This is a genomic window from Streptomyces sp. BV286 (assembly GCF_019090165.1).
Lineage (GTDB): Bacteria > Actinomycetota > Actinomycetes > Streptomycetales > Streptomycetaceae > Streptomyces.
On sequence record NZ_JAHRIB010000098.1, the window covers coordinates 1 to 57,671 of the forward strand.

Below are 57,671 nucleotides of genomic sequence, written 5' to 3' on the forward strand. Positions count from 1 at the left end.
GTGGGGGGTTGAGGGGGGGTGGTGCCTGTGGTGGCCGGGTGCGCGTTGTCCGTGGCGGGTCGCGCCGTTCCCCGCGCCCCTTCCGGGGCGCGGGTGGGGCTCAGTTGTCCAGTACCGCCAGCGCGTCGATCTCGACGAGGAGGCCCGCCGGGAGGCCCACGTACACCGTGGTGCGGGCGGCCGGCGGCGCGGTGAGGCCCTGCTCCTCGAAGTACGTGTTGTAGATCGCGTTCATCTCGGCGAAGTGGTCGACGTCCGTGAGGTAGACGCGGATCATCATCGCGTCGTCCCAGGAGGCGCCGCCCTCTTCCAGGATGGCCTTGACGTTGGCCAGCGTCTGGAGGGTCTGCTCGCGCAGGGTCGGTCCGGCGGGCGTCGGCGGCTGCCCCTCGACCGCGGGCAGGAAGCCGACCTGGCCCGCGACCTGGAGGACGTTCCCCTTCCTGACGCCGTGCGAGAACCTCGCAGGCGGGGCGGTGTGGGTCTTCGGGGTGAGGGCGGTCTTCTCGGTCATGAACTGGCTTCCTTCGTCGGGGTCCTGCCGGAGTACTCGCCGCTGATGGCGTCCGCCGTGCGGCGGACCAGCGGGAGGAGTGTGAGGAGTTCGTCGGCGGTGACGACGACGTTCGGGGCGGAGACGGACATGGCCGCGACCGCCCGTCCGTCGGTGCCGCGGATGGGGGCGGCGACGCAGTTGATGGACTCCTCGTGGCCCCCGAGGTCGGTGGCCCAGCCCTGCTCGCGCACCGTGTCCAGCTCCCGCAGGAAGGCGGGCGCGCTGGGTGTCGAACGGGACGTGTACATGGGGTAGTCGAGCTTGTCCGCGAGCGCGCGGCGTTCGGGCTCGGGCAGGTCGGCGAGGAGCAGCTTGGCGACGGCGGCGACCGTGATGGCGACGGGCTTGCCGATCCGCGAGTACATGCGCACCGGGTAGCGGCTGTCGACCTTGTCGATGTAGAGGACCTCGCCGTCCTCGTGCACGGCGAGGTGGACGGTGTGGCCGCACTGCTCGTTGAGGCGTACGAGGTGGGGGTGGGCGATCTCGCGGACGTCCAGGTTCTCCACGGCCTCCTGGGCGAGTGCGAAGAGGCGGGCGCCCAGGCGGTAGCGCTGGTCGGACTGGCGGTAGACCAGGCCGTGTTCGTGGAGTGTGCGCAGGAGGCGCAGGGCGGTGGACTTGTGGACGCCGAGGCGGTCGGCGACCTGGCCGAGGTCTGCGGGGCCCTCCGCGAGGAGCGGCAGGATGCTCAGCGCGCGGTCGACGGTCTGGCTCATGGGGTGGGTACCTCCTCCTGGGCCCGGTCTGCGGCTTGCGTCCAGCCGGGGCCGAGTCGAAGTGTCCCCCACGCCTCGTCGTCCAGGGCCGCGAGCCGGTCGGCGTGGTCGCGGGAGGGCGGCGCGGCGAGGTCACCGGGGACGGTGAGCGCGGCGGCGGCCATGAGGTGGCCGTGGCGCAGGCGGTCCCGGACGGGCAGTCCGCGCAGGGTGGCGGAGAGGAATCCGGCGGCGAAGGCGTCGCCGGCGCCGACGGCCGCGACGACGTCCACGCGGAGGGCGGGCACGAAGGTGACGACGTCGACGACGTCCTCGGCGTCGTCGCCGAAGTCGGCCCGGTCGCGCACCCGCTCGTGGACGACTGCTCCGCCCCTGCCGTGCTTCACGACCAGGACGTCCGGCTCGGGCAGCGCCTCCCGGACGGCGGCCGCGCCGCGCAGCCCCCACGCGGCCCGGGCCTCGTCGTCCCCGACGAACACGATGTCGGCGCCGCGAGCGAGGTCCAGCAGGACGCGGGGCCCCTCGGGGGTGTCCCACAGTCCGGGGCGGTGGTTGACGTCGAAGGAGACGAGCGGGCGTCCGGGGCGGCGCGCGGTCAGCTCGCGCAGCAGACGGAGGCAGCCGTCGGAGAGGGCCGCCGTGATGCCGGAGAGGTGCAGGACGCGCCCCGAGCGGAGGGCGGCCCGGTCGACGGTGTCCGTCGCCATCGCCGAGGCCGCCGATCCCGTGCGGTAGTAGGCCACTTCGTGGGCGTCGGTGGCCCGGTCGCCCGCCGTGCGGAAGTAGATGCCGGTGGGGCGGGCGGGGTCGCGTCGTACGGCGGAGGTGTCGACGCCGTACGACGCGATCGTCTCGGCCAGGTGGTCGCCGAAGCCGTCGGCGCCGACGCGGCTGACCCACTTCGCGGTGTGGCCGGCGGCGGCGAGGACACACGCCACGTTGGACTCCGCGCCGCCGATCGCCCGCTCGAACGACGGCACGTCGGCCAGGCGGCCCGGGCGGGAGGGGAGGAACGTGACCATGGACTCGCCGAGCGTGACGACCTCCACGGCGGCCACGGCGGCCGGTGGGCGCGTGGGGTCGTGTTCGGGGCCGACGGGCGGTCCGGTGGGGGTCACGATGGTGGAGGCTCCTCGTCGCTGCGGTGGGGGCCGGGCGGCTCCGTTGACCCGGCGTTGGCCGAGATGTTAGACAGCAGTAAGCGCGATACGCAATGACTGTTGCAGAGAGTGCAACGGCCCTTATCTGGGAGGCTTCATGGCCGCCGATCCCGTCTCCGCCACCGCCGCGGAGCGTCTCGCCGCGCTCGCGGACGAACGTGTCGACCACCGCTTCAAGGGCCTCCCGCCGGACGCCGACGGCCTGACCGTGGGCGAGCTGGCCGCCCAGCGGCGCAACCTGTTCAGCGGCGGGTTCACCACACCGGTACTCGCCCTCTCCGCCGAGCGCCTGGAGCACAACCTGCGGCTCATGGAGACGTACGCGACCCGTCACGGCCTCGCCTTCGCCCCGCACGGCAAGACCTCGATGGCCCCCCAGCTCTTCCAGCGGCAGATCGAGCACGGCGCCTGGGGCATCACGCTCGCCGTGCCCCACCAGGTGCGGGTGGCCCGGGCCTTCGGCGTCCGGCGCGTCTTCCTGGCCAACGAGCTGGTGGACCCGGCCGCCCTCGCCTGGATCTCCGCGGAACTCGCCGCCGACCCCGCCTTCCGCTTCGTCTGCTACGTCGACTCCGTGCGCGGCGTCGCGCTGATGGACGCCGCGCTGCGCGGCACGACCCGCCCGGTGGACGTCGTCGTCGAACTGGCCGCGGGCGACGGCGCCCGGACCGGCGTACGGACCGAGGAAGAGTGCGCGGCGGTCGCGGACGCCGTGGCGGCCGTGGACACCCTGCGGCTGGTGGGCGTCGCGGGGTACGAGGGCGAGGTGCCGGACGCCGACCCGCAGCGGGTGCGCGCGTGGCTGCGCAGGCTCACCGCCCTGGCCGCGGACTTCGACAAGGCGGGCCGCTTCTCCTCGGCCGGCCCGGACGGGATCGTGGTGAGCGCGGGCGGCAGCGCCTGGTTCGACGCGGTGGCCGACGTCTTCGCCGAGCTGCCCGAACTGTCGCTGCCCGTCTGCAAGTTGCTGCGTTCGGGGGCGTACGTATCGCACGACGACGGCCACTACCGCGAGGTGACCCCCTTCACCCGGGTCCCCGAGGAGGGCACCCTGCACCCCGCCTTCCGCCTCTGGGCGCAGGTCGTCTCCCGCCCGTCGCCCGAGCAGGCCTTCGCCAACGCGGGCAAGCGCGACGCGGCGTACGACCTGGACCTGCCGGAGGTCCAGGTGGTCCGGGCGGACTCCGCGTACCGCCCGGCGGACGGCATCACGGTCACCGGGCTCTCCGACCAGCACACCTGGCTCCGGACGCCCGCGGACAGCGGCCTGGAGGTCGGCGACTGGGTGGGCATGGGCCTCTCGCACCCCTGCACGTCCTTCGACAAGTGGCAGCTGATCCCGGTGGTGGAGCAGGACGGCACGGTCGTCGACTACATCCGCACCTACTTCTAGGAGCCCGCCATGATGGATCTCGTCATCCGGGACGTGGACGTCGTCGACGGCAGCGGAGGCCCCTCCTACCGCGCCGACGTGGGCATCGAGCGCGGCAGGATCACGACCGTCGTCCAGGAGGCCGCGGCGGCCGGCTGTCTGCGGCCCGTCGCCCGCCGCGTCCTGGACGCCGAGGGCCTCGTCCTGGCGCCGGGCTTCATCGACATGCACGCCCACAGCGACCTCGCCCTGCTGCGGGACCCGGACCACAGCGCCAAGGCCGCGCAGGGCGTCACACTGGAGGTTCTCGGCCAGGACGGGCTGTCGTACGCGCCGGTGGACGACCGCACGCTCGCGGAGGTCCGCAGGTCGATCACCGGCTGGAACGGCGACGGCGACGACATCGACTTCACCTGGCGCTCGGTGGGCGAGTACCTGGACCGCCTGGACCACGGCTTCGACGGCGAGGGCATCGCCGTGAACGCCGCCTATCTCGTCCCCCAGGGCACGGTGCGCATGCTGGCCGTCGGCTGGGACGACCGCGAGGCGACCCCCCGGGAGCTGGACCGGATGCGGCAGCTGGTCGCCGACGGCCTGCGGGAGGGCGCGGTCGGCATGTCGTCGGGGCTCACCTACACACCCGGCATGTACGCCAAGGACGCCGAACTCACCGAACTGTGCCGGGTGGTGGCGCAGCACGGCGGCTACTACTGCCCGCACCACCGCTCGTACGGCGCCGGCGCCCTCGACGCGTACCGGGAGATGGTGGACCTGACCCGCGAGGCGGGCTGCCCGCTCCATCTCGCCCACGCCACCATGAACTTCGGCGTGAACAAGGGCCGGGGGCCGGACCTGCTGGCGCTCCTCGACGAGGCACTCGCCGACGGGGCGGACATCAGCCTGGACACGTATCCGTACACCCCCGGCTGTACGACTCTCGTGGCGATGCTGCCCAGTTGGGCGGGCGAGGGCGGGCCGGAGGCGGTCCTCGCCCGCCTGAGGGACGAGGCGACGGCCGAGCGGATCCGCCACCACATGGAGGTCGTCGGCGCGGACGGCTGCCACGGCGTGCCCATCGAATGGGACACCATCGAGATCTCGGGGGTGAGCGACCCGGCGCTCGCGTCGTACGTGGGCCGGACGGTCCGGCAGTCGGCCGACGCGCGCGGCGAGACACCCTGGACCACCGCCCGCCGCCTGCTCCTCGACGACGGTCTCGGCCCGACGATCCTGCAGCACGTGGGGCACGAGGAGAACGTGCGGGCGATCATGCGGCACCGCGTCCACACCGGCGGCTCCGACGGCATCCTGCGCGGCGCCAAGCCGCACCCGCGCGCGTACGGCACGTTCCCGCAGTATCTCGGCCGGTACGTGAGGGAGTTGGGTGTCCTGAGCCTGGAGGAGTGCGTCGCCCATCTGACGTCGAGGCCGGCCCGCCGCCTCCGGCTGCCCGACCGCGGTCTGGTCCGCGAGGGCTACCGCGCCGACCTGGTCCTCTTCGACCCGCGGACGGTCGCCGCGGGCTCGACGTTCGACGCTCCCCGTACGCTCCCGACCGGTATCCCGCACGTCCTGATCGACGGCCGTTTCGTCATCGAGGACGGCCGCCGGACGGACGTGCTGGCGGGACGGGCGGTCCGCCGGAGCACCGGCTGACCGCCCGCCGCCGGGGCGCTACCGGACGGTCACGACTTGGGCAGGGTGCATCCGCTCGCGTCGAGGTCGAGCTTGCTGTCGAGCCCGAAGCAGGCGGGGATCTGGTAGGTCTGCTGCCCGTAGTTGATGCCCGCGCGGACGGTGACGTTGCCGCTCTGGTCGACCTCGCAGGGGTTGTTGTCGGTGCAGCGCCCGCCGTCCTCGTTGCCGGTGTTGTTGACGGCGACGACGTTGCCGGTGGCGTTGTCGATCACGGGTGAGCCCGAGGTGCCTCCGATGGTCCGGCAGGCGGAGGTGTAGCGGACCGAGTCCTTCCAGGTCCAGCTGCCCTCCTTGAGGCGGTGGGCGAAGCCGTCGATGCTGCAGGCGTAGGTGCGCTTCCAGTAGCCGGAGACGACGGTGATGGCCCGGCCGGCCACGGGGTGGGTGTCGTCGAGCGTCAGCGGACTGATGCCGTACGAGCTTCTGATCTGCCCGTACGTGGTGGTGAGCTGGTAGAGCGAGACGTCCGTGTCGGTCATGGTGGCGTACGCGATCTTGCTGGCGCGCAGGGTGGCGACTCTCGTGCCCGCGGAGTTGAGCAGGCCGAAGGTGCGGCTGGAGGGCTGGTCGACGACGACCTCGCCGGGCCCGGGGAAGCCGGACTCCAGGCAGTGGCCGTTCGACATCACCAGCGCCGGGTCGTTGTCCTCCGAGTCCGGCAGGCGCACGACGGAGCCGGAGCAGTTGCTGAGCGAGACGGTGCCGGCGAAGGTGACGGCCTGGACGGCGGCGGGTGCCTTGGTGCCGGTGGAGGTCTCCGTGGCGGCGACCGCCGGTGCTGCCAGGCCCGTCCCTGTGATCATCAGGGCTCCGAGCGCGGCAAGGAGAGGCTTCTTCATGTGGGGGTCCCCTCTTGCGACGTGAGCGACCGGAGGTCTTCCGGCCACTTTCCGTTTTTGTCATGCGCATTCTGAAGGGACGGGATCCGGCGGACAAGGAGCTGAATCAAGCCGCCCCCGGACCGGTCACCCGCCGGGCGGTACACGCCCGGCGGACCGGGGGCCCCGCACTTCCCCCGCGCCGCCGCACACCCGGCGTATCCACCCCTCACCCGGCCCCCGCCACGAAATCCCCGTTCACCACGGCGAGTTGCGGGGACGGACACGGGCGGCGGGAGGGGCGCGCCCGGCAGTCGGGGGCGGATATCACCCGGATCACCCCGTCTCACGTGGTGGGAAACACGCCGCGGGAGGCGTTACCCGGCCGTAAGCTCACGGGCATGCAGGTGATCCAGTCGACGAAGCTCGCCAACGTCTGTTACGAGATCCGGGGCCCGGTGCTCGAGGAGGCGATGCGGCTGGAAGCGGCGGGCCATCGGATCCTCAAGCTGAACACCGGGAATCCGGCCGCGTTCGGCTTCGAGTGCCCGCCGGAGATCCTGGAGGACATCCTCCGCAACGTCTCCTCGGCGCACGGCTACGGAGACGCGAAGGGCCTCCTCGCGGCGCGCCGGGCCGTGGTCATGCACAACCAGACCCTCGGCATCGAGACGGACGTCGAGCACGTCTTCATCGGCAACGGCGTGTCCGAGCTGATCGTGATGGCCATGCAGGGCCTGCTGGACGACGGCGACGAGGTGCTCGTACCGGCGCCGGACTACCCGCTGTGGACCGCCGCCGTCTCCCTCTCCGGCGGCACGGCCGTGCACTACCGCTGCGACGAGCAGTCCGACTGGATGCCCGATCTCGCCGACGTGGAGCGGAAGGTCACCGACCGCACCAAGGCGATCGTGATCATCAACCCGAACAACCCGACGGGCGCGGTCTACGACGAGGCGATGCTGCGGGGACTCACCGACATCGCCCGCCGTCACAACCTGCTGGTCTGCTCCGACGAGATCTACGACAAGATCCTCTACGACGAGGTCACGCACACGCCGACCGCCAAGGTCGCCCCGGACCTGCTGACGCTCACCTTCAACGGCATGTCGAAGGCGTACCGCGTGGCGGGGTACCGGGTGGGCTGGATGTCGATCTCGGGGCCCCGGGCGCACGCCGACTCCTACATCGAGGGGCTGACGGTCCTCGCGAACATGCGGCTGTGCGCGAACATGCCCGGCCAGCACGGCGTGGTCGCCGCCCTCAGCGGCCGGCAGACGATCAACGACCTCGTCCTGCCCGGCGGGCGGCTGCGCGAGCAGCGGGACGTGGCGCACAAGCTGCTGACCCAGATCCCGGGCGTGACCTGCGTGAAGCCGAAGGGGGCGCTCTACCTCTTCCCCCGCCTCGACCCGAAGGTCTTCAAGATCAAGGACGACCGGCGGATGGTGCTGGACCTGCTGCGCACCGAGAAGATCATGGTGGTGCAGGGGACGGGGTTCAACTGGCCGGAACCGGACCACTTCCGGGTGGTCACCCTGCCCACGGCCCGGGACCTGACCGACGCGGTGACGCGGATCGGGAACTTCCTGGACGGGTACGGGCAGCGCTGACACCCCGACCACACCCCGGGGCGCCCCGACCGGGCGTGACGGTCACCCTTCGCGGTCGGACGAGTCCCTTTTCCGAAGCCGCTCAACTTTAGACGAGATCTAAGCTAGGATGGCGTCCTGTCAGAGCACAGGAGGCCATCTCCCATGTACGAACCGATCCGCACCAAGTCGGTCCACACGGTGGCCGGCACCGCCGACTTCCCCCACCGGTCGCGCGAGGAGGAGCTGGACATCCAGCTCGCCGGTCACCTGGCGGCACTGCTCGCGGTCACGGACGAGCTCCGTGAACTCGAACCGTCCGCCGAGCTCGACACCGCCGCCGAGCGGCTGACCGAGCGGGTGACCCACCTGCGCGGAGGCCGCCCGCCCCTGCGTGCGGCCATCACCGCCGGCCGCGAACCGCGTCCCGCCGCGCGCCACCGACGGGCGCACGCGCTCGCCGGCCGCGCCCTCGTCGTCGCCGCGTCCCGCGCGGACACGGCATCCGCGATCCTCGCCGCCGAGCGCATGGACGCGCACGCGGCGGCCGCCGGGACACCCGCCCTCACCTCCCGCTGAGCCCGCGGGCTCCCGGAGCCCGCGTGCCTCCCCCCGATCGGCCCCGGTCCGCGCGCACCCGCAGCGACGCGCGGACCGGGCGCCACGCATTCCGCCACAAGCGGTGCCGGACCCGCGGACCGGCGTGACCGCTCGCCCCCGCACACGCGGAGCCGCACAGGTCACGGCCCCGCGCGCCCCAGGTGCCACCCGATCCGGAGCGGCCCGCGACCGGAGACCGCGACTCCGGTTGCGTACTGGGATCGGGTCGTCACCCCCTGTTCATCCGGAACGGCGAGGAACGTTGGATTCCGGGAGCACTCTCCGGGTGTGAGACGAATAGTCGCCATCGTCCTGGCGGTGTTCCTGATCGGCGGAGTGGCAGCAGCCGTCGTAGCGGGCCGCGAAGAACAGGGCAGGAGCACGGCAACGAAGACCGTGCGCGCAGTGATCGGATCGGAGAAGGCGGAGTTCTTCGCCGACCCGGATGTGGTGAAGGCCCTGGCTGCCAGGGGCTACACCGTGGAGACGGAGACCTCCGGGTCCTGGGCCATGGAGGGACTCGACCTCAAGGGGTACGACTTCGCTTTCCCCTCCAGCCAGGCACCCGCCGGGGAACTGGCCTCGAAGTACCACGTACGGCAGCTCCTGCCGCGCCCCTTCTACTCGCCCCTCGTGGTCGTGGCTCACCGGAGCGCCGCCGAAGTACTGGCCCGCAACGGCCTCGCCACCCTGGGGAAGAAGGGCAACGGCACCCTGAAGATGGGCGCCTTCCTCAAGGCGGCCGAGGCCGACCGGACCTGGCAGCAGCTCAAGGGAGCGGACCGGTACGGGGAGTTGAGCGGCACGCTGTTCATCTCCACCACTGACCCGGCCAGTTCGAACTCGGGCGCGCTCTACCTCGCCGCGGCCTCGTACGTCGCCGACGGCGGCCGGGTCGCCGACTCGGAGGCCGCCGTCGCCCGCACGGCACCCCTGATGCGCAAGCTGATCAGTGTCCAGGGCGCCCAGCAGACCAGCACGGACGCGGCGTTCAGGGACTTCGTGAGCGACGTGGGTAACCCTCTCGTCCTCGTGTACGAGTCCCAGGTCGCCGCGCTCCTCACCCAGGGCCGGGGCGTCGGCGACCTGACGGTCCTCTACCCGGACACCACCGCGAACAGCGACCACACCGTCGTCCCCCTCACGGACGAGGGCCGGGCCGTCGGCGAACTCCTCGGCACCGACAAGGAGTTGCGCGGGCTCGCGGTCCGGCACGGGTTCCGGCCCCAGGGCGCGGCCGTCGAGTTCACGACGGCCACCGACGCCCACTCCACGTATCTCAACCAGACGCTGACCGGCGTCCGGCAGGCGCCCGTGCCCGCATCCAAGGTGCTGCACGAGATGGCGCGCCGGGCGAAGGGCTAGGGGGAACCGCACATGAACGACACCGAGGACACCTTTGTCCTGACGCCTCCGGAGGCGGTCGGGGCCGTACCGAAGGAGAAGGCCGGCGGACTCGTGCCGGTCGACGAGTCGGTCCGCACCGACATGGCCCGCAGGGCCGCCGAGTACGTCGACGGGATCGCCGCGCTCGACGCCCGCTCCCCCGAGTTCGCCGGGCGGATCGGGGAGATCGTGGCTCTCGGCTCCGGCGAGATGCGCGGCGCGGCCGCCCAGTCGAACCGCATGCTGGACCGCACGATCCGCAGCCTGCCCGCCAACGGGGAGGACGCCCAGTCACGCGTCTCGTCCTCACTGGTCGAACTGCGGCGCACCGTCGAGGACCTGGACCCGCGCGACGTGCCCGGCGGGAAGGCCCGCAAGCTGCTGTCCCGGCTGCCGGGCGGCAACAGGCTCCGCGACCACGTCGCCAAGTACGCCTCCGCACAGGGCACGTTGAACAGGATCGTGGGCTCCCTGCGCGGCGGCCAGGACGAACTGCGCCGCGACAACGCCGCGTTGCAGACCGAGCGCGTCCGCCTGTGGGACTCGATGGGCAAGCTCCAGGAGTACGTCGTCCTGACGGAGGCCCTGGACGCGGCCGTCGAGCGGCACATCGCCGGCGCGGAGGCGGTGGATCCCGCCCAGGCGGACATCCTGCGCGCCGACGTCCTGTTCCCCGTGCGGCAGAAGCACCAGGACCTGCTGACCCAGCTCGCGGTGTGCGCGCAGGGCTACCTGGCGATGGACGTGGTCCGCCGCAACAACGAGGAACTGATCAAGGGGGTCGACCGCGCCGCCACCACGACGGTCTCCGCGCTGCGCATCTCCGTGATGCTCGCCTCCGCCCTCGACAACCAGCGCAAGGTGGTCGAGCAGGTCAACGCCCTGCGCGGCACGACGGAGGACCTCATCCGCGGCAACGCGGAGATGCTCGCCACGCAGTCCGGCGAGATCCAGCGCATCGCCGCCGACCCGGCCGTCGGCGCGGAGACGCTCCGCTCGGCCTTCCAGCAGATCTACCGGACCCTCGACACGATCGACACGTACAAGGCCCGGGCCACCGAGTCCATGGCCGCCACGGTGGAGTCGCTGACCTCCGAGCTCCAGCACGCGAGCGCGTACCTGGAGCGGTCGAGGTCGAAGGTCGCGCTGGAAGGGGGTCTCACATGAGACTTCACCCCGCTCGCCCCGGACGGCCTGCTCGCCCCGAACGCCCCGAACGCTCCGGACGCTCCGGACGGCCCGTTCGACCGATGCACCTCGGCGTGCGGCGTACGGCTCTCGGCGCGGTGCTGCTGCTCGCGGTGGCCGCGTGCACGGCTCCCGGGGAGGACACCACCGGGCCCGCGCCGCACGAACCCGGCACCCTCCGCGTCCTCGCCTCCAGTGAACTGGCGGACATGAAGGGCATGCTGGAGCAGGTCCGCGAGGACACCGGCATCACGGTCCGCCCCACCTACATGGGCACCCTCGACGCCGTACGCCTTCTCGCGAAGGGCAGGACCGAGGGCACGTACGACGCGGTCTGGCTCTCCTCCAACGACTACCTGCGGCTGGACCCGGCCGCCGCGAAGCGGGTCGTGTCCCAGACCCCGGTCATGTCCAGCCCGCTGGCCGTCGGAGTGAAGGACGCCACCGTGCGGAAGCTCGGATGGCAGCCGGAAAACGTCACCTGGGCCGACGTCGAGAAGGCGGTGAAGGACGGCCGGCTGACCTACGGGATGACCGATCCCGCGCGCTCCAACTCCGGTTTCTCCACGCTCGTCTCGGTGGCCTCGGGTCTCTCCGGCGCCCAGTCCGCGCTCACGGACGCCGACGTGCGGCAGGCGACGCCGAGGCTGCGGGAGTTCTTCGGGGGCCAGCGGCTGACGTCCGGCTCCTCGGGCTGGCTGGCGGCGGCGTACGACCGGCGCGGCGACGTCGACGCCCTGCTCAACTACGAGTCGGTGCTGCGGTCGAAGAAGGGCCTGACGGTGATCCGGCCGCGCGACGGAGTCGTCACCGCCGACTACCCGATCTCCTCGCTCGCGTCCACGAGCCGGGAGGTCCGCGAGGACGTCCGGCGCCTCGCCGAGGCCCTGCGCACCCCGGCGAACCAGCGGCTGATCACCGAGCGCACCCTCCGCCGCCCCGTCGTGCCCTCCGTGCCGCCCGCGGCGGGCCTGGACACCACCCGGCGCCGCGAACTGCCCTTCCCGGGCAGCCGTTCGGTCGCCGACGGACTGCTCGACTCGTACGAGAACACGCTGCGCCGGCCCTCACGGACGGTGTACGTCCTCGACACCTCGGGCTCGATGGGCGACGAAGGCCGGCTCGGCCGGCTGAAGAAGGCGCTCACCGGTCTCACCGGCGACTTCCGCGAGCGCGAGGAGGTCACGCTGATGCCGTTCGGCTCGGCGGTCAAGAGCGTACGCACGCATGTGGTGCGGCCCGGGAACCCGCGGGCGGGCCTGGACGCGATCCGCCGCGACACCGAGGCGCTCACCGCCGAGGGCGACACGGCGATCTACACGTCGCTCCAGAAGGCGTACGAGCACCTCGGGGCCGACGACGACACGTTCACGTCGATCGTGCTGATGACGGACGGCGAGAACACGGCGGGCGCCGGCCCGGCCGAGTTCGACGGCTTCTACCGCCGGCTGACCGAGGACGAGCGGCGGATCCCCGTCTTCCCGATCCTCTTCGGCGACTCCGACCGCGGCGAGCTGGAACACATCGCCGACCTGACCGGCGGCCGCCTCTTCGACGCCCGGAAGGGTTCGCTCGACGGCGCCTTCGAGGAGATCCGTGGCTACCAATAGGTTTCTGGGCTACCTGGAGTCCCGCAAGAACCTCACCGGGAGTGCCTGCGGGGTCGTCGGCCTCGCGCTGACCTTCGCGGGAGTCGCGGGGCCGTACTGGCCGGTCGTCGTCGCGGGGCTGTACGGCGCGGGCGCGCTGATCGCCCCGCCGGAGCGGCCGCCGCTGCCGGACTTCCCCGATCCGTCCGCCCAGCTGGACGAGGTGCGGGACGACTTCGTGAAGCTGCGGGCCTACCTGGCGGACGTCGAACTGCCGCCCGCCGCGACCGGACGGCTCACCGAACTGACCGAACTGCTGGCCGCGCTGCTTGACCCGGGCTGGGTCGCCGAGGTCCTGGCCCAGGACCCGGAGGGGGTGCATGCCCTGTCCCGGGCTGTGCGACAGGACATCCCGGAGGCGGTGGACACCTTCGTACGGACGAGATGGTGGACACGGCTGACACCGGGCACGGAACCGCCGGAACGACATCTGGAGCGCCAACTCCATTTGTTCCAGGCAGAGTTTGGTCGGCTGGCCACCGCGCTGCGGGATATCGAGGCACGGCGACAGGAATCACTCACGCGGTACCTGGAGGGCCGGTCGTAGATCGCCCCCGCCGCTCTGCACTTCGGGAGCACACGGCACGACGTCCCATCCCCGGCAGGCGGGGGACGGTCTCTTGAATTCGGACGTTCAGGCGAGCTCACCGAGCAGACCGGCTTTGCGCTCCAGGGTGCTTTGGAGGAGTTCGGCATACTCGTCGGGGCTGTGCTGGGCCAGGCCAGTAGCGATCTCGACCGCCTCTGCTGCTGCCTCCAACGCTGCGGGCAACTGGGTGCCGTCCTGGGCCAGCGCCCAGGCGAACATGTCCAACGCCGCGGCAAGCGAAGGCTGGTGAGCCTGCGGATCCTCATCAGCAAGCCGCCGCAGGATGACCAGACCTTCTCGGATGGCTTCCAGCGCGCGATCGCAACAATCCAGGTGGACCAGCGGGATGCTGAGGTTGATCAAGAGACCGGCCAGTTCCTTCCTGAGATCGTCGGTTGCGATCTCGGCTTTGCGGCGGGTGAGTGCGATTGCTTCAGCGAGCGCATCCGCGGCCTGCTCATAGCGCCTCTCGTGGGCGGGCGAGGTGAACTCGGAGCTTCTGCCCTCCTCTCGACGTTCTTCCAGATCGATCAGAGTGAGCCCTAGTTCCTTAAGAGCTCTGACCGCGAGAATGTCATTGCTTGTCTTGGCAAAGAGGACAGCACCCTGCCGGAGGTAAAAACTTGCCTGATCAGACTGTTCATCCTCTAAAAAGAGCCGGCCCAGACTGGCCGATGCTCCCGCGGCAATCTCGGTTTCCCAGAGGCCGCCCACTTCAAGAGCGCACGCAATGCTCTCCTGAAACGAGCTGATGGCTTCAGGGCGCCGACCTGCACCGTCCAATGTCCAGCCGAGGTTGAGCAGCGCGAGAGCCTTTACGCTCTTACTGGTCTGGGACAGCACCGCCAGGCTTTCCGTCAACGCGTCGATTGCCTCGGTGTACCTTTCGACATGGGCGAGGTGAGAGCCGTAATTCATGAGCGCTACCGCTGCAAGGTGCCGGTTGGAGCCTTGCCGCAGAAGAGGGACAGCCTGCTCGGACATCCGGAACGATTCCTCGTGATGACCGGCGGCCCCCAGGTGCAAGGCGAGAGCGCGCAGCGCCGTGCCCTCGCCAAGTCGGTCGCCCAGGCCGTGGAACGCCTCCGCAGCCCTGCGTGCCTCGGCGATGGCCTCGTCGTGGGCGTTCAGCTCGCGCAGTGCGTCGCTGAGTGACACGCGGGCGCGCGCCTCTCCGCGCTGATCGTCCAGGGTGCGCGCAGCCTGGACGGCGAGTTCAGCGGTGGCCCGCCACTCTTCCCAGTGACCGCGTGTGGACAGGTAGTTCTCCAGGGCCATGGGCAGGTCCCGGGCGATTTCGGCGTGCCCCCTCGATTCGGCGATATTCGCTGCGGCGAGCAGATTCTCTCGTTCTGCGTCCAACCACGCGAGCGCCTGGGTTCGATCGGGGAAGCCCCGGGGCGTCGGCTCCGTCAGAGCGATGACGTAGCCGTCAGCCCTCGTTGCACGCGCCAGGTAGTACAGGAGAAGCTGCGCGACGTCATCTGCCGTCGTGGGTTCTGCACCGGCCCGTTCGCCGGCGTATACCCGCACTAAGTCGTGTACGCGCCAGCGTCCCCAGACAGCCCCGGCTTCGACCAAGTGGGCACGAACGAGCTCCTGCAGGCGTTGCTCGGTTTGTGGCTGATCTTCGGCGACGACGTGAGCGGCTGCCTCGGTGGACAGCTCAGGGCCGGGATTGAGAGCGACCAGTCGGAACATCCTGGCCTGGGCTTCACTCAGTTGCTCGTACGACAAGTCCAAGGCAGCCCGGACAGCGTGACTTTCGTGCCTGAGCTGGTCCAGCCGGTGATGAACGTCGGACAGGGCTTGGCGTAGGGAAGCAAGGGGGCGGCTGGGCATATCGGCGAGGAGAGCGGCGGCGATGCGTAGAGCAAGGGGCAGGCCTGCGCATAACCGGGCGATCACTGAAGCGTCCTCGGGGGCGTCGGTCACGCGAGTGTCGGCGGCACCGCGGGCCTTGGAAAGAGCCATGCGCAACAGCTCGACCGAGGTGTGCTCGTCGAGGATGTCGAGATCATGCAGGCGGGCCCCCACATCGAGAGTGTGGCGGGAGGTAAGGAGGGCCGCAGTGATGCCGTCGGTGGGTAGCAGAGGCTTGACCTGCTCGCTGCTGGAGGCGTTGTCGATGACGACCAGGATGCGCTGCTTCTGCCTGGCGTATTCCGCCAGCACGCTGCGGTAGAGGCGTGAGCGGTCCTGCAGTTCCTGGGGGATGTGCTCGACAGGTATACCCAGGGCGTCAAGCAGGCCGTGCAGGGCCTGCGCAGGGGCCAGACGGCGACCGGTGTCGTAGCCGAACATGTCGACGAACAGCACGCCTCCGGGGAACCAACCGGGCTTCTCCGAAGCCTTGTGAGCGGTCTGTACTACGAGTTCGGTCTTGCCGACCCCGGCCAGGCCCGACACCGACGCCACCAGCACCACTTCCTGTCGCTGCAGCCCAGGAGCCAGCCCTTGCAACAGCTCTCCCACATGAGTGTCGCGACCAGTGAAAGTGGGCGAAGCCTGGGGCAGGCCGGACAGCGCCGAGGTGACTGGTGTAGCTAACTGCAGACTGACATTCCGACCTTGGATCACCCCGCCGAAGTACACGCCATCGTGGATCTGATTCGACGTGTCCACTCCCGCCGCCCCATCTTCACCGGCGGTGTCGGCTTCAGCCATGCTGGTCAGTCCTGCGCTGGCGGCGAGCTGGGGGTGGTCGGGAGTGGGGCGGCAAAGGAGACTCCGGAGAAGTCTCGGCCCTGCACTGCCGGTCCGTGAAAGGTGCCGCCGCTGATCTCGTTGTGCACCTCACCGCCACCGGTGCGCACCAGCTTCGCCTGCTCATGCCATCGCTGCAGACCTGCTCGGAAGTCCGCATCCACAGCGGCCCTCACCGCCAGGACCGTACTCAACGCTTGCGCGCGTGCCGGATCCGCTGGCACATCCTCCAGCCTGACCAACTCCGTCTCCCCCAAACTCAACGCTGAGTCGTCGGCAGTGTCCCGGCCACGCTGGAATGGACGGCGCACCAGAGTACTCAGTCCCGCCCATGACTGCCGTCCGACTTCACCGCCGACGCCACCCGCCAACGCCGCCAGCAGTCCCACCGACACCGGATCCACTTAACATCACCTCGCGTGATCACAACCCTACTGAGGGTAGACGCGCAGCAAGTAACAACGGTTCCTTCGAAGGGCTTTGGGGCCTCGTCGCGCGGGCGCATCCGATCTAGGCCACAGGCCTTCGTGCGGCGCACGTTCGCAGGGGTCCGAGGGGGCACCTGTGGGCCGACCCCCCTGCCATGGTCGCGGCGACGGGCTGGCGGATCGACTCCCCAGCCATGTTCACGTCGCTTGTCGCGGACGCAAGGACATGGACGGACCGCGCGCTGATCCGCAGTCTTAGCTATCGAGTGCTGCCTCGTACAAGCTTCACGAGCAGATCTGAGTCCAGCAGGTCCGGCAGCACCGTCTCGGCCCCAGTGTCCCGGAGGGTGGCCGCATCGCTCCGCACGAACGCCACCGCGATCGCGTACGCCGTTCGAGTGCGCCATCGCCCGCGGCGGCGTCCAACCGGAGCCGGCCACGTTCATAGAGCCTCAGCAGGCCTCCGACTACCCACGCAGGCTGAACGAAGCCTTCACCCCGGCCCGGATCCGGCGAGGGTGAGGACGTACGCCGACGGTCGGCCCGGTCCCGGACCTCTGGCAGGACTGGCCCCTCCGGTGACTGTAGGAGCTGGGCACACCAGGCGTGGAGACCCGGGCCACTACGTACCCCGGCGGCCGGCGGGTCATCTAGCTCCAGGCCACTGACGGTTGTGGCCTCGCACGGAGGACACCTACGGCACGACAGGCACCGTGCGCCAGGCCGGCCCCCGCCGCCTCTGGGACGATCTGGAAAGCGTACGAAGCAAGTGGGACGAGAACGGCAGAATTCCGCTTCACACTCTGCGCGTGGCCCAGTCGCCGGACGGCGGGAGTCTGACGTCGCCTGACGGCACGTGGTCCTTCGCCGCCTGAGATCGTCGTCCGAATTCGGCGAACGGTCCCTGACCCCGCATGGGCGGGGCCCCGCGACATCGTGGGGCCCCGCCCATGCGGAGTAGTACTCACCTCAGCCGGCCCCGCGTCGCAGGTCAGGGCAACCCGGGTCGGCTGCGGAGCTAATACGGCGGCGGGCCTCAGCCCAGGCGCTTGACCAGCGCCCGGTACTCGTCCCACAGCTCGACCGGCGTGTGGTCGCCGAACGTGTTCAGGTGGTCGGGCACCAGCGCCGCCTCCTCCCGCCACACCTCCTTGTCGACCGTGAGCAGGAAGTCGAGGTCGGACGAGGAGAGTTCGAGACCCTCCGTGTCCAGGGCCCCCTTGGCCGGCAGGATGCCGATCGGGGTCTCGACGCCCTCGGCCCTGCCGTCGAGCCGGTCCACGATCCACTTCAGGACGCGGCTGTTCTCCCCGAAGCCGGGCCACACGAACTTGCCCTCGTCGTTCTTGCGGAACCAGTTGACGTAGTAGATCTTCGGGAGCTTCGCCTGGTCCTTGCCCTTGGCGACGTCGACCCAGTGACCCATGTAGTCGCCCATGTTGTAGCCGCAGAACGGCAGCATGGCGAACGGGTCGCGGCGCAGCTCACCGACCTTGCCCTCGGCGGCGGCGGTCTTCTCGGAGGCGACGTTCGCGCCGAGGAAGACACCGTGGTTCCAGTCGAAGGACTCGGTGACCAGCGGCACCGCCGTGGCGCGGCGGCCACCGAAGAGGATCGCCGAGATCGGCACGCCCTTGGGGTCCTCCCACTCGGGCGCGATGATCGGGCACTGCGCGGCGGGCACGGTGAACCGGGCGTTGGGGTGAGCGGCGGGGACGCCGGACTCGGGGGTCCAGTCGTTGCCCTTCCAGTCCGTCAGGTGGGCCGGGGTCTCCTCCGTCATGCCCTCCCACCAGATGTCGTTGTCGTCGGTGAGGGCGACGTTCGTGAAGACGGAGTTGCCCCACAGCGTCTTCATCGCGTTGGCGTTGGTGTGCTCGCCGGTGCCGGGCGCGACACCGAAGAAGCCGGCCTCGGGGTTGATGGCGTACAGACGCCCGTCCTCGCCGAAGCGCATCCAGGCGATGTCGTCGCCGATGGTCTCGACGGTCCAGCCGCGGACCGTCGGCTCCAGCATCGCGAGGTTGGTCTTGCCGCAGGCACTCGGGAAGGCGGCGGCCACGTACTTCGACTCACCCTGCGGCGGGGTGAGTTTGAGGATCAGCATGTGCTCGGCGAGCCAGCCCTCGTCCCGGGCCATCACGGAGGCGATGCGCAGCGCGTAGCACTTCTTGCCGAGCAGCGCGTTGCCGCCGTAGCCGGAGCCGTACGACCAGATCTCGCGGGTCTCCGGGAAGTGGGAGATGTACTTCGTGGAGTTGCAGGGCCACGGCACGTCGGCCTCGCCCTCGGCCAGCGGCGCCCCGAGCGTGTGCACAGCACGCACGAAGAAGCCGTCGGAGCCGAGCTCGTCCAGGACCGGCTGACCCATCCGGGTCATGGTGCGCATGGAGACCGCGACGTACGCCGAGTCGGTGATCTCGACGCCGATGGCGGAGAGGTCGGAGCCGAGCGGGCCCATGCAGAACGGGACGACGTACATCGTCCGGCCCTTCATCGAGCCGCGGAAGACGCCCTGCTCGCCGCTGAAGATCTCCCGCATCTCGGCGGGGTCCTTCCAGTGGTTGGTCGGGCCCGCGTCCTCCTCCTTCTCGGAGCAGATGAACGTCCGGTCCTCGACCCGTGCGACATCGGTCGGGTCGGAGGCCGCGTAGTACGAGTTGGGGCGCTTGATCGGGTCGAGCTTCCTGAAGGTGCCCTTGCGGACGAGTTCCTCGCTCAGCCGCTCGTACTCGGCTTCCGAGCCGTCGCACCAGACCACGCTGTCCGGCTGGGTCAGTTCGGCGATCTCGTTGACCCACGAGACCAGTTCCTGATGGTTGGTGGGGACGCCGGTGGAAGTGGGAGCCGCGATGTCGCGCGCCACGATCGCTCCTAGATGAGGGGTTTTTGTTTTTTGTGCCCCGTGGGGGCCGCGACCCGGATGCTTCACGTAACCGATCCTTACCGATCTTTCCGGTACGTATCGATCTTCCTGGCGCTCATCCGGTGCCGACCGCACTCATTTGATCATCCGACGGGCCCGCGCATATGTCCAGAGGGCCTCACACCTGAGCAGCGTGAGCATCGCCACTTATTGCCGGCCGTTTACGAAAGGGCGGTTCCGGCCCGCCCGTCACGCGGCCCGGCACCCGGTGAGACACCCGCCACTCGGCGCCCCTCGCACCCGCCGACCGATATGTAACCTACGGCTCCGTAGGTACGATGGACGGCATGACTGCGCCCATCTCCGACGCCTCCACGGACACGCCGGTCGTCGACCGCGTCGCCGAAGCGCTCTCCCTGCCGCACCCCGTCAAGCCGAGACTGCGCGGCTGGCTGCACGCCGGAATGTTCCCGGCGGTCCTCGTCTCCGGCCTGGTGCTCACCGCACTCGCCGACTCGACCCGCGCCCGCGCCGCCTGCGCGGTCTTCGTCCTCACGGCCTGCCTGCTGTTCGGTGTCAGCGCGATCTACCACCGCGGCACCTGGAGTCCGCGGATGGACGGCGTGCTGCGCAGGCTCGATCACGCGAACATCTTTCTCATCATCGCGGGCTCCTACACACCGCTGACGATGCTGCTGCTCCCGGAGAGCAAGGGCCGTTGGCTGCTGTGGGGCATCTGGAGCGCGGCGATCGCGGGCATCGCCTTCCGCGTCTTCTGGATCGGCGCCCCGCGCTGGCTCTACACCCCCTGCTACATCGCGATGGGCTGGGCGGCCGTCTTCTTCCTCCCCGACTTCATGCGGGCGGGCGGCGTCGCCGTCCTGGTGCTCGTGATCGTGGGCGGGCTCCTCTACAGCGCGGGAGGCATCATCTACGCGCTCAAGCGGCCGAATCCGTCACCGCGTTGGTTCGGCTTCCACGAGGTCTTCCACTCGCTGACCCTCGCGGCGTTCATCGCGCACTACATCGGCATCTCGATGGTGGCCTACCAGTACGGATAGGCGCGGACGGACAGACACGGACGGACAGGCGCGGGAGGCCTCCGCCGCCGCGCGACGACAGGGCCCCACCGCAGCACGCGGCGGGGCCCTGTCGCATGCCCGGTCCGCCACTCCCTCGGAGACACTCCCGCCCCGATCATTGACAGACACTATCTTTTGATAGTTACTCTCATTTTATGGTTACTGTCACCACGCAGGCCGGGGCGCGCCTCGACCCCCGTCGCTGGTGGGCGCTCGGCGCCCTGGTCGCGAGCATGCTCGTGCTCGGCTTCGACATGACGATCCTCAACGTCGCACTGCCGGCGATGGCCGATCAGCTGGGCGCAGGTACGGGCGAGCTCCAGTGGATCGTCGACTCCTACATCGTCGTGTTCGCGGCCCTGATGCTGCCCGCGGGACTGCTCGGCGACCGCTTCGGCCGGCGCAGGATGCTCATCGCCGGGCTCCTCGTGTTCCTCGTCGGAGCCCTGTTCGGCACCCTTGCCGACAGCCCCGCTCTCGTCATCGCCGCGCGCACCGTCATGGGTGTGGGCGCCGCGCTGGTCATCCCGCTGGGACTGTCCGTCCTGCCCTCGATGTTCGGGCCGGCGGAGCGCGGCAGGGCCGTCGCCGCCGTCACCGCCTCCATGGCCGCCGGCATGCCGCTCGGGCCGCTCGTCGGAGGGCTGCTCCTCGACCACTACTGGTGGGGCTCGATCTTCCTGATCAACATCCCGATGGTGGCCCTCGGCGTCACCGCCTGCCTCTTCCTGCTGCCCGAGTCCCGCGATCCCGCGTCGCCCCGGGTCGACGTGCTGTCGACCGCCTTCAGCGCACTGGGACTCGGCGCGCTGGTCCTCGCCATCATCGAGGCGCCGCAGCACGGCTGGGGCAGCGCGCTCGTCATCGGCTCGTTCACCGCTTCCGCGATGCTGCTCGCCGCCCTGGTCCTGCGGGAGCGTCGCGCCTCGCGGCCCATGCTCGACCTGACGCTGCTCTCGAACCGCGGCTTCCTGTGCAACGGCCTGGCCGCGACCCTCGGCACGTTCGTCTTCGCGGGGCTGCTGTTCATGGTGCCGGCGTATCTGCAGGAGGTCGGTGGCAACGACGCGTTCGGCACCGGCCTGCGCCTGCTGCCGTTGATGGCGGGACTGATGGTCTCCGCGCGGGCGAGCACGGCGCTGGTGCGACGCCTGGGACCGCGCCCGGTGGTGACCGCCGGCCTGACGGTGCTGTGCTTCGCGGCCCTGCTGGGCGCGCGCACGGAACCCGGCAGCGGGTACGCGTTCACCGCGCTGTGGCTGACGATCGCCGGGCTGGGCTTCGGCCTCGCGATGGTGCCCGCGATGGACGCGGCACTCGGCGGGATCCCGGCGGACCGCGCGGGCAGCGGCTCCGGGCTGCTCATGACGCTGCGCCAGGTGGGTGCGGCGATCGGCATCGCCCTGCTCGGCAGCCTCCTCGCCGGTGCCTACGACGACCGGCTCGACACCACGGGCCTGCCCGCGCGGGCCGCCGAGGCGGCGGGCGACTCCCTGACCGGCGCGCACCTGATCGCCGAGCGGCTCGGGCTGCCACGCCTCGCCGACTCCGCCGACGCCGCGTACGTGGACGGCATGGGCGCTGTCCTGACGGTCTGCGGAGTCGCGGCGCTCGTGACCGCGCTGCTGACGGCGGCCCTGCTGCCGAACGTACGACCCGCCGGGCACGGCGGCGAACCACCTGCCGGGGCCGGGCCGGGTGACGGCCCGACGGCGGACCCGGTCCCCGCCGAGCCGACGCTCCCGGAGCCGGCGCTCCCGGACCCGGCCAGGACGGATGTGGCCGGCCCCCGCCCCCGTGACCGACAATGAACGGTATGACCACGGCACGTACCCCCGCCGCCCCGCAGGCCCGGATGAGCCTGCGGGAGCGGAAGAAGCTGAAGACGCGCACGGCCATCAGGGACGCCACCTACGCGCTGATCGCGGAGCAGGGGTACGACGCGACGACCGTGGAGCAGATCGCGGAGCGCGCGGAGGTCTCACCGAGCACCGTCTTCCGCTACTTCCCGGCCAAGGAGGACATCGTCCTCACGGACGAGTACGACCCCCTGATCGAGGACCTGCTGCGGGAACGCCCGGCGCAGGAGAGCCTGCTGGACTCGCTGCGGTTCGCGATCCGGCAGGGGCTGGCCATGGCGGTCGCCGACCACCCGGACTTCGTGGAACGGGAGATGAAACCGCGCGTCATGCTGATGGCGCGGGTGCCGGCCGTGCGCACCCGGGCCATGGAGAGCATGTCCGTCACGGGCCGCCTGATGTGCCGGGTGATGGCGGAGCGCACGGGGAGGGAGGCGGACGACCTGGAGGTACGGGTCTACGCGATGGGGCTGATGGGCGCACTCCTCGAAACGGCCATCTACTGGGCCGAGCGCGACTGCCGGGGTGACCTGCTGGACCTGGTCGACCGCACCCTCGCCACCTTCAAGGACCTCCCGAGGCGCTGATCGCGGACACACCGCGGCCGGCGAAAAGCACCGGCCCGCCGCCCGGTCCGCATGGCATCCTGACCCGGTGAACGGACCGGAGATCCACGTCGATTTCGCCCCCGAGCTGCGGTTGTTCGTCCCGCACGGGCGTCGGGCGGGCGCCACGGGCGTCACCACCGACGGTTCGTCCACGCTCGGCCATGTCGTCGAGTCGCTCGGGGTCCCGCTCACCGAGGTCGGCGAGCTCGTCGTGGACGGTCGTGCGGTGGCCGTCTCGCACGTGCCGCTCGCGGACGAGTCCGTTCTCGTACGGGCGGTCGAGCGGCCCCAGCCGGTGCCGGGGGCACCGCTGCGGTTCCTGCTCGACGTGCATCTGGGGACGCTCGCCCGCCGGATGCGGCTGCTCGGTGTCGACACCGCGTACGAGTCGCTCGACATCGGGGACCCCGCACTGGCCTCGCGGTCCGCAGCCGAGCGGCGGGTGCTGCTCAGCCGGGACCGGGGGCTGCTGCGGCGAAGGGAGCTGTGGGCGGGAGCGTTCGTCTACAGCACGCAGCCCGATGACCAGCTGCGGGACGTACTCGGGCGGTTCGCACCCGAGCTGAGGCCGTGGACTCGGTGCACGGCGTGCAACGGGCTGTTGCGGGAGGCCTCCAGGGAGGAGGTCGCCGGGCAGCTCGAAGGGGGGACGCGGCGGTCGTACGACGTGTTCGCCCAGTGCGGGGAGTGTGGGCGGGCGTACTGGCGGGGCGCCCACCACGAGCAGTTGGAGGCGATCGTGGGGCGGGCGCTCGCGGAGTTCGGCTCCGGCTGAGCGGAGCCCCTGCCGGGGCCTTGCCGGGGCCTTGCGGGTTCGTCGTCCGGTGCGGGTGGGTGGGGGCTGGTCGCGCAGTTCCCCGCGCCCCTGAAGGGTGCCCGGGGCCCCACGGCTCGCAGACCTCAGCCCCAGCCCCAGCGAACGACGTTGCCCCGCGCCCTCATCTGGGCGCGGGGCAACGTCGTTCGCTGGGGCCGGGGTCAGCGCCTCGGCGTGTCCCCCTTGCCGCAGGCCAGGCCGTCCCCGTTGCGGTCCAGGCGCAGGGGGTCGTCCTTTCCGTTCAGCTTCAGGCGGCCGTAGTCGTTCGCCTTCAGCCAGGCGCAGCGGGCCGCCGTCGTCTTCTTCACCTCGTCGGGGAAGACCGTCGGGACGCAGACGTTGGCGGTGCCGTAGTGGCGGTCGCAGCCGGCGACGGTCGGGCTGACCTTCACCGAGTCACGCTTCTTGCCGGGCTTCCTGACCTTGCCCTCCAGGGAGTCCGCGAACGAGTGGACGTGGCCCGAGGAGGCCTCCCCGGACGCGGCGGCCAGGGCGGGCGGGCCCTGGAGGTGGACCCACTTCGCCACCGACGGCACGCCGTTCGCGTCGACCGCGAAGAGCATGTACCAGCCCGGCGGGGCGATGTTCGGGTTGCTCGTCACGTTCAGGTCGATGTTGTTGCCGTCGACGGAGAGCGGCAGGTCCACGAAGCGCTGGTTCGGGTCGGAGGAGTGCGTCACCGCGGCCGGGCGGATCAGCTCCGCCCTGGCGATGGGCCGGTCGACCGTGATGCGCTGCGTGTCGCCGTACGTCCACTCGGTGTCGATCACCGAAGTGATCGTCGGGCGGGGGCCCTTGAGCAGGTACGGCGGGGTGTAGACGGACACGTCGTGGTTCCAGGAGCCGTTGCCCGGGTTGTCGCCGGTCGTCATCACGCGGCCGTCGGGGAGCAGGAACGCGGACGAGTGGTAGCCGCGTGCCTCCGGGTCGGTGGCCACCGGGTCGAAGGTCTCCGTCGCCGGGTCGAAGATCGACGAGGAGTAGACCGGGTCGGCGCGGTTGTGCAGGGCGCCGCCGGTCTCCAGGACCTTCCCGTCGGGCAGCAGCACGGTGGAGACGTACATCTTGCCCTGGTCGCCGGTCTGCGGGACCCTGCCGTTGCCCAGGTCGACGGTGCCCTGCGGGAGCGGCGGCCCGGCGACGTACGCCGGGTTGGCGGACTTGAGGTCGATGATGTCGGTGAGCCGGTTGGCGTCGGGGTTCGAGTCGATGTTGCCGCCGCCGATGGTGAGGACCTTCTGGTCCTGGGCCGGGGGCAGCAGCACGCTCGCGGACTGGTCGCGTTCGTCCTTGCGTCGCAGTCCGGGCACGTCGGTGACGGTGTTGGCGTCGTAGTCGTAGATCGCCGAGCCCGAGCCGGGGATGTTGTTGCCGAAGGTGTGGCTGCCCGTGTAGAAGAGGCGGCCGTCCTGCATCAGGACCATCGTCGGGTACAGGCCCCAGTACGACCAGGTCTGGTTGACCTGCCAGGTCGGCAGCCACTTGTTCTCGGCGTCGGACCAGCGCTCGGCCGTCACGGACCCGGTGGAGTCCTCCTTCAGGCCGCCGAAGGAGATGACGTCACCGTTGCCGAGGATCGTCGCCGAGGGGTACCAGTGACCGTCGTTCATGTCGTTGGTCTTGCTGTACGTCTCGGTCACCGGGTCGAAGGTGTACGAGTCCTTGAAGCCCTGGTACCCGATGGTGCCGTCGGCGGACGGATAGCCCTTGTTGCCGCTCATCACGAGCACACGGCCGTCGTCCAGCTGCACGTGTCCCGCGCAGAACATGTCCTTGGGCGTGGGGATCTGCTTGTACGTGCCGTTCACCGGGTTGTAGACCGCGCTCGTGAACGTGCCCGCCTTGAACATCTCCGGGTCGTTGCCGGAGCCCGCGATCAGCAGCACCTTGCCGTTGTTGAGGACGACGGAGTGCATGGAGCGGACCGGGTTCTGCGTGGGCAGCACGTCCCACCTGCCGTTGGCGCACTCCTCGGCCGTGCCCGTGCACACCGGGTCGGGGATCGGGTCGGCGACCTGGTCCATCGTGTAGTCGTCGGTGGTCACCGAGCCGGTCCCGTAGACGGAGACGCCCCAGCTGATGCGGTCGGTGCCCGCGGGGACCTCGGGGGTACGCACCGTCGCCTCGGCCCATCCGGCGCTGACCGGCAGGGTCTTGAGGTCGGTCCAGTACTGCCAGCCGGCGGTCGTGTCGTGCCGGAAGAGGGTCAGCGAGGTGTCCGGGGTCGTCGACTTGTACCAGAGCCCGAGGTCGTACTGCTTGCCGGCGCCGACGACCGGCGCGCACTGCGCGGACTCGGTGATCAGCGCCTTGCGGTCGCCCTCGGTGCGGCGGGTCAGCTCGACCTTCATGGCCTTGGAGCCGGAGTGGGCGTCACCGACCGTGGAGAAGGTGAAGTCGTTGTCGCCCCAGCCGGACTTCTCCCAGCAGTAGGGCATGCCGTCGCCGCCCGTGCCCGCGGTCTCGAAGCCCGGGTTCTTCACGAGGTTGGCGGCGGACGCGGACTGGGGGACGGACAGGAGCAGTCCCGAGGTGAGCGCGCCCACGGCCAGCAGGGTGGTGCGGCGTCTGGGACGGGTCGGGCGTCTGAACTTCGGAGCGGATCTGCGGAACATCAGCTGGATCTCCTTGCTGTGCGGCTCCCTACGTGACGGCCGGTCTCGACGGCCGTCGTGTCACCTGCGCGCCCTCCCTTCCGCGGCAGATAGACCAGGGCCTCCGTGCCCACGAAGCGCAGGACGAAGGTGGTCACCAGAGCGAGCGCCGTGGCGCCGAGCACACTCATCCCGAACCGGCTCACGAGCAGCGCGATCAGCGGGATGCGCACCACCAGGTCGGCGTTGGCGAGCAGCGCGAACCGCCCGGCCCGGTCCCACCAGCGCCGGTACTGCCGGCGGCCCGGGAAGCACAGGTGCTCGATGAGCAGGAAGTTCCAGGCGACGCCGAGCTGGTTGGCGGCGATCTCGGCGGGCAGGTAGTGCATCCCGGCGGCCGTCAGGGCCCACAGCGCGGCGAGGTTCGGCAGGAAGCCGGTCGCGCCGATCAGCCCGAAGACCACCATCCGGGCCACCGGCGAGGCCGTGCGCAGTCCGGCGAGGTGCCGCAGGAAGCGGACGCCCTCCCGCGCGGTCGACTTGGACTCGCCCGCGAACCGTGGCCGGAAGACGAACGGCACCTCGGTGACCCGGCGCGGGCGGGCGCGTACGGCCGTTTCGAGGAGGATCTTGTAGCCGAGCGGCTTCAGGACGTCCGTGGTGACCGCGCTGCGGCGGATCGCGAAGAAGCCGCTCATCGGGTCGCTGATGCCGCGCAGCCTGCGCGGGAACAGCGTCTTCGTCAGCCAGGTGGCGCCGCGGGACACGGCGACGCGGTAGCCGCCGGCGAGCCCGGCGCGGCTGCCGCCCCTGATGTAGCGGGAGGCGACGACGAGCCCCGCGTGGGTGCGCTCACCGGCGTCCACCAACTCCGGTACCAGCGACGGCGGGTGCTGCAGATCGCCGTCCATGACGACGATCCAGTCGGAGGTCGCGGCCCGCATCCCCTCGACGACGGCCCCGCCTAGACCGCCGACGGGGCTCTCGCGGTGCAGCACGGTCACCGGGTACGGGCAGTCCCGGGCGGCCTCGCGGATCACCTCGGGTGTGTCGTCGGTGGAGTCGTCGACGAACACGACCTCGCAGGGCAGCCGCGCGGGCACCGACTCGGTGATCCCGCGCAGCAGTTCCCGTATGTTCGCGGACTCGTTGAAGGTCGGGACGACGATGGTGACGGCGCCCGGTTCGGGGACGGCGGTGACCCGCAGCGCGGGCTCGCCCAGTTCCTCGGGGACGACGGAGTCGTACGTCATCGGCCGTCTCCGCCGGCCGCCGCGCCGGAGGTGCCGGGCGTGCCCGCCGTGCTCGCCCTGCTCTTCCCGGAACCGCCCCTGATCTGCCGGATCTCGATGCGGTCCTCGCCCTTGCCGAAGGTGGCGACCGGCGTGGAGTGCTCCATCGCCTGTCTGACGTTGGGCAGGTCGACCGCGTCGCGCCGCACCGTCGGGGAGGCCACCACGTAGTCGAGGTCGCGCCAGCCGCGCGGCATCGTCTTCGTCACCGCGGGGTCGAGGTCGGCCTTGTAGAACCAGATGACGCCGAGGCCCGGCCGGTATCCGGCGTGCACGAGGTCGAGCCAGAGCGCGTCGTCGACCAGGACACGGGTCTCCTCGGGGTTGTCGACCTCGGTCGCCAGCCACTTCGACGCGGCCTGGTAGGGGGCGTTGGCGTCGGTGGTGACGGCGGTGCGGGCGCCGTCGTACCAGCGCGGCACGACGTACACCGCCGAGGCCGCGACGAGGAGCGCCGCGATGACGTACCTCCCCCCGGTGACGAACCGCTTCTCGTCGACCTCGCGCCACCTGCGCAGCACCCCGTGCGCGACGCTCGCGGTGCCTCCGGCGAGGACCAGCGCGAGGAACGGCAGGGCCTGGATGACGTACATCGCGGGCAGGTAGCCGTTCGGCCGCAGGGCGACCAGCGCGAGGATGCCGACGGTCAGGGCCGGCCCGGCGAGGGCCCGCGCGGTCACCGACCAGCGCCAGGTGACGAGGAGCAGCAGCGCCCCGGCCAGGCCTCCGAGGGGCAGGACGCGGTCGTAGTACAGCCAGGACTGCAGGACCCCGTACGAGCCGGAGCCCGCGTCGAGGATGAATCCGGAACCGGGCCTGGTCATCTGGTACTTGAGGCCGTCCCAGAGCGACACGTGTCCGGCGCCGGGGAAGAACTCGCCCTTGAGGAGCGCGAAGAGGGGATACGAGAGGCCGACGAGCACGCAGGCCGTGACGGCTCCGGTGAGGGCGAACTTGCGGGTGTCCCGGTGGCTGTGGCGCCACATGGTGACCATCAGCGCCGGGAGGACGACGAGCATCGTCTCCTTGGTGAGCACCGCGGCCGCGGCCGCGAGTCCGGCGCCGAAGTGGTGCCAGAGGTGACGGCTCGGGGAGGCGGCCAGGAAGAACGCGAAGAGCGTCCACATCACGGCGATGTTGTCGAGGAAGATCTCGCGCTGGAGGACCACCGACAGCGGCGAGAGCCCGAAGAGCAGCAGGGCGAGGCCGGCCGCCCAGCGGGGCAGCGAGAGGCGGCGGGCCAGCGCGTAGACGAGGATCGCGCTGACGGCGCTGACCAGCAGCATCACGATCCGCATCGAGCCGACCGTCATCGACTCGGGGCTGATCAGGGACGGTATCCAGGTCAGCAGGGCTATCTGTATCCAGCCGAGGGGCGGATGGTCGTACCAGTACGTGTAGTGGGCCAGGCCGTCGCCCTGCTGCACGGCCCAGGCCTGCGCGAGGTAGGTGCCCTCGTCGTCGCTGAGGGTCGGGTAGTCGGCGATGTTCCAGCCCTGCACGGTCATGACGGCCGCGAGGAGTACGCCGCACAGGATCAGGTCGGCCCGCGAACGGCGCAGCCGTGACGGCTTCGTCCGAGGTGTCGCAGGGGTGCTGGGTGCAGGGGTGCGCTGCGCGGGGACCTTGACCGTGGTCACCGCGGGAAGGGTGGAAGTCACGCAGGAACGTCCTCTCGGGACCCGCGGGTCATGGCCGCGGCTTCGGTGTCGGTGAGGTGCGCACCGACGTGACTGGTCAGCTCCCAGTCGTTGTGGCCCCTCTGCTCGCGCCACACGGCACGGACGGCCGCACCGGCGAGGAGCACCTGGTAGAAGGGGCCGCCGACGACGAGCTTCAGGTAGTGGACGAATCGCACACGAAGCCCGTACTGCTTGCCGAAGTCGTGCAGCCCGACCAGTTCGAAGACGAAGGTGACGAACGCGGTGACGGCCGGCAGGAAGGTGATGAAGGCGATGCCGACCGGCACGTCGAGGAAGAGCGCGACGGCCACGTTCAGCGGGATGATGACGCCGGAGATGGCCTGGAGGTACGGCGTCATCAGGGTGTAGCGGGCGAGGAGCCGCTGCCCGAAGCCCGGGAGCTGCTTCCAGTCCTTCTTGCGGTAGACCTGCAGGAAGCCCTGGTTCCACCGGGTGCGCTGCTTGAGCAGCGACATCAGGCTGCCGGGCGTCTCCTCCTTGGTCACCATGTCGGAGTCGTAGGCGACGACGACCTTCTTGCCGATGCTGGAGAGCCGCACTCCCAGGTCGCAGTCCTCGGCGAGGCAGTCGGGGTCCCAGCCCTCGGCCTCGCGCAGGACGTCCGTGCGGACGAAGACGGTGTTGCCGCCGAGCGGGATGAATCCTTTCTGCGCGTGCAGGTGGAGACGGGAGCGGAACCAGAAGAAGTACTCCAGGCAGTTGCGCAGGCTGTACCAGCTGGAGTGGAAGTTGATGAGCTGGACGCCGCCCTGCACGACGTCGGCGCCCGTCGAGCGGAAGGCGTGGTCGACGTGCGCGAGCAGCTCCGGGTGGACCTGGTCCTCGGCGTCGAAGACCCCGACGACATCACCGCGGCAGTGCGGCAGCGCCGTGTTCATGGCCCTCGGCTTGTTCTTCTTCTCGTGGGTGTCGACGACGACACGCACCCGCGGGTCGCGCGCCGCGGCGTCGCGGGCGACCTCGGTGGTCTCCGGGTCGTCGTGCCCGACGATCACGATGATCTCGAAGTCGGTGTGGCTGGATTCCAGCAGTCGCTGGATGGTGTGGTCCAGCACGGCCTGTTCGTGCCGTGCTGGCAGCAGCAGCGAGAACGACAGGTGCTCGCCCCCGTCCGGGCTGCTGAACCGGGTGGAGGCCAGCACCTCGGGCGTACGCCACGCGTGCATCTGCCACCACAAGGTGAACGCGGCCATCCAGAAAAGGGCAAGCGAAACGGCAGCGATGAAGACAGACGTCAGCAAAAGATCCCCCCAGGATCCCCGAAACCCCCTGTCACGACAGCGAGTCACTCCTGTCGTGTCCGGGACAGAGACTATGGGGGTTCTGTGAAGCCCGGGAGGTCTTCTGATAAATATCGTGTTTCGGAATGGTCGGTCGGTTGTCAGACGAAACCGAACAAGTGCGCACATTCGCAGTCTGTGCGCACACCCCCTCCGTCGGTCAGCGCCCCAATGCCGCCCGGAGACGCTCGACATCGGTCGTCGGAGCGTCACAAGTGAAATTACGGCAGACATACGCCGTCGGTTCACCGCCGACCAGTGACCGGCCCGCGAGCAGCGGCAGTTCGTCGCTCCCCGGAGCACCCACGGCGACGACCGCGCCGGGTGCGGTGGCGAGCAGGGCGACGCGGTGCAGCTCCCGGGTGGCCGGGTCCTCGGCCGGGCCGACGACGGCCACCTCGCGCGGCCCGTCGAGCTGGGCCTCGGCGGCGGCCAGACCCCAGCCGATGAACCGCGGCACGCGCGGACCGAGCGCCTTCACCACTCCCAACGCCCGCTCCGCGGCGGCACGATGGGGCTCCGAACCGGTCTGGGCCGCATAGCTCAGCAGCGCCCCGGCAGCCGCGCTCCAGCCGGAGGGCGTGGCGTTGTCGGTCGGGTCCTGCGGGCGACGGATGAGCTTCTCGGCGTCGGCCGCCGTGTCGTACAGCCCTCCTGACTCCTCGTCGGTGAACTGCACGAGGACGTGGTCGAGCAGGAAGCCGGCGAAATCCAGCCAGACACCCTCACCGGTCACGGAGGCGAGCGCGAGGAAGCCCTCCGCGACGTCCGCGTAGTCCTCCAGCACACCCGCGTGGGCGCCCGCCCGGCCGTCCTTGCTGGTACGGGCGAGGCGCGCGTGCTCGTCCAGGTGGAGTCGCACCAGGAGGTCGGCGGCCCCGACCGCCGCGTCGACGAGGTCGGGCCGGTCGAAGTACGCGCCCGTCTCGGCCAGGGCGGCGACGGCCAGCCCGTTCCAGGCGGCCACGACCTTGTCGTCGCGGCCGGGGGCGGGGCGGCCGTCGCGCGCCTCCTTCAGGCGGGCCTTGACGGAGTCGATACGGGCGGCGTCGAACACGCCCTCCCGCTGCGGCAGCTGCAGGACGGAGGCGCCCTCCTCGAACGAGCCCTCCTCGGTCACTCCGAAGTAGTCGGCGGCGACCTCGGCATCCTGCTCGCCGAGGACCTCGCGCAGCTCAGCGGGCGTCCACACGTAATAGGCGCCCTCGACGTGCTTCCCGGTCCCGTCGTCGCTGTCGGCGTCGAGCGCGGAGGCGAACCCGCCCTCGTTCGTGCGCAGTTCGCGGACCATGAAGTCGGCGGTCTCCAGGGCGACCCGGCGGGCGAGATCGGACCCCGTGGCCCGCCACAGGTGCGCGTACACCCGGCACAGCAGGGCGTTGTCGTACAGCATCTTCTCGAAGTGGGGCACGACCCACTCGCGGTCGACGGAGTAGCGGGCGAAGCCGCCGCCCAGCTGGTCGTAGATACCGCCGCGGGCCATCCGCTCGCACGTGTCGGCCGCCATCTGCAGCGCGCCCTCGGCCCCGGTGCGCGCATGGTGCCGCAGCAGGAACTCGACGGCCATGGACGGCGGGAACTTGGGCGCCCCGCCGAAGCCGCCGTGCGCGGCGTCGTAGTCACGGGTGAGACCGAGCAGCGCCCGCGCGAGGTCCTCCTCGCCCGGCGCCTGCGCGTCCCCGAAGCCGATCTCACGGCCGGCGAGATCACGCACGATCTTCTCGGCGACCTCGGCGACCTCGTCCCGCCGGTCGGTCCACGCGCTGTGCACCCCCTCCAGGACCTGCCGGAACGAAGGGCTCCCCTGCCGGGGCGCAGGCGGGAAGTAGGTGCCGAAGTAGAACGGCTCGGCGCCCGGCGTGAGGAAGACGGTCATGGGCCAGCCACCCTGCCCGGTCGCCGCCTGCACGGCCTCCATGTAGACCGCGTCGACGTCGGGCCGCTCCTCGCGGTCCACCTTGACGTTCACGAAGTGCGCGTTGAGGTAGTCGGCGGTCTCCTGGTCCTCGAACGACTCGTGCGCCATGACGTGGCACCAGTGGCAGCTGCTGTACCCGACGCTCAGCAGGACCGGCTTACCGGTCCTGTCCGCCTCCTCGAAGGCCTCGGCCGACCAGGGCCACCAGTCGACGGGGTTGTCGGCGTGCTGCAGGAGGTAGGGGGACGTCTCGTGGGCCAGTCGGTTCGGCATGGGGTCCATCCTGCCGCAGTACCCACGGGGCCGCGCGGATCACCGGGACGCGCGGCGGATCACCCGCTCTCCACAGGGGTAGGTCACGGGTCCGGGCCGCGAGGACGGGCGTGGGCATGCCAGAGGCTCTCTCGCCTTCCCCGCTCATCCGCAGGACACTTGACCAAGAAAGCCGTTACCGGCAAAGGGGGATCCGATATGCGGGACAGCCATCGGGCGGAGGCCGAACGGCTGTTGGTCCGGGCCGTGGAGGAGGAGGTCCGGCGCTCGGGCGGCCGGGCCGACGCGAGCGTCCTGCTGTCGCGGGCGCGGGCCGCGCTGGACTCCATGGCACGGACGGCCGCCGAGGAGTACGAGGCCTACACCCACGCACTGGACGAGGCGGAGGCCGGCCGGCTGAGCTTCGGGCAGCGCTACGCACGCGAGGGCGCCGGAACTCCCCTGCTGGTGGCGGCGGTCGCGGCGCTCACGGCCGTGGTGGCGGACCTGGCGCTCGGCACCGGCGCGGGCGCCGCGGTGGGCGCGGGCGCGGTCGTCGGCGTCGCCGGCGCCGCCACGACGGTGGCGAAGGTGACCGCCTCCCATCTGCCGGCCGCGAGCCGCCGGGCAGGCGCCCTCGGGCAGCCGGGCGGCCCGGAGCAGTTGCGGCTGGCCTGGCTGACCGCCCTGGAGGTCCGCGGGATCCGCCCGTTCTTCGACCAGCAGCGGGTCTACAACGCCGCGACCGGGGCGAAGAAGGGCGCACCCCAGCTGCGGCGTACGGACAAGAGCGCGGCGGCCCGCAGACGCAGTGTTCTGGAGCAGTCCTTCGGTCAGCTCCCGGAACCGGTCGGGCCGTTCGCCGGCCGCCGCCAGGAACTGCTGCGGATCGCCCAGTGGGTGCACGCGGCCCGCGCGAGCACGGAGACCAGGCCGACGGTGGTCGTCCTGCACGGCGCGCCGGGTTCGGGCCGCAGCACGCTCGCCGTGCGCGCCGCGCACGAGTTGAAGGACCAGTTCCGGGGCGCGTGCGTGGTGGACCTGCGGGGCGACAGCCCGGAGGAGCCGCCGCTGACCACCCGAGACGCGCTGCTCCACCTGCTGAACCGGCTGGGCGCGCCCCGCGAGCAGCTTCTGTTCCGTGAGCGGTCCTCGCAGGACCAGCAGGTCCGGCGGCTCGCCGAGCTCTATCACCAGCATCTGACCGGTCTGGCCGTGACGATCGTGCTGGACGACGCCCACGACGTGGAGCAGGTCCGCACGCTCGTGCCGGAACGCTCCGACAGCCTTGTCCTCGTCACCGCCCGCAAGCCCCTGGACCTGCCCGCCGACCTCCCGGCGTGGGTGCACCAGCACGCGGTGGAGCCGTTGGCCGCACCGGGCGCCGAGGAGCTCCTGAAGGCCTCCGCGCAGGACGACTCCGCCCCGTACGACGCCGAAGCCTCCGACGAGGTGAGGGAGTTGTGCGGCGGGCTCCCGCTGGCGCTGCGCATCGCGGGTTCGTCCCTGGGCCCGCGCACCTCCCGCCGGCTCGCCACCGACCTGGCGGCGTACGGGCCGGTCGAGCCGGTCGAACGGGTGCTGTGGCTGCGCTACACGGACCAGTCGGACACGGCGAGGCGGCTGCTGCGGCGGCTGGCTCTGGCGGGTCGCGCCTCGCTGGGCGCGGCCGCGGCGGCCGCCCTCCTCTCGACGGACGAGCCGGAGGCGACCCGCCACCTGGAGGCGCTCTCCCGCGCGGGCCTGATCGACCATGTCCGCGGCAGCCGCTACCGCCTGCACGATCTCGTACGCGCCTTCGCGCAGGCCCGCCTCCTCGACGAGGAGGACCCGGCCGAGCGCACGGCCGCGCAGGAACGTCTCATCGTGAACTACGCCGAGCTCGCGGACTCGGTGATCCGCCTGGTCGACGGGAAGACGTCCACGCGGGCGGACCAGTTCGGGCCGCACGGCTTCACCTCACTGGACGCGGCCCTGCGCTGGCTGGACGACGAGTCGAGCTTCATCACGGCGGCACTGCGGCACGCGGAGGGTGTGAACCAGGCGGCGGTGCTCAACCTCCTGGGCGCCCTGTGCGACTACTGCCTGCTGCGCGGCGACCTCTACCGGCTGGGCGAGATCAGCGAGTTGACGCAGGCCGTCGACCAGGGGCTGCTGGTCCGCTCGGTGCAGTGGCGCACGGGTATCGCGGCCCGTCAGCTCGGCGAACTCGACAAGGCCCGTACGACGCTGACCTCGGTGGTCGACCTCTACTTCGAGGCCCACCACGACGCGGGCGCGGCCCGGGCGCTGTGCTCCCTCGGGATCACCCTGCACCACCAGGGCAACCTCACCGAGGCGGCGGTGAAGCTCCAGGAGGCGCTGGACCTCCAGGCCTCCCCCGACCTCGCGGCGGACCGCGCCTGGACGATGCACGCGCTCGCCGCCGTGGAGCGGGACCGGGCGAGGCTGCGTGAGGCACTCGATCTGCTGACGAACGCCCTGGTCCTGCACCGTGAGGGCGAGTCCGTGCACGGTGAGGCCTGGGCACACTTCCAGCTCGGCCAGCTGGGCCTGCGCATGGGCGACGTGCCGCGCGCCGAGTCCGAGCTCCGTTCGGCCCTCGACCTGTACGGGCGCACACGCGACGCACGCGGCGAGGCCTGGGCGCTGACCCAGCTGGCCCGGGCCCGGCTGGTCGACGGTGACCCTTCCTCCGCCGTCGACGGCCTGCGCCAGGCGGCCTCCCGCCACCGCGAGAACGAGGACTCCCGCGGCGAGGCCTGGACGGTGTACTACCTGGGCCAGTCGCTGGAGGAGACGGGCAGTCTCGACCAGGCGGTCCGCGAGCTGGAGCGGTCCCGGACGATGTTCTCGCGGATCCGTGACGTCTACGGCCTGGCGTGCGCCCGCCACCACTCGGCCCGGGTGACGCGCGACCAGCGGGCCGCGCAGACCGGCTCGCTGCGGAACTCGGGCTTCGCCCGGCAGCTCCTGGTGGACGCGCGGGCCGACTTCCAGCGGATCGGCGTCGCCCATGGGGAGGCGTGGACCTGCCTGGAGCTGGCGGTCGTGGACGCGGGCAACGCCCGTACGCAGCCCGCGCTGGCCCTGTGCGACGAGGCGACCGCGCTCTTCGCCTCGTACGGCGACCGCCGCGGCGAGGACTGGGCCCGCTTCCTGCGCTGCACCCTGCTGCCGTACGCCTCCCCCGGGGGCGTCGAGGTGGGCACCGCTGTCGCCCAGGAGGAGCTGTCCCAGCTGTCGCGCACCGGTCATCCGACCCGCGACGGAAAGCTGGACGACTACATCGAGGCGTACCAGCTCCTCCTGGAACGGGGAGCGGACCTGGAGTCCGGCTGGCAGGCCTGGCGTCTGGGCATGGTGCCGAACCGCCATGCGCGGGAGGTCATGGGGGTGCCGGTGTCGGCCCGGCGGGCGTGAGGACGGCCGGTCGCGCCCAGGGGGTGCCGGTGGTCCGGTGAGGCCTTCGGGGCATCACCGGACCTGGGCACCGCCCTGCGCCGTCGCGGCGGGCTCACCACCGCACGGAAGTCGGTCCGCACGGAAGTCGGTCCGCACGGGAGCCGGTCCGCACGGAAGTCGGTCCGCACGGGAGCCGGTCCGCACGGAAGTCGGTCCGCACGGGAGCCGGTCCATCCGCGTCCGGGGCTCAGCCCTTGGCGGGCGAAGCCTTCCCGCCGGGGCCGGCCGTCGCCTTCTCGGAGGCCGCCGCCTCCGGGCCGGCGTCCTCCTCGAAGTCGACCTTGCCCATGTGCCGGCTCATGCTCTTCATCAGTCCCCACACGGCCAGGGCCATCACCGCGAAGACGATGAAGCCGAGGACACCGGGGGTGACCTTGTTCTCGTCGACCTCCTTGGCGAAGGGGACGAGGTGGTGCGTCAGTGCCAGGCTTGCGCTCATGTCAGGCATTGTCGCGGATGCCCGCGAAGAGGTCGTCCTCGGGGAGGGAGGTATCGACGAGGGACTTGGCGAGCTCGTACTCCTCCGTCGGCCACACCTCCCGCTGGATCTCCATGGGGACGCGGAACCAGCCGCCGTCGGGGTCGATCTGTGTGGCGTGCGCGATGAGGGCCTTGTCGCGGATCTCGTAGAAGTCGGCGCACGGGACGTGCGTCGTCAGCGTGCGCTCGGTGCGCTCGAACTCGTCCCACCGCTTGAGCCAGTCCCCGTACGGCGACTCCAGCCCCCGGTCCAGCAGGGCCTGGTGCAGCGCCTCGGTGCGCGGGCGGTTGAAGCCCTGGTTGTAGTAGAGCTTCTGCGACTGGAAGGCCGGGCCGAACTCCGACTCCGGGTACTTCTCGGTGTCGGCCGCGCCCTCGAACGCCACCATCGAGATCTTGTGGGTCATGATGTGGTCCGGGTGCGGATACCCGCCGTTCTCGTCGTAGGTGGTGATCACCTGCGGACGGAAGGCGCGGATCTTGCGGACCAGCTCGCCGGCGGCCTTGTCGACGTCCTCCAGGGCGAAGCACCCGTCGGGCAGCGGCGGCAGCGGGTCGCCCTCGGGCAGGCCCGAGTCCACGAAGCCGAGCCACTCCTGCTTGACGCCGAGGATCTCGCGGGCCTCGTCCATCTCCTTCTTGCGTACCTCGTGGATGTGCTCCTCGACGTACTTGTCGCCCTGCAGCTTGGGATTGAGGATGGAGCCGCGCTCCCCGCCCGTGCAGGTCACGACCAGCACGTCCACCCCCTCGGACACGTACTTCGCCATGGTGGCCGCGCCCTTGGACGACTCGTCGTCGGGGTGGGCGTGAACGGCCATCAGTCGCAACTGATCAGTCAAGACTCAATCCTCAGTAAGTCGGCGCCCCGATGTGAAACGGCGCAAATCCATAGGTGTCGCCCCGGGGGACGTCGGTGAGGGGCGGCGGTCGGGTGACGGGTGGGAGCTTCTATAGTGACCGAATCGGCGGGTGAAAAATTCCGGGCCCCGGCCCCGCGCACCCGCTCCGGAGAGGACGATCATGAGCACGGTGCAGCTGCCCGAGGGCCGGTACGGCCGCTCCGCGGACGAGCGCGCCGACCGCAAGCTCAGGATCATCGGTTCCGTGCTCGGGGTGGCACTGCTCGCCCTGATCGGCTATTTCGCCTTCCACTACGTGGGCGGCAACAAGATCAGCGCCGAGGTCATCAGTTTCGACGCCTCGGGAAGCGCCGTGCAGGTGCATCTGGAAGTCCGCAAGGATTCGGGTGTGACGGGGTACTGCACGATCCGCTCGCAGGCCGAGGACGGCGCCGAGGTGGGCCGCGCGGACTTCCGTTTCGACCAGGACTCGAACCGCGTCGACAAGGTCCTCACGCTCCGCACGACGGCCCCCGGCACCACCGCGGAACTCCTCGGCTGTCACGCGGACTGACCGCGCCAGGGGCGTGGGTCCGGCCCCGCCGGACGGTGGCGTCCGCGTCTACCCGGCACTACGTACGACGCTGACGGATGTCACCCCCGGCACCTGGCCACTGACCTGCGCCGACGTAATTCTGATGGCTTATGTCCTCCCCCTTCGGGCCGCGAATTGTTAGGCTCGTGGTTTCGCCCACCCGAGAAGGAACATTCTTCTGGGTAGGGCGATGCTTTGTATTCCCAGTACCTACGAGGAGCACCTGTGACCCAGACCAGCGAGAACGTCACCTGGCTTACCCAGGAGGCGTACAACCAGCTCAAGGCCGAGCTGGATCACCTGTCTGGTCCTGCGCGCACGGAGATCGCAGCCAAGATCGCGGCCGCGCGCGAGGAGGGCGACCTGCGGGAGAACGGCGGGTACCACGCGGCCAAGGAGGAGCAGGGCAAGCAGGAACTCCGGGTGCGCCAGCTGACCCAGCTCCTGGAGAACGCGAAGGTGGGCGAGGCCCCGGCGGCCGATGGCGCGGTGGCGCCCGGCATGGTCGTGACGATCGCCTTCGACGGCGACAAGGACGACACGCTCACGTTCCTGCTCGCCTCGCGCGAGTACGCGAGCTCCGACATCGAGACGTACTCGCCGCAGTCCCCGCTGGGCTCCGGCGTGAACGGCAAGCGGATCGGCGAGGACGCGGAGTACGAGCTGCCCAACGGCAAGCTCGCCTCAGTGAAGGTCCTCGAAGCCAAGCCGTACGCCGCCTAGGCCCGTCCCGCACGTCGTCCCGGCGAAGCCCCCGGCGCCTGCGCGCCGGGGGCTTCGCCGTGCGTCACGCCGACGCCGAGCGGTACTTCCGCACCGCCAGCGTCCGGAAGAGGACGATGATCAGGACGGAGTAGATCAGCGAGGCCCAGACCGGGTGCTGCATGGGCCAGGCGTCCGACGGCGAGACGCCCGGGTTGCCGAACAGCACACGGCAGGCCTGGACCGTGGCGCTGAAGGGGTTCCAGTCGGCGACATGCTGCAGCCAGGGCGTCATCCGGCTGGAGTCCACGAACGCGTTCGAGACGAACGTGACCGGGAAGAGCCAGATCAGCCCGCCGGAGGTGGCCGCCTCCGGGGTGCGGACGGACAGGCCGATGAGTGCGCCGACCCAGGTGAAGGCGTATCCGAGCAGAAGCAGCAGGCCGAAGGCGCCGAGCACCTCACCGATGCTGGTGTGCGTACGCCAGCCGACCAGCAGGGCCACGACGGCCAGCACCAACAGCGTGAGCGCCGTCTGTACGAGGTCGGCGAGCGTGCGGCCGGTCAGCACCGCGCCGCGGGCCATCGGCAGGGAGCGGAAGCGGTCGATGAGGCCCTTGTGCATGTCGTCGGCGATGCCCGCTCCGGCACCGGCGGTGGCGAAGGTGACGGTCTGCGCGAAGATGCCGGCCATGAGGAACTCGCGGTACGTGGACGATTCGGTACTGCCTCCGATGTTCATGGAGCCGCCGAACACGTACGAGAACATCACCACGAACATGATGGGTTGAATCAGCCCGAATTACCATGCATGGGAAGCCAGTCCGGGGGCCTTCGTCTCGTTGCAACTGGAGTCCCGTACGTCCCGACCTGCATGTTCGGCCGCGTACCGGGGGTCAACGGCGCCGGTTACCTCGATTGAAGGCAGAACGTACGCAGGCGGCACAGGAACGCCCTCGTAGGGCGTCAGCGCCTCCAGCGCCCGCTCATACTCCCCCGACCCAAACCAGTGCGTCACACGCCGATAGAGGCTTGCATAGGCCTTCCCCTGGATGCGAGGGCTACCGCCGTACTCCTTCCAGGTGCGCCTTTCGCGCAGCTTCTCCAACATCACCTCGAACCCACCACGGACATCCCCCCATTGCCGACTCGGCGAGAGGATGTCCTTGACCTTTGCCCACTGGTCATCCGTAACGCCAACCGGGATCGGAACGCCGGTCTCGCGGTGCCACTCGGTGATGGGGTCCACCAGCCCCTTGTGTCGGGGCACTCCCTTCCCCGTGATCTGAACCCGGACGTCGAGCAGGTCGAGGAGGTCAGCCTTCTGCTCATAAGTGAAGTCATCCAGGCGGGTGTCGAGGCCATCGATCATGGCCAACATCCCCTTGGCCCGGCCCTCCTGCCCATCGACTTCGAACAGCCATTCGGCAACGCGCTCGCGCTCCTGAACGAGCCCGGCCTCCTGCTCCCTGAGCTCCGCCTTCAGCTCTTCCACCAACTTGACGTCGTCCTCGCTTTCGCCGTCGACAGACGCCAGCAGGAGGGCGATCTTGCGCTTACGGCCGCTCCGCTTCTTCTCGATCAGCTCTTCGAGTTCGGCCAGGCGTTTGCGGTAGGACTGAGCACGGTCAGGGATGCTGCCCAGGGACTTTTCAACAAGGGCTTGCAGCTTGCCCCTGTCGGCCATGAGCGCCTTGACCTCTTTCCATACGGCCGCCTCTACCTCCTCGGTCGGGATCTCCCAACAGTCCTCGTGGCGGTCATTGACGGGCATGACGCCTTGCCTGCCCGCCATACAGCGGTAGTAGCGTCCAGCAGTGTGGGCCGAACGCAAGTCCTCGCCAAGCGCCGCGCCTGTCCGGTGCGCGCCGCAGACGCTGAACAAGCGGCTCGACAGCAGGTACTTGGTGGCCTTGCCCTTGACCCTGGAACTACGGGCCAGAGCAGCTAGCAGGGCCTTGGCCCTCTCCTCGGGCAGAGTCCTGGGGATGTCAATCCGGAAAGAGGTGGCGATCTCCTCGCCATCCTCGTTCTCACCAGCAAAAGCGAAGTCGACATAGCCCTTCAAACCCTTCAGGACGCGGGCGGCAAGGTTGCCACCGACCCACTCCTTGCCGGTTCGCGTACGGTAGCCGAGGGCGTTGAGGTGGCGGGCCGCGTCCTCCCGCGTCACCGGCTCTGGCGAGTCGATCACGAAGTCAGCAAACGCTTCGATCTGCTTGATCTCCGCCGGGTTGAGGACCGGAGTGCCGTCCGCGTCAAGCATGACGCCGAAGGGCGGTTCACCGAGCGGCCAGCCTCCGACCGCTGCTTTCTGCATCCGTCCGCCCGTAGTGCGTTCCAGGATCAGGGCGTGCTCGATCTCTGCCATGTAGGCAAGGAGCGAGAGCTGAATGCCGAACATCTCGTCGTCAGAATCAATACGGCCGTCCGCAGTAGCGACCCGAATGCCCTTGTCGGTGACGTCGTAGACCCAGCGGTGAATGTTCTTCATCGTGCGGCCGATGCGATCCAGCTTGCCGAAGACAATCAGGTCCAGGCGGTCAGCCATGGCGTCCACAGTCATGCGGTCAAGGTCTTCGCGGCTGGCGAGCTTGCCCGAGACGCCGCCGTCGACATACACGGCGACAATCGTGTGCCGCACTCCTCGTAGCGCGTACGCGATCCAGGCACGGCACTGATCTTCCTGCACCTTCAGGCCGTAGCCTTCGAGTTGCTGGGACGTGGATACCCGAAGGTAGATCGCTACCCGGATCGCACTCCCGCCCGTCTTCTGCCGGCACGCAAGGCTACGCTTACCCATGTCAGTCCTTTCCGACTGGCCAGACCCCGGAGCGTTGGCGCGCTGCCGGGGTCACCCATGTGTGAACCGGAAGAATACCTTGGCCTGCGCAATCGACTCCGTCAGAATCCGAGCCCTCAAAGGGGGGCAGCTGACCGGACCGAATCCGACCGACCGCGCCAAAACCGGATCGAAAATCCACCTCATCGTTGACCGCAATTGGCCTGCCGCTGTCGATCGGCACCTCCGCCGCGAACCTTCATGACAGTCAGGCACTCGTCCCACTGGTCCGCGGCATTCCGCCCATCCGCTCACCTCACGGACCCCCGACGCCGACGGCCCGGCAAGCTGCACGCAGACAAGGGATACGGCGCCTCAGTCCGGTTGTGCAGAGCCGAAGGCCTATACCGGCACCTGCGGCGATGGCTGTCACCGCGAGGCATCCCGCACCGCATCGCTCGCAGGTGCATCGAGTCGTCCCAGCGACTGGGCCAGCACCACTGGGTCGTCGAGCAGACCATGTCCTGGCTGTCCGGCTGCCGACGTCTCCACCGCCGCTAGGAACGCAAGCCAGAACACTTCCTCACGTTCACTGCCATCGCCGCGGCCCTCATCGAGGCTCACCCGGCACTGCGGCTTCCAAGGGCTCGCGATGATGCATCATCCGAGGAGTGGTAACAACATTGCTGTGGGCTCGACCACACTTCTACCTACCGGCGTCCGGGACCTTGTCACCGGACACGTACGCAATCTGCGGTGGCAGTTGATTTACCCATCCCCGAGTCAGGGAGACGCCATGTGGACCTGGTGGGAATAGCCGAAGAGCGTAGGGTCCTGGTTCCCCTCCTGAACGATCTTCGCCGCCTCAGCCATGAGTCGAGCACCCGAGAATTCGCCGCGGATGCCCGTGAGGTTGATTGTGTAGTGCAGGTCTCCTATGAGGTCTTCCGCAGACCCTTCAGACGAAATGACAAGCACTTCCTCGGTTTCCTGCCTCCACTGTTCATTCGCTGTTGCAGCTTTGACGTTCCCCCGGAATCCGGCAATCATAATTACGCCAGATGTGAAGCTGGGAATCGAGTGCGCGAGGCTCCAATTCTCATGGTCTTCACGCACCCTCGGGGCAAAATGTGAACCTCGCGCTCCGATTATTCCCTCTTCGAATACCACGACCAAGAGGTCCAAATGATTCTCTTGATGCCGATCGAGACAGGGGATATATCCACCACCATGATGGATCGTGTGATGCATGGATTGGTGAGGAGTCATCCAGTGCCGCAGATCCAAGTACTCACGATTATCGGCATAGGACGAATTACTGTCTGACCCAATGATGGTGTGTGCCGAAGCGTTGATTTTCGGCCACGTTGGTGGTGCCGAAAGGATCATAAATATCTCGTCCCCGCTAAGTCCTGAGGCGGGGGTAGGAACCCCTATCTGCTCTGCCGCCTGCTGCGCCCGCCTCAACAAGTCGAACAACTGCGAATCGAAAGCATCCCAATCGCCCTCGCTGCGGGGGCCGCGTGCAGAGCGAACATCCGACGTCGCCAGCATCCAAGCGACCGCGGTCGCAGACTGCTCACTGAACGTCTCCCCCCGGAAAAGACGGCGGATTGTCGCCTTACTGGCCTTGCCGCCACGCACTGTGACCGCCTCCGCCATGTCCTCCAGAGATGGCGTCCCGGAGTACCTCCTGAGTGTCCTGAGCCACTCCAACCACTCCCGTAGCGGGCCGCTAGCGGGGACCCACTCCGGGATGGCGATGTCACCACTTGCCGAGCCTGCCAACGCGTTCCTCCGCTCGTGATGCTGGCGCCATCCGCGTCACTACGATTCACCACGACTCTTTGCGGCTCACAGCGTATCGCTACGGAACATCCCTGCACCTCGTACGCCAAGCTCAACTCACCTGCATGGAGGGGGAGGTGGGCAGCATGAAGCTCGACAAGGAGTGGTGGCGCACGGTCCGGTACGCCATCGCGGAGGAGCGCCGAACGGTCCGTCTGATCAGTGTCTTGGCGGCAGTCGGTGTCATCATGGCTGCGTTGATCGTCATTGGGCACGGGTTCTCTGTGACGGTCGGCTAGGCCATGCACCCTGACGAGGGGTGCACCGCCGGCAAGCGGCAGCAGACAGGAGGGGCCCGGTTCGTTTCGAACCGGGCCCCTCAGTCGCGTTACTCCGGCAGGACTTCGAAGTACTGATGCATCAACTGCGCAGCTCCCACAACATCGGGGCGGATCTCCATGAGGGCAATGGCTCCGGCCACGCAGTCGTTTCGCACCGCGACCAATACGGGACCAACGCTGCCTGTCTGCATTTGGCCATGGAGGAATGAGAAGCCATCCGCGGCCATCGCCTCGGCAAAGCTTCCAAAAGTAGCCGGAGCGGGCTCCGGCAGATTCTCGAAAGGAAGAACCTTGCCAGCTGGAGAGGGGCAAGGGTCTTGGAACTCCTTCAGTTGGGCTCGGGCCCCCTTGCCCCGCAGCGTCTCGGGACCAAAGAGCCGCACGACTTTGGCCGTGTGCGCGCCGTACTCCGTCGCTAGTTTCTGAGCGAGTTCTGAGCCGCTGACGAAGCTGTGGGCTGTTTAGTTCCGTAGATGTGGACCTTCACCGTTCCGTACCCTCTCCGTAGAAAGCTTGGAATCAGCGTCTCCCCCGGCTGGTGCACGATTCCTTCAACCAAGACTCTTTCCGCCTCGTGCTCTGACCAACGGATGTCCTTGTCGTAGCGTAAGAATCGCTGATCGGCAGAGGCTGCAAGCACCCCCAGGGCCCCCGCCCTGGTCGTCTCTAGGGCCGCCTGGAGCGCCTTCCTGGGGCTGGCGAAGGCTGCCCAGATCTGACCCCCTAGACTCATAGTCGAAGGCTCTCCCCTGCATCCCTGGGGAGGGCCTTCGCTGTCTGCGTGAGAGAACTTCCGTCACACGCCGAAGAGCCCCCTCCGTTCGCAGGAAGGGGCTCCGTCGCAGGAGCGCGATCAGCCGTCCGCCGAGCGGTACTTGCGGACCGCGAACGTCCGGAACGCCGCAATGATCAGCACGGACCAGATCACAGAGGCCCAGACGGGGTGCTGCATGGGCCACGCGTCCGACTGCACAACACCTGGGTTTCCGAACAGCTCCCGGCAGGCCTGGACCGTGGCGCTGAAGGGGTTCCACTCAGCGATGTGGCGCAACCACGGGGTCATCTGGCTGGAGTCCACGAACGCGTTCGAGATGAACGTCACCGGGAACAGCCAGATGATCCCGCCGGAGGTCGCCGCCTCCGGGGTGCGCACGGACAGTCCGATCAGGGCGCCGATCCAGGTGAAGGCGTATCCGAGCAGGAGCAGCAGGGCGAAGCCGCCGAGGACCTTCCCCACGTTGGTGGGCTCCTCGGAGCCAGGGCGCCATCCCACAAGCAGGGCGACGATCGCGAGGACAAGCAGCGTGATGAATGTCTGAACGAGATCGGCGACAGTACGTCCGGTCAGTACTGCGCCTCGGGCCATCGGGAGCGAGCGGAAGCGGTCGACGAGTCCCTTCTGCATGTCGTCGGCGATACCGGCGGCTGATCCCGCCGTGGCGAAGGTGACGGTCTGCGCGAAGATGCCAGCCATCAAGAAGTTCTTGTAGATGTCCGGATCGGTAGAGCCCCCAACGCTCATCGAGCCGCCGAAGACGTACGTGAACAGCACCACGAACATCACTGGCTGGATGACCCCAAAAAGGATCATCTCGGGAATTCGGGTCATGCGGATTAGGTTCCTGCGGGCGATGACCAGGGAGTCAGCCACCATGCTCATGCGACCTGCTCCTTCCCGACGCTCATGCGCTGCTCTTGGGCGGGCAGCCAGTTGGATTGAATCGAAGCTCTGCGAAGAGGATTCGGAATTCTGATCAAATTCCGTTTGGCCACGACCAGGGAGTCGCGGACGGACTGGCCGAGGGAGCCCCCCGGGGCCACGGTCCGCACGGCATCGGTGACGGCGCTCACTTGGCGGCCTCCTTCTTGCGCTTGTGACCCTTGGCGTCTTCGGCGGTTTCGCCGTTGTCCTCGGCCTTCTCCTCGGCGAGGTGGCCCGTCAGCGACAGGAACACGTCGTCGAGGGTGGGGCGGCGCAGGCCGATGTCGTCGATCTCGATACCGCGGGCGTCCAGCTCGCGGATGACCTCGGCGAGCAGCTTCGCGCCGCCGGAGACGGGCACGGTGAGCCGGCGGGTGTGGTCCTCGACGGTGGTCTCCCCCTTGCCGAAGCCCCGCAGGACCTCGGTGGCGGTCCCGATGTGCTCGCGGTCGTGCACCACGACCTCCACGCGCTCGCCGCCGGTGCGGGCCTTGAGCTGGTCGGAGGTGCCGCGGGCGATGACCCGGCCGTGGTCGACCACGCAGATGTCGTGCGCGAGGTGGTCGGCCTCTTCGAGGTACTGGGTGGTCAGCAGCAGCGTCGTGCCGCCCGAGACCAACTGCTTGATGACCTCCCACAGCTGCTGGCGGTTGCGCGGGTCGAGGCCGGTCGTCGGCTCGTCCATGAACATGACCGGCGGCGAGACGACGAGCGCCGCCGCGAGGTCGAGCCGACGGCGCATACCGCCGGAGTACGTCTTCGCCGGCCTGTCGGCGGCGTCCGTGAGGTTGAACTGCTCCAGCAGCTCGACCGCGCGGACCTTCGCCTGCTTGGCCCGCATCTGGTAGAGCTGGCCGACCATGTGGAGGTTCTCGCGGCCGGTCAGGTACTCGTCGACCGCGGCGAACTGGCCGGACAGGCCGATCGAGCGCCGTACCTCGTTCGGATGCTTGAGCACGTCGATGCCCGCGACGACGGCCCTGCCGCGGTCGGGCCGGAGCAGCGTGGTGAGACAGCGGACCGTGGTGGTCTTGCCCGCGCCGTTCGGCCCGAGCAGGCCCAGGACCGTGCCCTCCGGGACATCGAGATCGACGCCGTCGAGGGCCTTTACGTCGCCGAAGGTCTTCACCAGGCCTTCGGCGTAGATGGCGCCCGGCATGTGAGTCTCCCAAGGGGTTGGGGGTCCAGCGGAAAGTGACTAGTTTTGCCCTGCTCTGCCTCGCACGGCGAGCGAATATCCGGCGCACCCCGGGCAGCCCAGTGACGAGGGACACACCATAACGCGATGTATCGCGTTTCCTCAAGTAGTTTTCCGTACGCGCTCCTGCGCCCGGATCCCGGCCTGAATTCCGCCCGGATCCGGCCTGGGTTCCGGCCGGATCCTGTACGGATCCCGGCCGGTCCCGGCAGGCGCACACGGCCGCCCGACCTCAGTCGATGACCGTGTAACCCGCCTGCCGCAGCGCCGCGTTCACGTCGGCGCAGTGCTCCGGACCCTTCGTCTCCAGGTGCAGCTCGACCTCCACCTCCGTGAGCCCGAGCCGCGGATCGGTCCGTACGTGGCTCACGTCGAGGACGTTGGCGTCCACCGCTGACAACACCCCGAGAAGCGTGGCCAGGGCGCCGGGACGGTCCGTCAGCCGCAGCGTCACCGCGAGGTAGCGGCCGCCCGCGGCCATGCCGTGGCGCAGGATGCGCTGCATCAGCAGCGGGTCCACGTTGCCGCCGGACAGCAGCGCGACGACCGGGCCCTCGTAGGCGTCCGGCTCGCTCATGATCGCCGCGACGGGACTCGCGCCCGCGGGCTCTACGACGAGCTTGGCCCGCTCCAGGCAGAGCAGCAGCGCACTGGACAGCGCGTCCTCGGAGACCGTACGGACCTCGTCCACCAGTTCCTCGACGATCCGGAACGGCACGTCCCCGGGCCGCCCCACCTTGATCCCGTCGGCCATCGTCGCCGGGTTCTCGACCGACAGCGGGCGCCCGGCCGCCAGCGAGGGCGGGTAGGCGGCGGCGCCCGCCGCCTGCACGCCCACGATCCGTACGTCCGGTCGCAGGGCCTTCACCGCGACGGCGATGCCCGCGGCGAGTCCGCCGCCGCCGATCCCGACGACGATCGTGCGCACCTCGGGGCACTGTTCCAGGATCTCCAGGCCGACCGTGCCCTGCCCGGCGATGATGTCGGGGTGGTCGAAGGGGTGGATGAAGACGGCGCCCGTCTCGGCCGCGTACTCCTGCGCGGCGGCCAGCGTCTCGTCCACGACCGTGCCGTGCGTGCGCACCTCGGCGCCGTAGTGCCGGGTCGCCGCGACCTTCGGCAGCGGGGCGCCACTGGGCATGAACACCGTGGAGCGCACACCGAGCAGCGAGGAGGCCAGGGCGACGCCCTGCGCGTGGTTCCCGGCGCTGGCCGCGACCACCCCGGCCGCCCGCTCCTCGGGAAGGAGTCCGGCGATCCGCACGTACGCGCCGCGCAGTTTGAACGAACCGGTGCGCTGGAGGTTCTCGCACTTGAAGTGGACAGGGGCCCCCACCAGCCCGGACAGGTGCCTGCTGCCCTCCATGGCGGTCACCCGCGCCACGCCCGTGAGCATCTTCTGGGCGCCGCGTACGTCGTCGAGGGTCACCAGCGGCAAGGAGTCAGCCGTGCGGTAGCTCATGACCACCAGTCTCGCAGTTCACACCGCGCGACAGCGGCCGTGACCAACGTCCGAGACCGGTTTGCTCAGCGCCGGTACGGCCCGCCCCCCGTCCGCGTACTCTGTCCCCCAACCCAGCCCCACGCATGAATAGAGCCCCCGGCCATGCCCACAACACCTGAAATGTCGATGGACATGACGACCGTCGGTGACACCGGTCTTCTGGAAACGCTGCAGCACGAGGTCGCGGTGTTCGCCCGCCGTGCCGAACAGACCCGGCTCGGCGGGGTCGGTCAGGTGCGCAACTCCATGGACCGCGCCGCGTATCTGCTGCTCAACCGCCTCGACAAGGAGGGGCCGATGGGCGTCAAGGCACTCGCCGCGAGCATGGGCATCGACTCGTCGACGGTCACCCGGCAGGTGGCCCCGCTGGTCGACACCGGGCTCGTCAAGCGCACCTCCCACCCGGAGGACGGGCGTGCCGTGGTGCTCCAGCTGTCGCCGCGCGGCCTGTCCCGCCTGGAGGAAGTGCGGTCCTCAAGACGTCAGTTGATGGCCGAACTGACTCAGGAGTGGGCACCCGAGGAGCGCGAGGCCTTCTGCACGCTGCTCACCCGCTTCAACACCGCACTCTCCACCCGGATGGCCGCGTCGCCGTCCGTGGAGGCCCCGGCCCCTTCCTGACCGGCCCGCCGCGCGGTGCCCCGCCCGCGACCGCGCCCGCCCGGCCGTCAGGTTCCGGCGCCCCGCGTCGGCGCCCGGCTTCGGCTCGGGCCACTCGAACGGCGCCACCGCGTGCTCGTGCCGCGCCGTCCCGCCGGTTTCCCCGGTGCGCTCCCTCCTCGTCCCGTGCCGTCGCACACCGTCTCGTACCGGCCTCTTGACCAGGGGCCCACGCCTGGCCTCATATGAGACCGGGCCCTGTCGTACGCGGCTGTCCCCGGCGTACGCATCCAGGGCCCGGTTCCCCACCGTCGGGAGGCACGGTGCGAGAGCGGCAGGCGTCCCGGAACGCCCGCCGTGCCCGGGAGTTCAAGGCATTCGTCGCGGGCGCGGGAGGGCGGCTGCTGCATGCCGCGACGCTGCTCACCGCGGAGCCCCCGGACGACAACCCGCGCGCGCGGCGCCTGCTCACCGCGGCCCTGGCCCACACGTACGCCACCTGGGACCGGCTGCACGGTGAGGACCCGTACGACCGGACCCGGCAGCACCTGGCCGTGCGCTTCGCGCGCGGGGCCTGGCACCAGTACGGCGGCTTCGGCCGGGCCCACACCCGCGGCCGCCCGGACCACGGCAGCGTCCTGTACTGCCTCACGCCGCAGGAACGGCTGATCCTCGTGCTGCGCATGTACGAGGGCGTCGCCGAGGAGCAGGCCGCGGCACTGCTGGGGCTGCCCACCGAGCGGGTACGGGCCATCTGCGCCCGCGCCATGGCCACGCTGCTGCATCCGCCGCGGGAGGCCACCCCGGTGATCGCGAAGGTGGCGCCCTCATGAGCCCGGTGAACCGCAGGGAGGCCGATGTCCGGCGCATCCTGGAGGAGCCCCAGCCGCCCGTACCGCCCGAGCTGTACCCGGAGGCCGTGCGCAGGGGCGGGCGGATGCTGCGCCGTCGAAGGGCCGCGCTCCTGCTGATCTGGCTGCTGCTGCTCGCGGCGGCCGTGGCCTTCGTGGTGTGGGCGTCGATCGCCCAGCCGTGGGTGGAGCCGCCGTCGGAGACGACTCCACCGCTGACCGGCTGGTGAGGGCGACGGCCGACGGCGAACCGGTGAGGACCGCCGAAACCCTCCGCCGGCCGCCGAAGACCCGTGTCTCTGCCTGCCCCGGCCCAAGAACGCCACGGGCCTGCAGCGCGTCGCGCCCGGGCTTGCGGGCTTCGCGGGCCGCGGTCGGCTAGCCCAGGGCCTGCTTGAGGTCCTCAAGGAGGTCGTCGACGTTCTCGATGCCTACGGAGAGGCGTACGAGGTCGGCGGGGACCTCCAGGAGGGACCCGGCCACGGACGCGTGCGTCATGCGCCCCGGGTGCTCGATCAGGGACTCGACGCCGCCCAGGGACTCGCCCAGCGTGAACACCTTGGCGCGGTTGCAGACCTCGACGGCCGCCTCCTCGCCGCCTTCGACTTGGAAGGAGACCATGCCACCGAACGACCTCATCTGCTTGGCGGCGATCTCGTGGCCGGGGTGCTCCGGGAGGCCCGGGTACAGGACACGCGTCACGCGCGCGTGCCGGGTGAGCATCTCGGCGACCTTGGTCGCGTTCTCGCTGTGCCGGTCCATGCGGACGGCGAGCGTCTTGATGCCGCGCAGCACCAGCCAGGCGTCCATGGGACCGGCCACCGCGCCCATCGCGTTCTGGTGGTAGGCCAGCTCCTCGCCGAGGGCCTGGTCGCCCACCACGAGGGCACCGCCGACGACGTCGGAGTGGCCGCCCATGTACTTGGTCAGCGAGTGCACGACGACGTCCGCGCCGAGCGCGAGCGGCTGCTGGAGGTACGGGCTGGCGAAGGTGTTGTCGACGACGAGCTTCGCGCCGGCCTCACGCGCGATGTGTGAGAGGGCGGCGATGTCGGTGATGCCGAGGAGCGGGTTGGAGGGGGTCTCCACCCAGACGGCCTTGGTCTTCGGGGTGATGGCGGCCCGCACGGCCGCGGGGTCGCTGGTGTCGGCGACCGACCACTCCACCCCCCACCGCGAGACGACCTTCGCGAAGAGGCGGAACGTGCCGCCATACGCGTCGTTGGGGATGACCACGTGGTCGCCGGGGCTGAGCAGCGTACGCAGCAGGCAGTCCTCGGCCGCCAGTCCGGACGCGAACGCGAGCCCGCGGCGGCCGCCCTCCAGGGCCGCGAGGTTCTCCTCCAGGGCGGTCCTGGTGGGGTTGGCGCTGCGGCTGTACTCGTAGCCGCCGCGCAGACCGCCGACGCCGTCCTGCTTGTAGGTCGAGACCTGGTAGATCGGCGGGACGACCGCGCCGGTGAGGGGATCGGCGGTGTTGCCCGCGTGGATCGCCACGGTTTCGAAGTGCTGGCTGATGTGCCTGTCGCTCATGGGCACCGAGGGTAATGCGCCCGCGGGGATTGTGGCGGCGGGCGGCCGGACACCGGGCCGCGGACCACCCGCCGGCCTCGCCCTCCCCGCCCCTCTTCCCGTCCCTCCCGCCATCCCTCCCGCCGTCCCTCCCGCAAGGTTTTCCACAGGAGCGGCCGACCTGGTTGGCCAATTGTCGGACGCGTCTGGTTCGCTTGTCGTATGGAGATTCTCTGGGTCCTGATGGCGCTGCTCATGATCGGGTTCGCCCTGGGGCCGATCCTGAGGCGCAGGCGTGCCGGAATCACGCAGGTCGCCCCCGGCGACCCGGACGCCGCCGACCCGGCGAACTACGGCTTCCTGCGCCAGGAGGAGCTGGACATCCGTATGCCCGGCCCCGACCAGGATCTGCTGGAGGTCCTCGACCTGGTGCAGCGCGGCCAGGACTACCGCGCGGCCTCCCAGCTCCTCGCGGGCACGGAGTCGGAGGGCGAGCGGCGCTGGCAGCGCGTCCAGGCCTTCGCGGGCGCCGCCTCGCTGGAGCTGCAGCAGCGCCCCGGGGGCGTGAGCGACAGCCCCGGCGGCCAGTGGCTGCGGGTGTGGCGTGCCGAGAAGCCCAAGGACGCGGGCGGCGCCGCCGTGCACGCCGAGTTCCTGGTGCAGCAGGCGTGGCGCACGTCGACGCCGGGGACCGACGAGTTCCGGATCATCATGGAGGAGGCGCGGTCGGCCTGCGGCGAGGCAGCACTGCTGGCACCGGGCGACCCGATTCCGTACATCATCGAGCTGTCGGTGGCCCGCGGGCTCGCGTACACCCAGCCGGAGTTCGAGAAGCTCTGGCTGAAGATCCTCGACAGGGCGCCCGCGCATATGGGGGCACATCTGGCGGCCCTGCACTACTGGTGCGAGAAGTGGCACGGGTCACGGGAGACGGCGTACTCGTTCGCGGAGGCGGCCGCGGCGCGCGCCCCCCAGGGGTCCCTCCTCGCCGCCATGCCGCTCTTCGCGGTCTTCGAGCACCTTCCTGAGGTGAATCTCGTCAGCGGCTTCTACCAGAGCGAGGTCGTGACCAAGGCGGTCCACGGCGGGCTGTTCGCGGTCCATTCGGCCCGCTCCGACGACCCGATGCTCGCGCACGTCCGCCATCTGCTGATCTTCTTCCTGGTCCGCGGCGAGCGCTGGTCGGAGGCGATGAACCAGCTGGTGCACGTCGACGGCCATGTGGGCGCCCTCCCGTGGACGCTGACGTCGGACCCGGCGGCGGACTACGCGGTGTACCGGGCCCTGGCGGTGGCGGGATACGAGGCGAACGGCGGCAGTCCGGCCACGCTGTCGCGCTGAGCAGGCCCGGGGCGCGCCCTCCGCCGCCCCGGACGGCGCTCATGCACTCCGCTGTTGCGCTCCTCCGGCGCCGTCCGCGCCCGGCGCCCTTCTAAACGGCATCGGGCGACCGCCGGCCCCGCAGGCGCGGGAAGTCCCGGCTGCGGAGCCTCGGCCGGTCGTCTCCGGGCTCCGCCGGGCCGCCTCGCGCGGTCAGCTCTCCGCGCGAGTCGGCAGCCGCCATCCCGAGCGCGGGAAGTGGCACGTGTAGCCCTCCGGGTAACGCAGCAGGTAGTCCTGGTGCTCGGGCTCGGCCTCCCAGAAGGGGCCGACCGGCTCCACCTCGGTGACGACCTTGCCCGGCCACAGGCCGGAGGCGTCCACGTCCGCGATCGTGTCCTCGGCGGTCCGCTTCTGCTCGTCGTCCACGTAGTAGATCGCCGAGCGGTAGCTGAGGCCGATGTCGTTGCCCTGACGGTTCTTGGTGCTCGGGTCGTGGATCTGGAAGAAGAACTCCAGGATCGCGCGGAAGCTGGTCTCCTCGGGGTCGAAAAGGATCTCGATGGCCTCCGCGTGCGTCCCGTGGTTGCGGTACGTCGCGTTCGGCACGTCGCCCCCGGTGTATCCGACCCGGGTCGCCGTCACGCCCGGGAGCCGGCGGATCAGATCCTCCATCCCCCAGAAGCATCCACCCGCGAGCACGGCCCTCTGCGTCTGCGCAGCCATTGCGGCCCCTCCAATATCTGTCAGCTCGGTCACTCGGGCTGCTCGGCTCGCACACCGCCGGCTACCTGCCCACTCCCACAACGCGTGAGGGTCCCGGGCGATTCCGTGCCCGCCCGCCGCCCCTGCGTCACCCGGTCGAAAACCGATGGCACGCAGGATCCGTGCACTCCACCAGTTCCGTACCCGGCTCGGTCACGTCAGCGGTGACAAGGTGTAAAGCTCTCGCCGCAACGGGCGCTGTCTGCGCGAAGACGCCGGATCAAGAAGAAGACCGGCCTCTTGCGGTGAACCCGCAACAGACGCCCGCGCTCCGGTGGAGGGCTTCGCCCTCTGCCACCGCGCCATGCGGCCCCCTCCCGGCAGCGGCAATCCGCGCGGCCGAAGGCTCACCCGGCGCTACGAGGTTCAAGGCGCCGGCACGGCACCGATCTGCTGCATCACCCCGAGGAGATCGGGCTGGCCCCGTTCGCCGACGATCCGGCCGTCGGCCAGGTAGTAGAAGTTCATGGCCTGCACCGAGATCTTGTTGCCACTCGCCGGGACCCCGAAGAACTCACCGTCGTGGGTTCCCCGCATGGTGAACCGCGCGGCCACGGTGTCGCCTTCGGTGACCGTCTCCTCCAGCGTCCACTGGACGTCGGGGAAGGCGCTGCGCATCATCCCGAGGACTTCCATGTACCCATCGGGTCCCCGCAGGGGTTCTGAGTGGCTTGGCGCGTGGAACACCGCGTCCGGAGAAATGACCTCGCGGGAGAGATCCTCGTTGCCCGTGTTGATGAACTCGACGAAACGGTTCATCACTGACTCGGTGGACTGCGATGGCATCGTGCTGTGCCTCTCCAGAGACGTTTGGGCGGGTACCGGCGAGGCTAACATCGATTCGATGTGAACATCGATTCGATGTTCACGTGCGATGATGGACTCATGCTGGAACTCGCGATACTCGGCTACCTCGCCGAGGGACCCCTGCCTGGACACGAGCTGCGCCGCCGCATCTCACAGCTGACCGGCTATACGCGGCCGGTCAGTGACGGCAGCCTGTATCCGGCAATCAATCGCCTGACCAGGGCGGGCTTGATCGAGCGGCGCGCCGACCCAGCCGCGGGGGCGGCCCGATACGTGCTCAGCCCGACCGCGGCTGGACGGGCCGAAATGCTTCAACGCCTGCGCAAGCCAGCCGACCACGAGATCACCGACTTCACCCGGTTCTACGTCGTCCTGGCCTTCCTCTCCCACCTGCCCGACGTGGCCGAACAGCACGCGGTGCTGCGCAGACGTCTGGAGTTCCTGGAGGAACCGGCGAGTTTCTTCTACGACAAGGAGCGGCCCCTGCGTGCCGAGGAGGTCGCCGACCCCTACCGGCGGGGCATGCTGCTCACCGCCCGCGCCACCAGCCGCGCCGAACGGACCTGGCTGCGCGAGGCCCTCGGGGAGAAGGCGCCCGCATTCGACACCGCATGCACCGACAGCGATCCGCATGCGGATCCGCATGCGCCCGCCGCTCCCGCGAGCTGACTGTCCACGGAGGTACCCCCATGCTTGCTTCCTGGTACGACGACCAGGGCCCCGCCGCCGATGTCCTGCACGTCGGTGAACTCGCTGATCCCGTCCCCGGCCCCGGCGAGGTCCGCGTCCGCGTCACCGTCTCGGGCGTCAACCCTGGCGACACCAAGAAGCGGCGCGGCTGGCTCGGCTCGTCCATGCCCTTCCCGCGGGTGATCCCGCACAGCGACGGCGCCGGAGTCATCGACGCCGTGGGCGCCCAAGTCGACGCCCGCCGCGTCGGACAGCGGGTCTGGGTACACGGCGCCCAGTCCTACCGCCCCTTCGGCACAGCCGCCCAGTACACCGTCGTACCCGACCACCAGGCCGTATTCCTGCCCGACCACCTCGGTGACGAGCTGGGGGCGAGCCTCGGCATCCCCGGCATCACAGCCCACCGCACCGTCTTCGCCGACGGCCCGGTCGACGGCCAACTGGTCCTGGTCCACGGAGTTCTCGGCGGCGTCGGCTCCCTGGCCGCCCAGCTCGCCCACTGGGCCGGCGCGACTGTGATCGCGACCGTCCGCCGAAGCGCGGACCTCAACCGCGTCGACGCGGCCGTCGTCTCCCACGCCGTCCCCCTGGATACCGGCGACCCCGCCGCGGCCATCCGCTCGTACGCGCCGCGGGGCGTCGACCGGATCATCGAGGTCGCGCTGTCCGACAACGCCGACCTCGACAACGCCGTCGCCGCCAACAACGCCGTCATCGCCGCCTACGCCACCCGCACGGACCGCACCGAAATCCCCTTCTGGCCGCTGCTGTTCAACAACGTCACCCTCCGCCTGCTCGGCAGCGACGACTTCCCTGCTGCGGCCAAGCGCCAGGCCGCCCGCGACCTCACCTCCGCCGCCGCCGTCGGCGCCCTCACCATCGCAGTCGGCGACCGTCACCCGCTGGAAGACATCGCCAAGGCCCACGACCACGTCGACGCCGGCGGTGGCCACGGCCGCATCCTGCTCACGATCCCCCGATAGCGCAGACTCGGAACATCGCCCTGCTCAACTACCGGGCCCTACGGGTCGGCCCGTCGCGCTGCAAAGTAATCGGACCAGTTCCCGCCGACGAGGGTGTCCCAGCGTTCGGCTGTCTTGGGGTGGATGCCGAGCAGGTCGGCGACGACCATGTGCGGCAGGTCCACCAAGGCGTCCATCGCGGCGGAGTTCCGTGCAGCGCGGGCGGGCAGACCGTGGTGTCTCAAGGTGTCGGCGGGCCGAGGGGGTTGCGCGGGCGTCCAGGGCCGTGACCGGGCAAGAGGTATCCGCACCCGGCCGTGTTGTGCCGGGGGCTGTGCTGCCATGCGACCCATAGGTGACGCCGGCGGTTGTGCCCGGCCTGCCGGTCAGGTACGCAGGTGGGCCAGTAGTTCTTCACCGGCAAGGTATCCCCGTTCCTGGGGGAGCAGCCGGGTCGCTGAGTCCAGTTCGCCGTCACTGACGAGTGCGTGGATCTCGTTGGCCAGCGGAGTCACGTCACTGATGGACACGATCCAGTCGTCCGCGTAACGCGACGATGCCTCACCCGAGAGCCCCAGTTGTAGCGAGCGGTACGGCAGGGGACGCAGGTGCAGATCGCGTTCGGGATCCCACTGGACACGGGCCGGTGCCCGCTTGAGGTCACGCTGCCAGGTGCCGCGATCGACATGCAGTCCGCGAACGTAACTCGACAGGCAGGCATGGCGCAGCGCCCAGTCGAAGCCGTCGCGAGTGATCTCGACGGCGAGGACGGTCTCCTGACCCTCCTTCGTGCCCCAGCCGGAGCGATACATCATCCACATGAAACTGGGCTTGATCCACGTCATACGGCCAGGCCTCCACGCGGCGGGAAATCGGCCGTCTCGGATGGCGGGCAGTCCGATCTCGGGGGAGTACGCCTGGTAGACGGTGACCGTGGACGCCGTGTGAAGCGCGCGAATCCTGTGAAGCGGTTCTTCCATGGCGTACAGCGTGGGCCCGGCCGGCTCAAGTGACCACCGATTTTCGACCCGTTGCTCAACCCGACGAAGCACGTCAGTCGCAGGCGGCAGGCAGTTCGCAGTTGGCGAGGCTTGACTCGACCATCATTGCCGGAATCAGTAGCTCCGCCAACGAAGGGTTTGTGAGCACGGCAAGACACGGATCAAACCGTCCTTCCTGCGGATGATGTACCTCTGCGGCTGGGGCACCAAGGTCGGGCAGGAGACCGTCCTGGGCCTTGAGATCCGTCGGGAGGGGTTCGAGTGGGCGCTGCGTGGCGCCTGTCTGTCGCACTACGTCCGCGGGGCGCATGCCGACCAGGCCGACTGGAAGCGGCAGTTGCGGCAGGCGTTGGCACAGGTGCAGTGGGATCCCGAGCGTGATCTGCGGCTCCGGCCGCTGCCCCACCGCTCGCTGCAACTCGGTCTCCGGCGAGGCCGTGCGTCGGTACGCGGACGAGTGGACGGTCGCCGTCACAGACGTGACTCCGCTCGCCCACGAGATCCACGCACTCGTCCGGGCCGGCGATCTGGGCTCCGCGGCCCGGCTGATGCCCCAGGAGCGTCCCTACGCCCTCGGGGACGACGTACTGGGCCGCCCGCGCGGGTGAGCCGAGAGCGGCATCGAACGCGGTGGCAACGGCTTTCCGGGGCCGTGAACAGTGGCGTGCGGCGGCCACGCGACGCATGCCGTGACGTGACGTGACGTCGTTGCGGGATGTGACGTGCCGTGGCTCAGTTCTGCTTTGCTGCTGCGACCGCCTCGCGCAGTGCTTCCAGGAAGGATCTACCGGGGGCGTCGTCGCCCAGCGCGACGTAGTAGGAACTCCGCTCCGGCAGGCCAAACCAGGAGGCGGTGACGCTGACCCCGCTGTCCTGCGGAACCTGGAGGCGTCCGGGGAGACCGCCGGTCAGTTCGCTGTGCCCGGCCAGGCTCACGTCGTCCAGCCGCGCGGACAGGCACACGGTACCGGTGGACGCCCGGGTCACCGCCACCACGAGATGGCGGGCCGTGCACAGAGCGACGGTGCGGTG

The 57,671-nt window shown here is 69.9% G+C and carries 46 protein-coding genes and 3 pseudogenes (1 of these 49 running past the window's edge); 24 read left to right on the top strand and 25 right to left on the bottom strand.

Going from position 1 to position 57,671, the window contains the following annotated elements; genetic code table 11:
- Nucleotides 1-100: 100 nt before the first annotated feature.
- The 3 genes from KUF83_RS13075 to KUF83_RS13085 are packed head-to-tail and all read right to left on the bottom strand — an operon-like array spanning nt 101 to nt 2,393.
- Nucleotides 101-514, bottom strand: a complete 414-nt coding sequence (locus KUF83_RS13075) for a RidA family protein (protein WP_217454826.1) — start codon at nt 512-514, stop codon at nt 101-103.
- Nucleotides 511-1,275 carry an IclR family transcriptional regulator gene (locus KUF83_RS13080; protein ID WP_217454827.1) on the bottom strand — a complete coding sequence of 255 codons (765 nt, stop codon included), beginning with the start codon at nt 1,273-1,275 and terminating at the stop codon, nt 511-513. Before KUF83_RS13080 ends, KUF83_RS13075 begins: the two co-directional genes overlap by 4 nt.
- Nucleotides 1,272-2,393, bottom strand: a complete 1,122-nt coding sequence (locus KUF83_RS13085; RefSeq protein WP_374106054.1) for a sugar kinase — start codon at nt 2,391-2,393, stop codon at nt 1,272-1,274. The genes KUF83_RS13080 and KUF83_RS13085 overlap by 4 nt, the downstream gene beginning before the upstream one ends.
- 139 nt (nt 2,394-2,532) lie before the next feature.
- Here KUF83_RS13085 and KUF83_RS13090 point away from each other — a divergent pair, with 139 nt between their 5' ends.
- Nucleotides 2,533-3,828 (top strand): amino acid deaminase, encoded by a 1,296-nt coding sequence (locus tag KUF83_RS13090; RefSeq protein ID WP_217454828.1) that lies wholly within the window; start codon nt 2,533-2,535, stop codon nt 3,826-3,828.
- Between the two features lie 9 nt (nt 3,829-3,837).
- On the top strand, nt 3,838-5,463 hold the full coding sequence (locus tag KUF83_RS13095; protein WP_217454829.1) for an amidohydrolase family protein: 1,626 nt from the start codon (nt 3,838-3,840) through the stop codon (nt 5,461-5,463).
- Between the two features lie 29 nt (nt 5,464-5,492).
- Here KUF83_RS13095 and KUF83_RS13100 read toward each other — a convergent pair whose 3' ends face one another.
- On the bottom strand, nt 5,493-6,344 hold the full coding sequence (locus KUF83_RS13100) for a serine protease (RefSeq protein WP_217454830.1): 852 nt from the start codon (nt 6,342-6,344) through the stop codon (nt 5,493-5,495).
- A gap of 380 nt (nt 6,345-6,724) precedes the next feature.
- Between KUF83_RS13100 and KUF83_RS13105 the strand changes: the two genes are divergently transcribed.
- The 6 genes from KUF83_RS13105 to KUF83_RS13130 all read left to right on the top strand — a co-directional run bounded on the left by KUF83_RS13105 (nt 6,725) and on the right by KUF83_RS13130 (nt 13,285).
- Nucleotides 6,725-7,936 (top strand): pyridoxal phosphate-dependent aminotransferase, encoded by a 1,212-nt coding sequence (locus KUF83_RS13105; RefSeq protein WP_217454831.1) that lies wholly within the window; start codon nt 6,725-6,727, stop codon nt 7,934-7,936.
- Nucleotides 7,937-8,080: 144 nt separating this feature from the next.
- Nucleotides 8,081-8,494, top strand: coding sequence for a hypothetical protein (locus KUF83_RS13110; RefSeq protein WP_217454832.1), 414 nt, complete (start codon nt 8,081-8,083; stop codon nt 8,492-8,494).
- A 309-nt stretch (nt 8,495-8,803) separates the two neighbouring features.
- On the top strand, nt 8,804-9,880 hold the full coding sequence (locus KUF83_RS13115; RefSeq protein ID WP_217454833.1) for a hypothetical protein: 1,077 nt from the start codon (nt 8,804-8,806) through the stop codon (nt 9,878-9,880).
- Nucleotides 9,881-9,892: 12 nt separating this feature from the next.
- A complete protein-coding gene (locus tag KUF83_RS13120) occupies nt 9,893-11,068 on the top strand; it encodes a toxic anion resistance protein (protein WP_217454834.1) in 1,176 nt (391 codons plus the stop codon).
- A gap of 83 nt (nt 11,069-11,151) precedes the next feature.
- Nucleotides 11,152-12,699 (top strand): VWA domain-containing protein, encoded by a 1,548-nt coding sequence (locus tag KUF83_RS13125; protein WP_217454835.1) that lies wholly within the window; start codon nt 11,152-11,154, stop codon nt 12,697-12,699.
- Nucleotides 12,686-13,285, top strand: a complete 600-nt coding sequence (locus KUF83_RS13130) for a hypothetical protein (protein WP_217454836.1) — start codon at nt 12,686-12,688, stop codon at nt 13,283-13,285. Before KUF83_RS13125 ends, KUF83_RS13130 begins: the two co-directional genes overlap by 14 nt.
- 87 nt (nt 13,286-13,372) lie before the next feature.
- Here KUF83_RS13130 and KUF83_RS13135 read toward each other — a convergent pair whose 3' ends face one another.
- Nucleotides 13,373-15,994: a tetratricopeptide repeat protein gene (locus tag KUF83_RS13135; RefSeq protein WP_217454837.1), complete on the bottom strand. Its 2,622-nt coding sequence runs from the start codon at nt 15,992-15,994 to the stop codon at nt 13,373-13,375.
- A 1,503-nt stretch (nt 15,995-17,497) separates the two neighbouring features.
- A complete protein-coding gene (locus KUF83_RS13140) occupies nt 17,498-19,327 on the bottom strand; it encodes a phosphoenolpyruvate carboxykinase (GTP) (protein ID WP_217454838.1) in 1,830 nt (609 codons plus the stop codon).
- Nucleotides 19,328-19,674: 347 nt separating this feature from the next.
- On the opposite strand from KUF83_RS13140, the gene KUF83_RS13145 reads away from it, so the two are divergent.
- The 4 genes from KUF83_RS13145 to KUF83_RS13160 all read left to right on the top strand — a co-directional run bounded on the left by KUF83_RS13145 (nt 19,675) and on the right by KUF83_RS13160 (nt 23,651).
- A complete protein-coding gene (locus KUF83_RS13145; RefSeq protein ID WP_217454839.1) occupies nt 19,675-20,388 on the top strand; it encodes a hemolysin III family protein in 714 nt (237 codons plus the stop codon).
- A 176-nt stretch (nt 20,389-20,564) separates the two neighbouring features.
- Nucleotides 20,565-22,220: a DHA2 family efflux MFS transporter permease subunit gene (locus KUF83_RS13150; RefSeq protein WP_217454840.1), complete on the top strand. Its 1,656-nt coding sequence runs from the start codon at nt 20,565-20,567 to the stop codon at nt 22,218-22,220.
- 5 nt (nt 22,221-22,225) lie between these two features.
- Nucleotides 22,226-22,855: a TetR/AcrR family transcriptional regulator gene (locus KUF83_RS13155; RefSeq protein WP_217454841.1), complete on the top strand. Its 630-nt coding sequence runs from the start codon at nt 22,226-22,228 to the stop codon at nt 22,853-22,855.
- A gap of 67 nt (nt 22,856-22,922) precedes the next feature.
- Entirely contained in the window at nt 22,923-23,651 is a 729-nt protein-coding gene (locus KUF83_RS13160) for a Mut7-C ubiquitin/RNAse domain-containing protein (protein WP_217454842.1), read from the top strand.
- A 203-nt stretch (nt 23,652-23,854) separates the two neighbouring features.
- Here the strand turns inward: KUF83_RS13160 and KUF83_RS13165 are convergent, their stop codons facing one another.
- The 5 genes from KUF83_RS13165 to KUF83_RS13185 form a co-directional block, all read right to left on the bottom strand.
- Nucleotides 23,855-26,308: a galactose oxidase early set domain-containing protein gene (locus KUF83_RS13165; protein ID WP_217454843.1), complete on the bottom strand. Its 2,454-nt coding sequence runs from the start codon at nt 26,306-26,308 to the stop codon at nt 23,855-23,857.
- A complete protein-coding gene (locus KUF83_RS13170; RefSeq protein ID WP_217454844.1) occupies nt 26,308-27,540 on the bottom strand; it encodes a glycosyltransferase family 2 protein in 1,233 nt (410 codons plus the stop codon). Before KUF83_RS13170 ends, KUF83_RS13165 begins: the two co-directional genes overlap by 1 nt.
- Nucleotides 27,537-29,240 carry a glycosyltransferase family 39 protein gene (locus KUF83_RS13175; RefSeq protein ID WP_217454845.1) on the bottom strand — a complete coding sequence of 568 codons (1,704 nt, stop codon included), beginning with the start codon at nt 29,238-29,240 and terminating at the stop codon, nt 27,537-27,539. The genes KUF83_RS13170 and KUF83_RS13175 overlap by 4 nt, the downstream gene beginning before the upstream one ends.
- On the bottom strand, nt 29,237-30,523 hold the full coding sequence (locus KUF83_RS13180) for a glycosyltransferase (protein ID WP_217454846.1): 1,287 nt from the start codon (nt 30,521-30,523) through the stop codon (nt 29,237-29,239). The genes KUF83_RS13175 and KUF83_RS13180 overlap by 4 nt, the downstream gene beginning before the upstream one ends.
- A gap of 199 nt (nt 30,524-30,722) precedes the next feature.
- Complete coding sequence (locus KUF83_RS13185; protein ID WP_217454847.1) at nt 30,723-32,753, bottom strand: thioredoxin domain-containing protein; 2,031 nt, start codon at nt 32,751-32,753, stop codon at nt 30,723-30,725.
- Between the two features lie 198 nt (nt 32,754-32,951).
- Here KUF83_RS13185 and KUF83_RS13190 point away from each other — a divergent pair, with 198 nt between their 5' ends.
- Nucleotides 32,952-36,155: a tetratricopeptide repeat protein gene (locus tag KUF83_RS13190; RefSeq protein ID WP_217454848.1), complete on the top strand. Its 3,204-nt coding sequence runs from the start codon at nt 32,952-32,954 to the stop codon at nt 36,153-36,155.
- 229 nt (nt 36,156-36,384) lie between these two features.
- Here KUF83_RS13190 and KUF83_RS13195 read toward each other — a convergent pair whose 3' ends face one another.
- Together KUF83_RS13195 and mca are read right to left on the bottom strand one after the other, a co-directional pair.
- Nucleotides 36,385-36,645 (bottom strand): hypothetical protein, encoded by a 261-nt coding sequence (locus KUF83_RS13195; RefSeq protein ID WP_217454849.1) that lies wholly within the window; start codon nt 36,643-36,645, stop codon nt 36,385-36,387.
- Nucleotides 36,638-37,519: a mycothiol conjugate amidase Mca gene (mca, locus tag KUF83_RS13200; protein WP_217454850.1), complete on the bottom strand. Its 882-nt coding sequence runs from the start codon at nt 37,517-37,519 to the stop codon at nt 36,638-36,640. The genes KUF83_RS13195 and mca overlap by 8 nt, the downstream gene beginning before the upstream one ends.
- A 181-nt stretch (nt 37,520-37,700) precedes the next feature.
- Here mca and KUF83_RS13205 point away from each other — a divergent pair, with 181 nt between their 5' ends.
- The gene (locus KUF83_RS13205; protein WP_217454851.1) at nt 37,701-38,093 is read left to right on the top strand and encodes a DUF4307 domain-containing protein; all 393 of its coding nucleotides are present in this window, start codon (nt 37,701-37,703) and stop codon (nt 38,091-38,093) included.
- Nucleotides 38,094-38,339: 246 nt separating this feature from the next.
- On the top strand, nt 38,340-38,837 hold the full coding sequence (gene greA / locus KUF83_RS13210) for a transcription elongation factor GreA (protein WP_217454852.1): 498 nt from the start codon (nt 38,340-38,342) through the stop codon (nt 38,835-38,837).
- Nucleotides 38,838-38,901: 64 nt separating this feature from the next.
- Here greA and KUF83_RS13215 read toward each other — a convergent pair.
- Nucleotides 38,902-39,618: pseudogene (locus KUF83_RS13215) on the bottom strand (ABC transporter permease); the annotation flags it as partial.
- The gene (locus KUF83_RS13220; protein WP_217454854.1) at nt 39,619-41,619 is read right to left on the bottom strand and encodes a recombinase family protein; all 2,001 of its coding nucleotides are present in this window, start codon (nt 41,617-41,619) and stop codon (nt 39,619-39,621) included. It abuts the pseudogene before it with no gap.
- Between the two features lie 85 nt (nt 41,620-41,704).
- On the opposite strand from KUF83_RS13220, the pseudogene KUF83_RS41925 reads away from it, so the two are divergent.
- Nucleotides 41,705-42,156 (top strand): annotated as a pseudogene (locus tag KUF83_RS41925) (transposase); the annotation flags it as partial.
- A gap of 225 nt (nt 42,157-42,381) precedes the next feature.
- Here KUF83_RS41925 and KUF83_RS13230 read toward each other — a convergent pair.
- A complete protein-coding gene (locus KUF83_RS13230) occupies nt 42,382-43,260 on the bottom strand; it encodes a hypothetical protein (RefSeq protein WP_217454855.1) in 879 nt (292 codons plus the stop codon).
- 272 nt (nt 43,261-43,532) lie between these two features.
- Between KUF83_RS13230 and KUF83_RS13235 the strand changes: the two genes are divergently transcribed.
- Nucleotides 43,533-43,685 carry a hypothetical protein gene (locus KUF83_RS13235; protein WP_217454887.1) on the top strand — a complete coding sequence of 51 codons (153 nt, stop codon included), beginning with the start codon at nt 43,533-43,535 and terminating at the stop codon, nt 43,683-43,685.
- A gap of 895 nt (nt 43,686-44,580) precedes the next feature.
- Here the strand turns inward: KUF83_RS13235 and KUF83_RS13240 are convergent.
- The 3 genes from KUF83_RS13240 to ilvA form a co-directional block, all read right to left on the bottom strand.
- The gene (locus tag KUF83_RS13240; protein ID WP_217454856.1) at nt 44,581-45,387 is read right to left on the bottom strand and encodes an ABC transporter permease; all 807 of its coding nucleotides are present in this window, start codon (nt 45,385-45,387) and stop codon (nt 44,581-44,583) included.
- Between the two features lie 187 nt (nt 45,388-45,574).
- Complete coding sequence (locus tag KUF83_RS13245) at nt 45,575-46,588, bottom strand: ATP-binding cassette domain-containing protein (RefSeq protein WP_217454857.1); 1,014 nt, start codon at nt 46,586-46,588, stop codon at nt 45,575-45,577.
- 271 nt (nt 46,589-46,859) lie between these two features.
- Nucleotides 46,860-48,089, bottom strand: a complete 1,230-nt coding sequence (gene ilvA / locus KUF83_RS13250; protein WP_217454858.1) for a threonine ammonia-lyase — start codon at nt 48,087-48,089, stop codon at nt 46,860-46,862.
- A 162-nt stretch (nt 48,090-48,251) separates the two neighbouring features.
- Between ilvA and KUF83_RS13255 the strand changes: the two genes are divergently transcribed.
- From KUF83_RS13255 to KUF83_RS41935, 3 genes are all read left to right on the top strand, one after another.
- The gene (locus KUF83_RS13255; protein ID WP_217454882.1) at nt 48,252-48,752 is read left to right on the top strand and encodes a MarR family winged helix-turn-helix transcriptional regulator; all 501 of its coding nucleotides are present in this window, start codon (nt 48,252-48,254) and stop codon (nt 48,750-48,752) included.
- 302 nt (nt 48,753-49,054) lie between these two features.
- Entirely contained in the window at nt 49,055-49,564 is a 510-nt protein-coding gene (locus tag KUF83_RS41930) for a sigma factor-like helix-turn-helix DNA-binding protein (RefSeq protein ID WP_308402986.1), read from the top strand.
- Nucleotides 49,561-49,812 (top strand): hypothetical protein, encoded by a 252-nt coding sequence (locus tag KUF83_RS41935; RefSeq protein ID WP_254643779.1) that lies wholly within the window; start codon nt 49,561-49,563, stop codon nt 49,810-49,812. Before KUF83_RS41930 ends, KUF83_RS41935 begins: the two co-directional genes overlap by 4 nt.
- A gap of 148 nt (nt 49,813-49,960) precedes the next feature.
- On the opposite strand, the gene KUF83_RS13265 is transcribed toward KUF83_RS41935, so the two are convergent.
- Nucleotides 49,961-51,115, bottom strand: a complete 1,155-nt coding sequence (locus KUF83_RS13265) for a cystathionine gamma-synthase (protein ID WP_217454859.1) — start codon at nt 51,113-51,115, stop codon at nt 49,961-49,963.
- A 201-nt stretch (nt 51,116-51,316) separates the two neighbouring features.
- Between KUF83_RS13265 and KUF83_RS13270 the strand changes: the two genes are divergently transcribed.
- Entirely contained in the window at nt 51,317-52,435 is a 1,119-nt protein-coding gene (locus KUF83_RS13270; RefSeq protein ID WP_217454860.1) for a hypothetical protein, read from the top strand.
- Nucleotides 52,436-52,627: 192 nt separating this feature from the next.
- Here the strand turns inward: KUF83_RS13270 and msrA are convergent, their stop codons facing one another.
- Nucleotides 52,628-53,140, bottom strand: coding sequence for a peptide-methionine (S)-S-oxide reductase MsrA (gene msrA, locus KUF83_RS13275; protein WP_217454861.1), 513 nt, complete (start codon nt 53,138-53,140; stop codon nt 52,628-52,630).
- Between the two features lie 405 nt (nt 53,141-53,545).
- Nucleotides 53,546-53,938: an ester cyclase gene (locus KUF83_RS13280; protein ID WP_254643780.1), complete on the bottom strand. Its 393-nt coding sequence runs from the start codon at nt 53,936-53,938 to the stop codon at nt 53,546-53,548.
- Nucleotides 53,939-54,064: 126 nt separating this feature from the next.
- Between KUF83_RS13280 and KUF83_RS13285 the strand changes: the two genes are divergently transcribed.
- Nucleotides 54,065-54,655 carry a PadR family transcriptional regulator gene (locus KUF83_RS13285; protein ID WP_217454863.1) on the top strand — a complete coding sequence of 197 codons (591 nt, stop codon included), beginning with the start codon at nt 54,065-54,067 and terminating at the stop codon, nt 54,653-54,655.
- 20 nt (nt 54,656-54,675) lie between these two features.
- A complete protein-coding gene (locus tag KUF83_RS13290) occupies nt 54,676-55,659 on the top strand; it encodes an NADPH:quinone reductase (protein WP_217454864.1) in 984 nt (327 codons plus the stop codon).
- Nucleotides 55,660-55,697: 38 nt separating this feature from the next.
- Here KUF83_RS13290 and KUF83_RS13295 read toward each other — a convergent pair whose 3' ends face one another.
- Entirely contained in the window at nt 55,698-55,835 is a 138-nt protein-coding gene (locus KUF83_RS13295) for a hypothetical protein (RefSeq protein ID WP_217454865.1), read from the bottom strand.
- A gap of 189 nt (nt 55,836-56,024) precedes the next feature.
- Nucleotides 56,025-56,618: a DUF4291 domain-containing protein gene (locus KUF83_RS13300; RefSeq protein ID WP_217454866.1), complete on the bottom strand. Its 594-nt coding sequence runs from the start codon at nt 56,616-56,618 to the stop codon at nt 56,025-56,027.
- A 175-nt stretch (nt 56,619-56,793) separates the two neighbouring features.
- Here KUF83_RS13300 and KUF83_RS13305 point away from each other — a divergent pair.
- Nucleotides 56,794-57,247: pseudogene (locus KUF83_RS13305) on the top strand (DUF4291 domain-containing protein); the annotation flags it as partial.
- A 124-nt stretch (nt 57,248-57,371) separates the two neighbouring features.
- Here the strand turns inward: KUF83_RS13305 and KUF83_RS13310 are convergent.
- A protein-coding gene (locus KUF83_RS13310) for a hypothetical protein (protein ID WP_217454867.1) crosses the window boundary here: on the bottom strand, nt 57,372-57,671 show its 3' portion. 210 nt of this gene lie beyond the right edge of the window; the window shows 300 of its 510 coding nt (coding positions 211-510); the start codon falls outside the window, past its right edge; it ends in the stop codon at nt 57,372-57,374.

Coding starts and splice junctions, on each gene's coding strand:
- KUF83_RS13150 (WP_217454840.1), top strand. CDS start 20,565: ATGGTTACTGTCACCACGCAGGCCGGGGCGCGCCTCGACCCCCGTCGC.
- KUF83_RS13290 (WP_217454864.1), top strand. CDS start 54,676: ATGCTTGCTTCCTGGTACGACGACCAGGGCCCCGCCGCCGATGTCCTG.
- KUF83_RS13265 (WP_217454859.1), bottom strand. CDS start 51,115: ATGAGCGACAGGCACATCAGCCAGCACTTCGAAACCGTGGCGATCCAC.
- KUF83_RS13295 (WP_217454865.1), bottom strand. CDS start 55,835: ATGGACGCCTTGGTGGACCTGCCGCACATGGTCGTCGCCGACCTGCTC.
- KUF83_RS13110 (WP_217454832.1), top strand. CDS start 8,081: ATGTACGAACCGATCCGCACCAAGTCGGTCCACACGGTGGCCGGCACC.
- KUF83_RS13240 (WP_217454856.1), bottom strand. CDS start 45,387: ATGAGCATGGTGGCTGACTCCCTGGTCATCGCCCGCAGGAACCTAATC.
- msrA (WP_217454861.1), bottom strand. CDS start 53,140: ATGGCTGCGCAGACGCAGAGGGCCGTGCTCGCGGGTGGATGCTTCTGG.
- KUF83_RS13090 (WP_217454828.1), top strand. CDS start 2,533: ATGGCCGCCGATCCCGTCTCCGCCACCGCCGCGGAGCGTCTCGCCGCG.
- KUF83_RS13255 (WP_217454882.1), top strand. CDS start 48,252: ATGTCGATGGACATGACGACCGTCGGTGACACCGGTCTTCTGGAAACG.
- KUF83_RS13205 (WP_217454851.1), top strand. CDS start 37,701: ATGAGCACGGTGCAGCTGCCCGAGGGCCGGTACGGCCGCTCCGCGGAC.
- KUF83_RS13125 (WP_217454835.1), top strand. CDS start 11,152: ATGCACCTCGGCGTGCGGCGTACGGCTCTCGGCGCGGTGCTGCTGCTC.
- KUF83_RS13075 (WP_217454826.1), bottom strand. CDS start 514: ATGACCGAGAAGACCGCCCTCACCCCGAAGACCCACACCGCCCCGCCT.
- KUF83_RS13145 (WP_217454839.1), top strand. CDS start 19,675: ATGACTGCGCCCATCTCCGACGCCTCCACGGACACGCCGGTCGTCGAC.
- KUF83_RS41935 (WP_254643779.1), top strand. CDS start 49,561: ATGAGCCCGGTGAACCGCAGGGAGGCCGATGTCCGGCGCATCCTGGAG.
- KUF83_RS13095 (WP_217454829.1), top strand. CDS start 3,838: ATGATGGATCTCGTCATCCGGGACGTGGACGTCGTCGACGGCAGCGGA.
- KUF83_RS13230 (WP_217454855.1), bottom strand. CDS start 43,260: ATGGCGGAGGCGGTCACAGTGCGTGGCGGCAAGGCCAGTAAGGCGACA.
- KUF83_RS13190 (WP_217454848.1), top strand. CDS start 32,952: ATGCGGGACAGCCATCGGGCGGAGGCCGAACGGCTGTTGGTCCGGGCC.
- KUF83_RS13280 (WP_254643780.1), bottom strand. CDS start 53,938: ATGAACCGTTTCGTCGAGTTCATCAACACGGGCAACGAGGATCTCTCC.
- KUF83_RS13100 (WP_217454830.1), bottom strand. CDS start 6,344: ATGAAGAAGCCTCTCCTTGCCGCGCTCGGAGCCCTGATGATCACAGGG.
- KUF83_RS13155 (WP_217454841.1), top strand. CDS start 22,226: ATGACCACGGCACGTACCCCCGCCGCCCCGCAGGCCCGGATGAGCCTG.
- KUF83_RS13285 (WP_217454863.1), top strand. CDS start 54,065: ATGCTGGAACTCGCGATACTCGGCTACCTCGCCGAGGGACCCCTGCCT.
- KUF83_RS13220 (WP_217454854.1), bottom strand. CDS start 41,619: ATGGGTAAGCGTAGCCTTGCGTGCCGGCAGAAGACGGGCGGGAGTGCG.
- KUF83_RS13120 (WP_217454834.1), top strand. CDS start 9,893: ATGAACGACACCGAGGACACCTTTGTCCTGACGCCTCCGGAGGCGGTC.
- KUF83_RS13185 (WP_217454847.1), bottom strand. CDS start 32,753: ATGCCGAACCGACTGGCCCACGAGACGTCCCCCTACCTCCTGCAGCAC.
- KUF83_RS13270 (WP_217454860.1), top strand. CDS start 51,317: ATGGAGATTCTCTGGGTCCTGATGGCGCTGCTCATGATCGGGTTCGCC.
- KUF83_RS13165 (WP_217454843.1), bottom strand. CDS start 26,308: ATGTTCCGCAGATCCGCTCCGAAGTTCAGACGCCCGACCCGTCCCAGA.
- KUF83_RS13235 (WP_217454887.1), top strand. CDS start 43,533: ATGAAGCTCGACAAGGAGTGGTGGCGCACGGTCCGGTACGCCATCGCG.
- KUF83_RS13245 (WP_217454857.1), bottom strand. CDS start 46,588: ATGCCGGGCGCCATCTACGCCGAAGGCCTGGTGAAGACCTTCGGCGAC.
- KUF83_RS13300 (WP_217454866.1), bottom strand. CDS start 56,618: ATGGAAGAACCGCTTCACAGGATTCGCGCGCTTCACACGGCGTCCACG.
- KUF83_RS13105 (WP_217454831.1), top strand. CDS start 6,725: ATGCAGGTGATCCAGTCGACGAAGCTCGCCAACGTCTGTTACGAGATC.
- KUF83_RS13170 (WP_217454844.1), bottom strand. CDS start 27,540: ATGACGTACGACTCCGTCGTCCCCGAGGAACTGGGCGAGCCCGCGCTG.
- KUF83_RS13195 (WP_217454849.1), bottom strand. CDS start 36,645: ATGCCTGACATGAGCGCAAGCCTGGCACTGACGCACCACCTCGTCCCC.
- KUF83_RS13080 (WP_217454827.1), bottom strand. CDS start 1,275: ATGAGCCAGACCGTCGACCGCGCGCTGAGCATCCTGCCGCTCCTCGCG.
- ilvA (WP_217454858.1), bottom strand. CDS start 48,089: ATGAGCTACCGCACGGCTGACTCCTTGCCGCTGGTGACCCTCGACGAC.
- KUF83_RS13135 (WP_217454837.1), bottom strand. CDS start 15,994: ATGGCTGAAGCCGACACCGCCGGTGAAGATGGGGCGGCGGGAGTGGAC.